Below are 47,862 nucleotides of genomic sequence, written 5' to 3'. Positions count from 1 at the left end.
CACAGGCCCGTCGCCTTGATTTCAACCAGTACCTCGCCCGCCCGCGGACCCTCGAGGTTCACATCCATGATCTCCAGAGGCTTCCCCGCCTCCATCGCAACCGCGGCGCGTGTGCGCATGGTCTTCTCCCCCGCAAATTGAACCTGGGTCTCAATGCCCCTTGGCAAAAAGGCTACATGCCAGCGGCCTGCCGGCACAATTAAGACATAGGTGTGTGTTGGCGGACATGGACAGGAACCGTTCAACTATTAGAGTAGTCGGCGGAGGACACGGACCATGCATATTTCAAGGCGCCTGCTCGCGGCCCTGGCCGCGGTATCGATACCGGGAGCCGGGTTGAGCGCGGATTTTTCGGACCCGACCTGGCCCTGCGTGCAGCGCAAGGTGGAAAGCCTGTCCCTGGGCCTGATGTGGCCGCTCCCGGTCCCTGACGGCGCGCTGCCGGACGCAATCGCCGGTGACGCCGACATCCTGGTCGAAACGCTGGCTCTGCGACGGGTGTCGCTGGAGAAGGCCGCCGTCCTCGTGGACACCTTCGTGGCGGATCACCCCGGCCTGACCGCCGATGACCTTGGCAGGATTTTCAGGGCGGTGTTCGACGGGGGTCAGGCGGACCGGTCGGCGATCATTTCCGGGATCGAACGTTATTCGCTCAAGCAGATCGCCCTATCCGAAGAAATCGACGGCAGCCGGGCCCGCATGTCGGACCTGATGAAGGCGGACGCCCCCGACTACGACAAGGTCGATGAACTGGAAGAAAAGCTGGACTGGGACGAACGCATTTTCCGGGACCGGGCGCAGTCTCTGACCTATGTCTGCGAAACCCCGGTTCTGCTGGAAAAACGCGCCTATGCCATCGCCCAGATGCTGCTGGGCCACGTCCCGGAATGATACGTCATTCCCATTCCAGTTCCGTGTAGGCGACGGTCGCGTTGCGAGCGTTGAAGAGATCGAACAATTGCCAGTTCTCCGCCTCGGAGGCCGCAATATTGCTGGCCGCCGTGCTCAGCGGGTCGCCACGGCCGATGGCGGCACGGGTGTCGGCGGCCAGCACTTCCAGATAGCGGTCCAGATCCTGCGCGCCCGATGGCCAGTTCAGAACTGGTCCGCCATGGCCGGGGACGATGCGGCCGATCTCCAGCATTTTCATTTCCGACAGGACCGAGATCCAGCCCCGCACCGATCCGTCCAGCGCCGGGGCATGGTCGTCAAACACAAGGTCGCCCGTGAACAGGACTCCGCCGGCCGGATCAAGGACCGTGAGATCGTTGCCGGTGTGGGCCGTCGGCCAAGACCGAAGATCCAGGACACGCCCGCCCAGGTCGATTTCCAGCCGGCCGGGCACCGGCAGATCAGGCAGAACGATCTTCGTGCCGATGAACTGCGCGTCTCCGATCAGGCGGCCGAACCCGGCCATATAGCTGTCTCGGCGATCCGCCAGCGCCGGACCCAGTTTTTCATGCCCGACCACGCGCGCCCCGGCTTCGGCGAAGACCGACGTGCCGAGCACATGATCCGGGTGCATATGGGTCAGGATCACATGGCTGACCGGCAGGTCGGTCTTCGCGCGCACCGACCGCCACAACTCTTCGCCCATCCGCCGCGATCCCCCGCTGTCGATCACGGCGACGCTGTCGCCCCCCACGACGAAGCCCGCGTTCGACACGCCGCCCAGGTTTTGCGGCGTGGCCTCGTCGATGGCGCCCTTGAACACGAAGACCCCGTTGGAAAGGTCCTGAACCTCGGCGGCCGGACCCGACGGCTGGCAGCGCGGTTCCCCCTGGACGTGGCTGTCCGGAAACAACGCCGCGACATCCACGGGCCGGCGGGCGAACGCATCGGCACAAGCGGCGGCAGAGGCCCTTTCGAAACCGGGCAGCAGAACGTCGCGGCAGGTTTCCGGCGCCGACAGAAGGCAAAGGGTTACGATGAGTTCGAACATCGGGGCTCCTGTCCGGTTCCGGGATCACTGTATCAAATCCACGTGCGAATCGGCGCATACCCCTAAGTATACGTTTCCCGCCCCCACCCGGCATGGTAGTCTGCGGAACGGTTTCGGGAGATCACAGATGAGAATGCGCTTCCTTGCATCCGCTCTGGCTGTTGTCGCACATGGGGCGATGGCCGATGAACCACCCCGTGACAACCCATTGGCGGATGGCCCCACCTGGGCGGAATTGAAGGGCGATTTCGTCAGCGATGAGAACATCTTGAAGGACGGGTCTCATGTGCTGGACGTGACCGCGCCCTACCGCGCGAACGATGCCGCGACGGTTCCGCTGCTCCTCGCCCAGTCCGATCCGGCGGTTCCGATCAGGACGGCACAGGTCATCATCGACGAAAACCCCGCGCCCATGGCGGCGGATTTCGTCTTCGGTGAGTTGATGATGCCCCTGAACTTCGAACTGCGGGTCCGGGTGAACCAGTATTCCAACATCCGCGTGCTGGCCGAAACCGATGCGGGCACCTACATGAGCGGCCGCTATGTCAAGGCCTCGGGCGGCTGTTCGGCCCCGGCCACGAAGGATCCGGTCGCAGCGCTCGCGACGATGGGCCAGATGCGCCTGAAGCATTTCGACACGGCCGAAAACATGTCGGGCCAGCGCCGCGACGCGCAGATCATGATCCGCCATCCGAATTACTCCGGCCTGCAACGCGATCAGATCACGCAACTTTTCGTCGGCGCGCATTTCATCGACGAACTTCAGGTCTACCAGGGCGACGATCTGCTGTTTTCGATGGAAGGCGGCATTTCGGTGAGCGAAAACCCGGTGTTCCGCTTCACCTATACCGACAACGGCGCGCCTGCCCTGACGGTCCGGGCGCATGACACCGAAGGAAACCTGTTCGAACGGGTTCTTCCCAAGACCGGCGAAAGCTGACGGCGGATTTCAGAAACACCGGATCTCGGCTTCGGCCTGTGCCCGGCGCAGGTCCGAAACCAGCGCCTTTGCCATGGCCGCGGTCCGGAAGATCGACATGCGTTCGCCCCCGACCTGCTGCATCGACAGCACGGTTTCCGCTTCGACATATTGTTCGTAGGGTAGGATCGATGCGATCATGTCGATGGAACAGGAACATTGCAGCAATGCGGTGCGCGTCTGACCGTTGACCGCCATGCACCCGAACACATAATCAGCGCGCGCGGCAGTGGGGTAGTCGTTCAGACGTTCCTGTACGGATTGCGCACCGGCCTGACCGGCGGTAAGGCCCACGGCCAGGACCATGGCGAAGCGGATCATTGCCGGACCTCCTCTCCCGTCAGGATCAGCCTGTTGGAATAGATCGGTTGCGTCTCCGTTTCGCCCGGCACATCGGCGACCAGCGCGCCATACCAGCCGGGATAGTCCTCTGACACGGTGAAGCTCAGCGACAGGTCGCCATACCCTTTCATGCGATCGCGGTTCTCGTCATCGCGAAACGGATGCAGGGTGATCTTCTGTCCGGCCACGTCCCGATCGCCAAAACGCAGGGTCACGGATTCGATCTCGGCGGGCTGAACCAGGGAATCCTTGATCTTGGTGCGGATATAGAACGGGCTGCCGCCGGCCTCATGGGCAACGTCGCGCAGAACGGTTTCGACGAAATACATGACGATGGGATTTCCGACGGAGGCGGGAAACCGTCCAAGCGACTGGTGCTTGTCATCCTGCCTGAAGGTCAGTTGCGCCATGTCGTCGGTCGCAAATGCCATATCCACCGTCCCGGTGCTCCGCCGGGCGCGGTCCAGATCGGCGGCGATCTCCACCTGCCGGTCATAGACCAGAACCGACTGCATACCCAGGTCCGACAATGTCCCCTGCTTGAAGATCAGGTCATAGGCCGGTTCCGCGGCCGCCGGCTGCGCCAGCCACAGGGCCAGTCCGATGGCCATCAAACTCTTTCGCATGTTCAGTCTCCCCCGTCTGTTCAAAGACTATCCGAAACCGGAACCGCGTCACCGGATACTTTGGTCGGCGCAGGCGCCGAAGGTTCAGGCCGAAAGGCTCCCCGTGCGGGTCTTCCAGTCGATCAGGGACCGCAGGCGCGACAGGTTCACGGGCTTGGTCAGCACCGAGAACCGGTTCGCCAGTCCTGCATCCTTCACGTGGTCTTCATGGTTGGCCGTGATCATGATCGCCGGGATCGGCGATTTCAGGGCGTCGCGCACCGACAGGATGGCCTGCACGCCGGTGTCCTCTCCGTTCAGATGGAAGTCGGCCAGAATGATATCGGGCGCCATGCCGATGTCCTGCACCAGATCCAGCGCCTCCTGCGTGCTTTTCGCCGCCAGAACGCTCGCGCCCCAGCTTTCCAGTTTCTGCGTCATCGCATAGGCGACGCCCGGATCGTTCTCGATCAGCAGGATGATCAGGTCCATGTCCTGATCCGCGTGCGCAGCAATGGACCGCACGGTGACGGCATCGGTCGGATTCGGTTCAACGATGGGCAAAGTCAGGGAAAAGACCGACCCGACGCCGGGTTTGGAGCGGACCGAGACGGGATGGCCCAGGAGCCGGCAGGCACGTTCCACGATCGACAGGCCCAACCCCATGCCCTGGCTGTTCCGGCTCGATGCCCCCACACGAGTGAATTCCTTGAATATCCGCTTCTGGTCGCTGCGGGAAATGCCGATGCCGGTGTCCCAGACTTCGAGCGTCACGGTGTCACCATGCCGGCGGCACCCGACCAGGATGCGGCCCTTTTCTGTGTAGCGAATGGCATTGTCGACGAAATTCTGCACTGACCGCGCCAGGTATCTCTGGTCGCTTCTGACCCAGAGCCCGGACTTGACCACCCGCAGATCAAGCCCCTTTTCGACGGCAAGCTGCCCGAGGTCCTCGACAACGCCGCGCAGCACCTCATCCAGGGAAAACGACGTCACCACCAGGCTGGTGTCAGTGGACTCCAGCCTCGCGATATCGAGCAATGCGCGCAACAGGTCTTCGATCGACCGGAAGGAACTGTCCAGCCGGCGCACGGTTTCCCGTGTTTCCCCCTGCCCGCAGCCGTCCGTGAGCGATGAGATCAGCAGCTTCGCGGCATTGATCGGCTGGAGCAGATCGTGGCTTGCGGCGGCAAAGAACCGGGTCTTGGACGACATCGCCGCCTCGACTTCGGCTTTGGCGACCCGCAGGTCCTCTTCGACCCTGGCCTGTTCGTCATACTGGCGGCGCAGCTGCACGTTGGCCTCGGTCAGTTCGGAGGTGCGCGCCATCACCCGCATCTCGAGCATCTCCGTGGTCTGGAATTCGACCGTCACGTCCATCACGTTGATGATGCAGCCGCCGTCGGGCAAGGGGTGCATGTCGATGTCCAGAATCCGGTCGCTGATATGGCGCACGCGCTGGCGCAGATTGCCCGCGCGGCGCAGGAACCGGATCAGGCTGGCGAAATCGTCATGCGGCAGCTCGCCGACGAAGGCCTGGGCCTTGAGATATTCGATGATCTGCCCGAATGACGTTCCCACCGCGGTCAGCTGGATCGGCAGGGTCAGCAGCGCCCCGAACTGGGCGTTGTTGATCAGCAGCGTGCCTTCGGCGGAAAAGGTCGCGACCCCCTGGGGCATGTGATCGAAGGCCGCTTGCAGAAAATGTTCCTGCTCGTCGATCAGCCGGTTCTTTTCGAGCCGGTTGCCGCGCACGACCGCGGTGATCTCCGTTTGCAGGATCACCGTGTTGTCCGACCGGGTCCGACGCGACGTGATGACGAACCAGCGGTCGTTCTTCAGGCCAAAGACGAATGGCGCCGCCGGTCCTTCGCCAAGCTTCAGGATCGCGCGGCGCAATCCGAACCGGTTGAATCCGTCGCGCGGGCGGATGCTGCCGCTCTTGGCCAGCGCCTCCACATAGGCCGAGAACTCCAGCCCTTCCTGCACCGACTCCTCGATATCGGGGATCAGGAACTTGAAAAAATCGTTGAAGACCCGCAGCCGTCCTTCAGCGAAGAGCGCGAACCCGCCTTCCATCGTGTCCAGCGCGTCCTGCAGGGTGCGCTGGGTCTGCGCCCGTTCCTCTTCGGAGGTTTCGAGCTGGTTGCTCGCGCGGCCGAGCGTGGTGAGCGCGTCTTCGAGATCGCGGGTCTTTTCGGACACCTTGCTTTGCAGCCGGATCGCGGATTGGAACAGGGAATAGGCGGACCCGCCCAGTTCATGTTGCTGGTTGGCACGTTGCACCAGCGCGTCGATGATCCGGGCCTGGCGGCGCACCTGAACGTCCAGCGGCTCGTCCGGATCGATCATGGCCGCAATGTCCGTCCCGGCGGAAAGAAGGCGATGCCCACGAAGGTCTGGTTCATATGCACCCCGCGATGCTGTTCGCCGTAGGTGTTGAACCCGAGAACCCGATGCGAAGACAGAATCCGCGACGCTTCGGAAATCACCTCGTTCTGTTCGATCTCCAGCCGGCGCAGCACACAGTCAAACCCGAGCACGAAATCGGGCCGTTGCCCCTCCGGCCCCAGAACCGACAGTTCCGCCTCCAGCGTCTGGAGGATCTCCTTGCCCTGACCCAGTGTCAGCACCAGCCCGTTTTCGATGGCCGACAAGAAGGCGAGACTGTTCCCGTCGACGACCTGCTGGATCGCCCGCACATGCCAGGTGTCGTGGTTGCGCACCAATACCGGATTTTCGGCAAAGACGCGCGGCGACAGTTCGGAAACGTCATGACCGACGAGGCGGGCGTATTCCGATGCCGCCGGAGCGCCGTTGATCTCGGTCACGATCCGGTCTTCCGGCTGCGCGTCGGTGACGACCAGTTGCCGGTCGGTCGGCATGAAATGGTCGAATTCCAGGCCAGTGAAATCCAGGTCGGTTTCCACGAGCAGCAGCAGCGCCGCGTTGGAATGGCATTTTCCGCCATGCAGAACATAGGTTTCGTCAAAGGCCAGACCGTGCCCCGCAGATCCTCCGAAACTCGGCAGGTCCCCGAGACCGGCGTCCAGCGCGGCCACCAGCACATCTTCCTGCTTGGACAGGCCATCCGCGAAGATCACCGCGAACCGGTTCCAGTTCGCGGTCCTCTGGAACCGGTCGGCCAGGGTTCGCGCCTGAAGCGCGGTGGCCTCGATCGACATCTGTTTCAGCGGATGGATCAGGCTGGACGCGCAGCGGAAATGCCGGCGCGGGAAAGCCACCAGCAGAAGCGTGTCGTTCTCGTAGCCGCCGGGCGTGATCTGTCCGGCCGTGGTGCACCCGAAAACGGGCGCGTTGGGCAATGTCCGCGTCAGCGCCTGCGAGACCCGGTCGTGATCCAGCCGGTCGGGCACGAAGGCCAGAACGAAACAGATGCTTTCCCGATCCAGTTGCGCGGCCGCCTGCTGCACCGCAAGGTCCGGGTCGCCCGCATAGGACACTCCGAAATTGACCAGCTTGGGTGTTCCAAGCGTCTGCGGCGGATGCAGGTTCATGGCCGGCTCAGCTCAGCAAGGCCTTGGCGTCCTTTTCGGACAGCCGCTGTTCCGCCGCGAACCCGACCCTGTTCACCAGAACCGCCGCCTGCGTGCGGTTGCGCACCCCCAGCCGTCGCAAAAGCGCGGTGATATGCGCCTTGACCGTCGCTTCGGCCAGGGACATCTCGTAAGCGATCTGCTTGTTGGGCTTGCCCGCACAGATCAGCCCCATGATCCGGCTCTGCTGCGGCGTCAGATCGGCGATGCGTTGCGCGATGTCCTGCAGGGGAACCGCCTTGTCCGACTCGGGACTGGATCTCGGGCGAAACCCGTCCGGCAGGAACTTGCTGCCCTCCTCGACCTTTTGCAGCGCCATCCTGAAATCCTCCTGGGACGCGCCCTTGGGCACAAAACCAACGGCACCGGCATCCATCAGCATCTGGATGGTCTCGTCCGAGGAATCCGCCGAAATCGCCAGCACCGGCACGTCCGGCAGACGTTCCTTGAGCCGGAAGAAACCGCTCAGCCCGGTGACATCCGGCAGGTTCAGATCCAGCAACACCAGGTCGGGCAGATCGCCATCCTCAAGCGCCGCGAGTCCGTCGCTCAGGGTGGTGGCGGAGCGAACACAGCGCACATTGCAGCGTTCCGACAAGGTCGATACCAGCGCATCGCAGTAAAGCGGGTGATCGTCGATGACAAGCATCGTCCGGATGACGATTGACTCGTCCTTCCTGTCCATAATCCCCATGATTTCGTCCTCCCGCCGAAAGGCTAACAAACAGCCGGCCTGCATGGCAAGAAACGTGATCAGGAATTCGCCCTTCGTTCCGCCGCCGCGCCGGCGGTTTTTCGCGGGTCCGGGTTTGCGGTTGGGTATCGCAGAGTCCGGTTCAGGGCGCGCGCGAAAGCCGGACCGTCAAGGCTGGATGGCGCGGGACCGTATATCCGGGTGTCCAGTTGCATCAGAAGCGCCGTCCGGTCCGCATCTGCGGGATACAGCCGGTCCAGCGCGTGGCCTGCCCGGCGCAATCCCGCGAGATCCCCGCGCCGGCCTGCAAGGCGCAATGCCCGGACCAAGCGCAGCCTTGACCACCTCTGTTTCAGGGCGTTCAGCGACAATCGCCGGCCGGAACCGATCAGGCCAAAGGCGGCAACGGCAAAAGCGGCGAGCGCGGAGACGAGGATCAGATCCCGCCGCAACGCGAACGGTTCCGGCACGGGGGGCTTCGTATCCGCCACCGGAACAACGGAGCCATAGGCGACGCGCTGCGGGGAAATCACCACCTCCTGCATCACCCGCCGCCGCGTGTCGAAAAAGGAAAATGAGATCGGCTCGACGATCGCCGAGGTGTCATTGCGCGGCTTTATCGTCCAGCGCCAGAACGCCACCGCTTCCGGACCTTGCGGGGTCAGGTCAACCAGCCGCTTTTCGGGATGCGCGAAAATCAGCGCGCTTGGCGAGGTGAGTTCCGGCATCGGCGGGAGCATGTCGGGGCTGGCACCGAGGGCCGACACCCTGACGATCCGCAGCACGCCTTCGCCCGGCGCGAGCTGATCGGGCGCATTCGACCAATTGTCCGAAACCCGCAACCCGCGCACCGGGAACCACCACCCGTCCGTGGCCGGCGCCGGTTCCACCCTGAAGCTCACGGGTTCGGACTGGATCGTATGTTCGAACCAGCGGTTGTTTTCATCCAGAAGGGTCAGATGGTGCAGAAACGGCCCGATCACGATCTGACCGGACCGGTCGGGGAACACCGCCACGCGGCGGCGCATGTTCTTGACGGGCCTGCCGTCCAGCATGCTTTCAAACCAGTGATCCTGGCCGAGTTGCATCCAGTTCAGCCCGGCCATATCAGGCTGTTCCAGCTTTTCCAGGGTGATGTGGCGGCGATAGATTCCGTGGATCGTCAGCAGCACCATCTCGCCTTGGAATGGGACGTAATCCATCGGCTCCAGGGTCACGTTCAGCATCAGATCGCCCGGATCGACCGTTCGCGTCTGCGCCTCCGCGACGAGCGGCATCAGAAGAACCAGGAACAGGATCAGGCCCTTCACCATGGGTCTTCGGCCTCCGGCTGTCCCTGCCCCGCCTTTTTGCGGCGCTTGTGTTCATGGTTCAGCCGTGCCGCCAGAAACGCGCCCGGAACGTCTTCGAGCGTCACCAGCCAGCGTGGGCTGGCCACCACGAAGGAGTCGTCGAACACCTTGCGTACCCTGCTCTGTTCGCGGCTTTGCAGGGCGGTCAGACCGATTGTCGCGCCGGTGTTGGTCACGTCTTCTCCGGTTCCGGCGGCGCGGCCCGCGCCGCGGCCGATTTCCGCCTCTACCGTTTCCCCGATCCGGTCCTGACCCCAGAAAGCGATCGATCCGGGATCGATCCGGGTGCCTGCGTAGAACGACCGCACCAGGTCGAAATTGGCCTGCGCCGCCGGATCGTCGCGATAGGCCATGGCCAGATCGTAGGATTCAAGCGCCGCCGCATATGCGGCCTGTTGCGCTTTCGCATTGCCGAGGTTGTAGGCCGCCGCGGGTCCGGCTTCGGCAAAGGCGGCCGCGGCCTCTTCGAACGCGCCGGCGCGATAGAAGGATACGCCACGCCAGGCCGGATCGCTGAACAGGTGCACGGCGATCCGGGGCAGCCCCAGCGCAAGCGCCAGGCGGCCGAAGGGCGCCCCTCCCCAGATCAGCGCGGACCCCGCGACAAGCGCCAGGGCGAGGATCAGGACGACCCGGCGCATCAGGTGGCCTCCCGGCGGAAGAGACCGATCAGGGCGAGCAAGGCCGGGATCAGCAGGAGGCGGCCATGGTCCGTCCAGAAGGCGAGACCGAACTCCTGCCGGTCGAGCCGCTTTCCCGCGTCCTCGGCCAGCAGGGCCGTCAGCCGTTCAAAGTCTTCGAGCCGCAGAAACGTGGCCGGACCCGCGTTGGCAAGGGCGCTCCATGCGCCTGCATCCGGGCGTATGTCGCCCGAAACCGTTGTCGGGACCTGCACCACGATCAAACGCGCGCCGCGATCGGCAATGGACCGCCCCGCGGCGACCGCTTCCGGCCCGAAGCCCGCACCGTCACTGAACAACACGACATCCGCCGCGAGAATATCCGAACGGGCGAGCACACTGGCGGCCTGCCGCAAGGCCAGCGCCGGGCGGCTGCCCGCGTCGGGCATGGTGCCGGCCTCCAGCAGCGACATGGTCTGCCCCAGTTGCAGGTGATCCGTCGTCAGGGCCGCGGCTTCGTAGCTGTCGCCGCCATAAACGATCAGAGCCGCCGGTCGCGACCCCAGAACATTCAGACCGGACCGCGCGAGAGTCACGACATCCTGCCAGGTTTCGTCCTCCGTCATCGACCGGGAGATATCCATCACGTAGATGACCCCGTCCAGATTGCGGAAGCTCGCACCGTCACCTCTCTTGACGGCGGGACCAAGCAGGCCGAGACAGATCAGCCCCGCCGCCAGAAACGGCGCGAGGGTCGCACCCGCGCCACCCGCGCGCCCGACGCGGCCCAGCCGTTCCATCGCCGCCATCAGGTGCGGATCGATCCGCCGGCTCCATTCTCCAAGCTGCGCGTAACGCCGGCGGACAAGAACGGCCAGCACCAGGATCAGCGGCAGAGAGGCCAGCCAGAACGGCCGCAAGAGCGCGATATCGTCCGCCAGGACGATCATGGGGCCCGCCATCCGAGCCAGAGGCAGCCGAGTCCCGCCAGCATCGCGGGCCAGATCCAGAAGTCGCGGTAGATCTCCGCCGACAAGCCCGCACGCGCGGTCGGTTCCAGACGGTCGATCGCCTCGGCGACCGCGCGCAGGTCCTCGGTCGTGCGCACCCGGAACATTTCGCCGCTCCCCAGGTCGGCGACGGCCTTCAGCATGGCCGCATCGACCACGCCGCGTTCATCCGGATGGCTTTCCAGATCCTTCGGCCCCATCGCGATCGTGTGAATGCGAACCCCCATCGCTGCCGCCAGCTTTGCGACGTCGCGCGGTGTCGCCTCCCCCGCATTGCTGGCCCCGTCCGAAAGCAGGATCACCACCCTGCTTTCGGCATCCGATTCCCGGAGCCGCTTCAGGGTCAGTCCAAGAGCCTCGCTGATGTTCGTGGCCCGCCCGGATATGCCGATCACCATGGTCTCGACTGTTTCCGCCACCGATTGCACGTCGAAGGTGAGCGGTGCCGCGACATAGGCATCGGAGCCGAAGACGACGAGCCCCACCCGGTCCCCGCCCCGATTGCGGACAAAGCCGGCCGCCACCTCCTTCAGCGCATCGAGCCGGGTCACGGTCCGGTCCCCGAGCTGGAAATCCTCCCGAACCATCGAGCCGGACAGATCCAGCGCAAGCATCATGTCGCGCCCCGATATAGGCAACCCCTGAACCGGCGCGATCTGGCGCGGCCCGGCCAGGGCGATCACCAGAAGCGCCCAGATGGCGAAGAGCAGAGCATATCGCGGGATCGCGATCCCGCCTTGCGCGGCCCTGCTGGCAAGCATCCTGCGTTTCACGCCGGCGGGCACCACCAGCCCCGCGCCGGTGGATCGCCGCGCAGAGGCCAGACGTGTCACCAGAACCGGAACCGCGAGCAGCACGAAGGCCCAGGGGGTCGCGAACTCAGGCATGCCGGCGCAGCCTGTCTTCGAGTTCGGCGCTCTCTGGGAAGGCCCCGGCACGGTAGATCCTGCCGCGAAGCTCCGCCGCCGAATCGGGATCAAGCGCCGCCAGAAGGTGCAGAAGCCGCACCGCGCGGTCCTCGTCCGGCAGATCCCGCAGGTCGCGCAGCCTGTCTTCCAGGTCCGGCACCCGGTCCGGGCGGGTTTCGCGCGCAAGAACCGGCGACAGCAGCGCCGCGACCACCAGCGCCAGGATCAGCCCGAGCGCCACGGCGACCACGACATCCGCGACCGTTCCGCCAGCCGCCGTTTCCGGCAATCGCAATCCATGCAGGCCAGCAATAAGATCGTCATGTGTAACGGCACCGTCGACCATCTCAGGCAATCCGATCCTGCAAGCCCTGCGGCAGTTCGGCTGCCGCATCCAGGTCATGAAAGGTGCAGCCGTCGATCTCTTCTTGCTCCGACGGCGCGGCGGCCATGCGCCCGCCATAGCGGATGCGCGTCGTGACACCGTCCGGGCCGGTGACCGGGTAGGAGCCGGCGGGCAGACGATCGAGATCGCGGTCGCCGACACGGATGATCCGCGTCCTGCGCCGGCGGGACAGGTCGCCGATCAGGTCGGCGAACCCGTCCCCGCAGGTGTCCAGCGCGCTGGCCAGGATCATCTCGGACCCGCGCGGCACCAGACGATCCAGCCCCGACAGGGCGCGGTCGAGCGGCGGGCTTTGCATTCCCTGCCGGGTTTCGGACATCGCGATGTCATGGGCGCGCACGAGGCCGCCGATCACGCCCAGCATGCCGCGCACCCGACCGCGCGACGGGATATGGATCCGATCCCCCCCGGTCACGGCCAGAAGACCGACCCGGCCGCCGGTTTCGACGGTCTGCCAGCCGAGCCACGCCAGCGCCTCCGCCGCCGCCACCGACCACAGCGCGCGCCGCAGGCCCCACAGCATGCAGGGCCTGAAATCAGCGACGAGAAAACAGACCCGGTCCCGTTCTTCGTGGAAGGTCCGGACATGCAGTTCGCCGGTCCTGGCGGTGGCGCCGCGGTCGACATGGCGAATGTCGTCCCCCTGGATATAAAGCCGGCTGTCGGCGATCACCTGGCCGTTGCCGCGCCGCGCGATGGCAAAACCGCCGGGCAAGGCGCTGACGGTCACGTCCCGTTGCGCCTCGATCAGCAGATGGCGCAGGGCGATCAGCCGCTCCGCGGTGACTGTCACGCCATCCCTAGCCGCCGCGTCCGACATCAGAGCGGGTCTGTCGCCGCCAGAATCCCCGCGATCACGTCGCGTGGGGTGCGACCCTGCGAGGTCGCTTTCCAGCTCAGCGACATCCTGTGGGCGAGCGCATCGGCGGCGACCGCCTGGACATCTTCGGGCAGCGCGTGATCGCGCCCGTGCAGATAGGCGCGCGCCCGTGCGGCGGCCGCAAGCGACAGCGAACCGCGCGGCGACACCGCATGTTCGATGTCATCCGAAAACGGCGGCCCCCGCGTCGCCATGACAATCCGGACGATATAGTCCCGCAGCGCCGGCGACAGGTGGATGGAGCCGACCTGCGCCTTGGCCGCGTGGATCACATCCAGGCCGATCGGATCGGACAATGCCGGTCCGTCGCGCTGTTCGGTTTCCACCAGGTCCAGGATACGGCGCTCCGTCGCGAGATCGGGCAGCGTCAACTGCACATGAAGCAGGAACCGGTCAAGCTGGGCCTCGGGCAGCGGAAAGGTGCCTTCGTGTTCGATCGAGTTCTGCGTGGCGACGACGAGAAACGGATCGGGCAAGGGATGGGTCACGCCGCCGCTCGTGACCTGGCGTTCGGCCATGGCCTCGAGAAGCGCCGACTGCACCTTTGGCGGCGCGCGGTTGATTTCATCCACGAGGACCATCGTGTGAAACACCGGCCCCCTGGAAAACCCGAAAAGCCCCGTTTCGGGATTGTAGACATCGGTTCCGGTCAGGTCGGAGGGCAGAAGATCGGGCGTGCACTGGATACGCGAGAAGTCCCCGGTGATTCCCGCGCTGAGCAGCTTGACCGCACGGGTCTTGGCCAGTCCCGGCGCACCCTCGATCAACAGGTGCCCGCCGGTCAGCACGCCGATCAACAGGCGTTCGATCAGAAGATCGCTGCCGATCAGCCCCTGCGACAGCGTTGTCCCGAGTTCCGCCACTTTGGCCGCCGCATGGGTGGCATGCAATTGGGCCAAATCGTTCCTCCCAAATCCGGCCTGACCGCCGCCGCACGACAGTCTCAAACGCACTGTGCCGACGACCACCCCCGAAAGCCACCTAGCCCAAAGTCTAGATTGCCGCGTGGCGTCACGGGTTTCGCCCGGTGGACGCATAAGCGGCGGAGTCCGCGTAATAGGTATCGAACCCGATCCGGCGGCGCAGTTCGGTAAAATCCATCAATACCTCGTCGCGCGGGCTGTCCTGAGCCAGGGCGGCCAGGACTCCGGTCATCGCCTGCATCGCCGCCGCCATCAGTGTCAGAGGATAGGCGGCGATGGCGAAGCCGATGTCGCGCAGCGCCGCGTGGCTCAGAACCGGGGTTTGCCCGCCTTCCAGGACATTCGCCATCTTCGGGCCGGGCAAACTGGCACAGATGCTGCGCATTTCGGCCTCTGTCCGCGGGGCCTCCACGAACAGGATGTCCGCACCCAGTTCGTGGAAACGGGCGGCGCGGTCGATCGCCTCTGCCAGACCGTGGTCGTGCCGGGCATCGGTGCGCGCGAGGATCAGGATGTCATCGTCGGCCCGCGCGTCCACGGCGGCCCGGATCCGGTCGAACGCCTCGTCGCGCCCGACAACGGCCTTGCCCGGCGTATGGCCGCAACGCTTTGGGGCCAGTTGATCTTCAATCATCACGGCGGCGCATCCGGCGCGCGAGAACCCCTGCACCGTCCGGCGCACATTCATCGCGTTGCCGTAACCGGTGTCGCCGTCCGCGAGCAGCGGAATGGACACCGCGTCGCGGATGTTGCGGGCACTGTCCAGAACTTCGCCGTAGGACATCAACCCCAGATCCGGCGCGCCGATCCGCGACGCGGAGGCCGCGAAGCCCGACATGAAGGTCATGTCGAACCCCGCCTGCTGGACCAGCCTGGCCGAGAGGGCGTCAAAACAGCAGGGCATGACGTGAAGTTTATCCTGCGCCAGCAGGGCGCGCAGCGTTTGCGGTGGTGTCATCCGTGACTCCCGACAGAGGGCGTTTTCGGATCGACCCTAGACCGCATCGGCGGGCGATGAAACCGCCCGTTCGAAAACCTTCAGAGCCAGACGCCGGACATGGCGGCAGCAATCCCGGCGGCCCCAAGCGCCAGTTTCGGAAGGACGGCCCGCACGGCGATCAGACCGTAGCTCAGCATCCACAGTCCCAGGGCCAGCCGCAGGAAGGCGAAAATCGCCATCATCGGATCTTCCGCGATCCGCAGCACGTTCGGATTGGCGATCATGCCGAGCGGGATCACGTAGAGCCCGACGCCAAGCGCCATCGCCGTGAGCGCGACCTTGATCCAGTTCTCTTCGATCATGCCGGCGGCGATGAAGACCGCGCCGCAGACCGGCGGCGTGATGGTGGACAGAAGCGCGAACCAGAACACGAAGAGATGTGCCTGCAACGGTTCCAGCCCCTGCTGGATCAGCGCCGGGCCGGCCACCGAAACGCAGATCACATAGGCCGCGGTCGTCGGGACCTCCATGCCCAGAACGAGACAGGCCATCGCCGTCAGCAGCAGCGTCGGCCACAGCATCCCGCCCGATCCGGACAGGATCAGAGAGGTGATCTTGACCCCGAGACCGGTGATCGACAGCACCCCGATGATGATCGAGGCGCAAAAGATGATCGACGCGATCATGGCGATCTGCCGCGCGGCGTTCAGCAGGGCGGAGAACAGGCGTTGCGCGATCCGCTCCGGGGAACACACCCCGCCCCTGCCGAAGACCAGCAGCACCGCCCCGGCCAGGATCGCGAGACAGGCCGCGTATTGCGGCGTGAAACCGCCGCCGAACATGCCCCACAGCAGCACCGTGAAGGGCACCAGGAAAAAGGCCGAGGTGATCAGCACGTCCCGCCCCGGCGGGCGATCGTCCCGGTCGATCCCGCGCAGGTCGAAACGGCTGGCATAGGCGTTGATCCCGACCCAGACTGCGAAGAAATACAGAACCGCCGGAAGCACCGCCGCGGCCATGATCCCGGTGTAGGGCACGCCGGTCAGTTCGACCATGACGAAGGCCCCCGCCCCCATCAGCGGCGGCATGATCTGCCCGCCCGAGCTTGCCACCGCCTCGACCGCGCCGGCCAGCCGTTTCGGATAGCCGAGCCGGACCATGGCCGGCAGGGTGATCGCCCCGGTCGAGGCGACATTGGCCGAGGCGGAGCCGGAAATCGACCCGAACAGGGCCGACGAGATGACCGACACCTTGGCCGCGCCCCCCTTGAGATGCCCGGCCGCAGCGGCGGCGGCATTCATGAAGCCCTGCCCGGCCTCGCCCGCATTGAGGACCGCGCCGAAGATGACGAAGATTGACACGACACCGACGGAAACCGCCGTGAGACTGCCCCAGATCCCGCCTTCGGCAATGGTCATGGTGCCGAGAAAGCTTTTCAGCGGTGTGCCGGAATGACCGAATTCGCCGGGAATGTGCTGCCCGAGCAGTGCGTAGGCCAGCGCTGCGACGGCGACCAAAGGCAAGGGCCAGCCGATCGCGCGCCGGGCCGCCTCGACCACGCAGACCAGCAGCACCACGGCGATCCCGATTTGAAACCGGTTCTCCAGGAACCCGTACTGATCACTCAGAGCGTCATGGCTGACCGCGATCCAGAGCGCCGCCAGAACGCCCGCACCGGCCAGCACCGCGCCGGACACAAGCCGCGCCCATGTCTTGGCTCCGTAAATAAATACCCAAGGCAGGATGAAAACCAGGTGGAGAGGCCGGCTCACGAGGTTCGGCACCAGGCCCCAGAAGACCAGACCGATGTGATAGATCACCAGCGCCGCCGCGAGCAGCAGCCAGGCCGGCCGGAACCGGCTTGCGGCGGACGCATCGGTCATGAGTCACCCTTCGGTCGCAAAGGACCGGGCCGCGACAGGCCCGGTCGCCGTGTTTGCCAATCCGGCAATGGCTATTTCTGATCGTCGGTCAGGGCGATCCCGGCCTCTTCATAATAGCGCTGCGCGCCGGGATGGAACCGGACCGGAACCGTGGCGAGCAGCGCCGGATCCACGCCATTCCACCAGGCGGCGTCCTGGCCCAGTCCGGCCTTGCCTTCCCAAAAGGTTCTGGTCAGTTCATAGGCCGTGTCGTCATCCATCTTAGTGGTGGTGAAGGCGGCGACCGGCAGCGACGTGGTGACGATGTCCGCGTCCTGCCCGGCATAGGTGCCCGCCGGGATGACCAGCCGCGCGCGCTTGCTGGCTTCGATCTGTTCGTCCGTCAGGGACAGCACGGTGACGTCGGCGGAGGCCGCCGCCTCGATCACGTTCGGCGCCGGATAGGACCCCGCCGTCACGAATCCGTCTATCTGCCCGTTCTTCAGCGCGGCCACGGCCCCGGACAACTCAACGTCGGCGATGTTGACCTTGCCTTCGAGACCGAAGAGGCCCAGGTATTTCTCGCCCTCGGTCGCGCCGAAACTGCCCTTTCCGAGCAGGATCGTCTTGCCTTCCATCCCGGCGAAATCCGTCACGCCGGAAGCCTTGGACATCACGAAATGCATCGTCAGCGAAGGGATCGGGAACAGGGCGCGGATCTCGTCAAAGGCCGGGTCGCCCTTGCCTTCGAACATCGCCTTGCCGCCCTGCGCCAGGCCGACCAGCGCCGGCGGCGTGGTAAAGACATAATCGCCGCCCCGCGCCTTGACCTCCATCACGTTCTGCACCGAGCCCTGGCTTTCCTCGACCGTGACGATGATGTCGCCGCCGGTCCCGGCTTTCATCGCCTCGGCGATCTGTACGCCCATCTGATAGTAGGACGATCCGGTTTTCGCGGATTTGTAGGTGACGCGCGTTTCGGCGAGCACCGGCGTCGCGAGCAGCGCCGCCACCGAAGCGACCGCCGCGAGCGGTTTCAGAAAATGGATCATTCGGACCTCCCTGAGTGTGTTTCACAGTGTCTATCAGGGATTTCGACCGGGTCGACAGGATAATTGCAACCGCCGGGATCAGGTCTTGAAGACCCGGTAGATCGCGGGGATCACCAGAACCGTCAGCAGGGTCGAGGACAACAGCCCGAACAGAAGCGAGATCGCCAGCCCCTGAAAGATCGGATCGCTCAGGATCACCACCGCGCCGATCATCGCCGCGATGGCGGTCAGAAGGATCGGCTTGAACCGGATCGATCCGGCCTCGATCAGGATGTCGATGTCGGATTTGCCGGTCCTGTCCGCATGGCGGATGAAATCGACCAGCAGGATCGAGTTGCGCACGATGATCCCGGCCAGCGCGATGAAACCGATCATCGACGTGGCCGAAAACGGCGCCGCCCACAGCCAGTGACCGATCATGATGCCAAGGAAGGTCAGCGGGATCGGTGTCAGGATCACGAGAGGCAGGCGGAAACTGCCGAACTGCGCGACGACAAGGATGTAGATGCCCAGAAGCGCCACGGCAAACGCGGCCCCCATGTCGCGGAAGGTGATCCATGTCACCTCCCATTCCCCGTCCCAGAGCAGGGTGACGCCGGTTTCGTCCTCGGGCTGGCCGTTCAGACGGATGGTCGGTTTCAGGCCGTCTTCCCAGTCCATCGCGTCCAGCGCGTCGGCAACCGCCAGCATGCCGTAAAGGGGCGCTTCGAAGGTTCCGGCCAGTTCGCCCATCACCATTTCCGCATCACGCCCGTTGTGGCGGAAGATCGAATAGGATGCACGTTCTTCGTCTATCCGCACGACATCGCCCAGTTCGACCACGCCGCGCGCGCCCGGCAGGCTGTTGGCGGGAATCGGCGTGGTCAGGAACCGTTCGTCCAGAATCCGGTCGCCCCTCGCGCGTTCGACCCGGATCGGGATCGGCGCGCGGCGGTCGGCCCGGTGCGAATAGCCGACGGTCTGCCCCGAGTTGAGCAGGGTCAGGGTGTCGAAGACATCGCTTTCCTGCACCCCGAAGAATTCCAGGTCGTCGGTCGAGATGGTCGCCCGGAGCCGGCGCGGCTGCACCCCGAAACTGTCATCGACATCGACAATGAACGGCACGCTTTCAAACGCCGTCCGGATCTGCCCCGCCGCCGCGCGGCGGGTTTCGGCATCCGGGCCATAGACTTCGGCCAGCAGGGTCGCGATCACCGGCGGTCCCGGCGGCGGTTCCACGGTCTTGATCACGGTGCCTTCGGGCATGTCGATCGCGGCCAGCCGGTCCCGCAGGTCCAGCGCGATGGCATGGCTGGTCCGGTCACGGTCGCCCTTGGGGGCAAGATTGATCTGGACATCGCCCAGTTGCGGTTCGGCCCGGACATAATAGTGCCGCACCAGCCCGTTGAAATTGAACGGCGCGGCAGTGCCCGCGTGGGTCTGCACGGAAATCACCTCGGGCAGGTCCAGCGCCACGCGGGCAACGCGCTGCGCCACGGCATCGGTGGTTTCCACCGATGCGCCTTCGGGCAGGTCCAGGACAACCGCCAGTTCGGACTTGTTGTCAAACGGCAGCAGCTTGACCGTCACGTCCTTGGTGTAAAGCATCCCGAGCGACCCGAAGGACAGAACCGCCGTCACCAGCAGAAACAGGAGACTTCTGGTCTTTGTGGCGAGAATGGGCCGGGCGACGGCCGCGTAGATCCGTCCCAGGCGGCCGCCCTTCTCGTCATGGCCGGTCGGCGCATGTTGCGCCCCGCCTGCGATCTTGACCATCAGCCAGGGCGTGATGATGACCGCGACGAAGAAGGAAAAGATCATCGCCGCCGATGCGTTGGCCGGGATCGGGCTCATGTAGGGGCCCATGAGCCCGGAAACGAAGAGCATCGGCAGAAGCGCCGCGACGACGGTCAGCGTCGCCACGATGGTGGGGTTGCCGACCTCGGCCACCGCGTCGATCGCGCTTGCCGCGCGGCTGCGGCCGTCGTCCATCCCCCAGTGACGGGCGATGTTCTCGATGACCACGATGGCGTCGTCGACCAGGATGCCGATAGAAAAGATCAGCGCGAAAAGCGACACGCGGTTCAGGGTGTAGCCCATGATCCAGGCGGAAAACAGCGTCAGAAGGATCGTCACCGGGATCACGATGGCGACCACGATGCTTTCGCGCCAGCTGATGGCGATCAGCACCAGACCGACGATGGAAACGGTCGCCAGCGCCAGGTGGAACAGCAGTTCATTGGCCTTCTCGTCCGCCGTTTCGCCGTAATCCCGCGTGACATCGACTGCGACCGTGTCGGGGATCACGCGGCCTTCGAGGGTGTGCACCTTGTGCAGGATCGCTTCGGCCACCAGCACCGCGTTGGCACCCGCCCGCTTCGCCACCGCCAGCGTGACGGCGGGGGTTCGCACGATCTGCCCGTCCTCGCCGCGCACCACATTGGCGACGATATGGTCGCTGGTGTCGGCCACGTATTCGATATCGGCCACGTCGCTGACATAGACCGCCCGGCCGTCCCGCGCGGTCAAAAGAAGGTTCGCGATCTCGACCGGCGAGATCAGGGTTTCGCCCGCGACCAGGTCGATCTCTTCGCCGCCGTCGCGCAGTTTGCCGGTCGTGAAGGCCCGGTTCGCGCCGGCGACCTTGCCGGCCAGTTGCTGCAGGGTGATGCCGAACAGCGCCAGCCGCTCGGGGTCGGGCGCGATGCGGATCGCTTCCGGCACTTCCCCGACCAGATAGGTCAGACCGACATTCTCGATCTTGGCAACTTCGGTGCGTACTTCCCGCGCGACGCGGGTGAGATCATTGGCCGAGACCTCGGTGCCTTCGCCCGGAGAAAAGGTCAGCGATACTATGGCCACGTCGTCGATACCGCGCCCCACGATCAAGGGTTCCGGGATGCCCACCGGAATCCGGTCCATGTTGGCGCGCACCTTTTCGTGCACCCGCAGGATGGCCGCATCGGTCGAGGTGCCGACCATGAACCGGGCCGTCACCATCGCACCGTCATCGCGGGTCTGGGAATAGACGTGTTCGACCCCGTTGATAGCCTTGACAATCGTTTCCATCGGCTCGGTCACCAGCTTCAGCGCATCTTCGGCCCGCAACCCGGCGGCCTGGATGTGGATATCCACCAGTGGAACCGAGATCTGCGGCTCCTCCTCGCGCGGGAGAGACACCAGGGCGACCAGACCGACCGCCAGTGCGGCGAGCACGAAGAGCGGTGTCAGGGACGAACCGATGAAGGCCCTCGTCAACCCGCCCGCGATTCCCAGCGCAGAGGCGTGCCTGTCCTCAGCCATCGGTGGCAACCAGCGTTTCGCCTTCGGACAGGCCAGAGACGACTTCAACCATGTCGATGTCGTTCAGCCGGTGCGGCTGGCCCAGCAGCACCGTGCGATGCTCCTCGCCGGCGTCGGTCCGAATAGTGACGAAATCCAGCCCCCCGCGGGTCGCGACAAAGCCGGCAGGAATGACGATGGCCGATCGTTCCCCGACCGGCAGGCGGACCAGAACCCGTTTTCCGACGAAAACGTCGCTGAGACCGGATACTTCGACGTCGGCGACGACGCGCCCGCCTTCGATTTCAGGATAGATGCGTTCCAGCCTGCCCAATTGGATCACGCCGGATTCCTCGATCTGGATCATGGCGTCCTTTTCCAAGGCGGTGGCGTGGCGTTCCGGAACGGCCAGCCGGAGGAAGAAACCGCCTCCGCCGATCATCGCGACGACTTCGCCGGGAAGTACCACCGCGCCAACCGCCACAGGGACATCCAGGACCCGCCCGTCCAGCGGCGACAGTACCGATCCTTCTGCGGCCTGCTGTTCGATCACGTGGCGCCGCGCGCGCAGGGAATCCATCTGGTTGGCCAGCACGTCGACCTGGGTGCGCAACCCGTCCAGACGCTGGGCCGTCGTCACGCCACGCTCAAGCAGTTCTTCGCCCCGCGTCAGTTCGGTGCGGGCATTGCCGAGCTGAGAATCGACCACCTGCAATTCGGCGTCCACGGCGGCCAGCTGAAAATCCAGTTTCTCGTCGACGATCCTCGCCAGGTTCTGACCGGCGCCGACCTCGTCGCCCTCCGTGACATCAAGTTGAACAAGCGTGCCGCCAAGCCGCGCGCGCGCGGGAATGCGGTGACGCGCCTCGATCCGTCCATAGACCGCCTTCCAGTCGGCCAGCGGGACCGATTGCACGACGTGCTGTTCCTGCGCCCAGGCCAGACACGGAAGGAACGCGACCAGCAGGGCCGCGATGCCGGAAAATCGCACTGTTGTTGCTCCTTCTTGTGCCGTGCCGGGAAAGGTGTCCCGCAGCACGTCCTGGCCGAATCTCCTGAAGTCTAGCAGACGGGACATAAGACATTCAATTTCTGGCAGTTGTAGGGCGCACGGAGCGTCCCGACATTGACGTGGATCAATCCCGACAACGCCCCAAATCGCCCCCGCATCCAGAGATGACAACCGGCAGGGCGTGGTTGCCCCGCCACCGAACACCGGAAACAGCCGGGCTGTCGAGGCTCACGTTCCTGCAAGGTCCGCTCTTTTCTCTTCCAGATTAAAGTGTCAGGGTGTCAGGCATGCGGCTGCCCGGAACGCGGTTCCGGGGGCAGCACGAAATCAAACGTCCAAAAGCAAAACGGACGTAAGAATGGGAGAATACCATGAGATTGAAATCTTACCTGGCCGCCGGTGCGACTGCGCTGGCGTTTTGTGCGGGCTCTGCCTCTGCACAGGCGCTGGTCTATTGCTCGGAAGGCTCGCCCGAAGGGTTCGACCCGGCGCTCTATACCTCCGGCACCACCTTTGATGCGTCCAGCCATCCGATCTACGACCACTTGACGGAATTCAAGGTTGGCACCACCGAGGTCATCCCCGGACTGGCCGAAAGCTGGGAAGTGTCCGACGACGGCATGACCGTCACGTTCAAGCTGCGCGAGGGCGTGAAATTCCACAGCAACGAGAACTTCACGCCGACGCGGGACTTCAACGCCGACGACGTGATCTTTTCCTTTGACCGCCAGGGCAATGCCGACCACCCTTACAACAAGGTTTCGGGCGGCACCTGGGAATATTACGGCAGCATGTCGATGCCCGACCTGGTCAAGAGCATTGAAAAGATCGACGATTACACGGTCCAGTTCAACCTGAACCGTCCGGAAGCGCCTTTCATCGCCAACATGGCAATGGATTTCGCGTCCATCGTTTCGGCCGAGTACGGCGATGCGATGATGGCCGCTGGAACGCCCGAGATGCTGAACCAGGCGCCGATCGGCACCGGACCGTTCAAGTTCCAAGCCTACCAGAAAGACGCCGTCATCCGCTACGTGCGCAACGACGATTACTGGGGCGATCCGGCCAAGGTCGAGGCGCTGATCTTCGCGATCACGCCGGATGCCAGCGTGCGTTACCAGAAGGTGCAGGCCGGCGAATGCCATGTCATGGCCTATCCGAACCCGGCGGACATCGCGGAGATGAAATCCAACGCCGATATCGTGGTGATGGAGCAGGAAGGCCTGAACGTCGGCTACCTGGCCTACAACACGACCATCGCGCCCTATGACAACGCCAATGTGCGCAAGGCCCTGAACATGGCCATCGACAAGCAGGCGATCATCGACGTGGTGTTCCAAGGCTCCGGCCAGATCGCCAAGAACCCGATCCCGCCGACCATGTGGTCCTACAACGACGCGATCGAGGACGATCCCTATGATCCGGAAGCGGCCAAGGCGATGCTGGAAGCCGAGGGCGTTACCGATCTGAACATGAAGATCTGGGCGATGCCGGTTCAGCGCCCCTACAACCCCAACGCCCGCCGCATGGCCGAACTGATGCAGGAAGATTTTGCCAAGATCGGCGTGACGGTGGAAATCGTATCCTACGAATGGGGTGAATACCTGTCCCGTTCGCGCGAACTGGACCGCGACGGCGCGATCCTGCTGGGCTGGACCGGCGACAACGGCGATCCGGACAACTTCCTCGCCGTTCTGCTGGGCTGCGACGGGCGCGAAAACTCCAACCGCGCGCAGTGGTGCCACCAGCCGTTCGAAGACCTGATCCAGAAGGCCAAGGTTCTGCCGACGCAGGCCGAACGCCAGCCGCTGTATGAAGAGGCGCAGGTCATCTTCAAGGATCAGGCGCCCTGGGCCACAATCGCGCATTCGGTCGTCTACATGCCGATGCGTCCCGAGGTCGATGGCTATGTCGTGCACCCGCTGGGCGGACACATCTTCAACCAGGTCGGCCTGAAGTAAACGATTGTCGGGGCGGCGCCGGATGCGCCGCCCCGAATTCCGTCACGCAGCGAAAGTCAGCCACGTGAACCAGACACTATCCGACCGCCTGTCCCAATATGCCGCTGTCGCCTCCGGCCTGGGTGTCGATGCCGTCGCGCTGGTGCCGGGGCCGAATTTCACCCGCGCGCTGAACCAATCCTTCATGAGCAACGAGCGCCCGTTCCTTCTGGTCGTTCCCGCCGATCGCCCCGCCGCGGCGCTGGTGCCCAGCCTCGAACTGCGCAGTTGGGACCTGGTCGGTTTCGACGGCGCGGTGTTCGACTGGCGCGACCAGGACGGTCACGATGCCGCCTTTTCGGCGCTGATGGCGCATCTGCGGATTTCCTCTCTGGCGGTCGAGGGCCAGGTGATGCGGGTCTTCGTGCATCACGCGCTGAAACGCGCCCAGCCCGACCTTCGCATCGTCGACGGCGAAGCCGCGATCTCGGGCCTGCGGATGATCAAGACCGCCGCCGATATCGACGCGCTCAAAGCCGCCATCGCGATCTCGGAGCGCGCGCTGGCACGGACGCTCGAAACGGTGCGCCTCGGGCAGACCGAAACCGAGATCGAGCAGGTGCTGATCCAGTCGCTGTTCGCCGAGGGCGCCGAGGACCTGGCCTTTCCGCCCATCGTCGCCGCCGGCGACAACTCGGCCCGTCCGCACGCCCATGCCCGCCCCGACTATCGTGTGAAGGCGGGCGATGCGCTGCTGCTGGATTTTGGCGCGCGCAAGCACGGTTTCGCCGCCGACATTACCCGCACGGTATTTCTGGATCATGCCAGCGACGAGGCGCAGGAGGTCTATGACACGGTCCTTCGCGCCAATCTCAAGGGCCACGAGGTCACCCGCGCCGGCGTCACGGCGCATGACATCGACGACGCCGTGACCTGGGTTCTCGAGGCGTCCCCCTACGGGGACCGCATCCGCACCAAGACCGGCCACGGGCTGGGGCGGGACGTGCACGAAGCGCCCTATATCATGCGCGGCAATCACATGGCCCTGCCCGCCGGCACGGTCTATACCAATGAACCGGGGCTGTATGAGATCGGCAATTTCGGTGTGCGCATCGAAGACGATGTCCTGGTGACCGACAGCGGCAGCGCCTCGCTGACCACTTTCCCGAAGGAGCTGACGATTCTGCCATGCTGAAGTATTTCGGATCCCGCCTGCTGACCTTCATTCCGACCTTCATCGGGGTCACGCTGATTTCCTTTGCCTTCATCCGCGTCCTGCCGGGCGATCCGATCATCGTGATGGCGGGTGAACGCGGGCTGACGGACGAACGCTATCAGGAACTGACCGAACAGTTCGGTTTCGACAGACCCATAGCCGTTCAGTTCTGGGACTATCTGACCGGGGTGCTGCAAGGCGACCTGGGCAATTCCTTCGTCACCAAACGTCCGGTCTGGGACGAATTCTTTGCCCTGTTTCCGGCGACGCTGGAACTGTCGCTTTGCGCCATGATCTTTGCCGTGGTCCTTGGCCTGCCGGCCGGTGTCATCGCCGCCGTGAACCGGGGCAAGTTCTTCGACCGGACGCTGATGAGCACAGCGCTCGTGGGCTATTCGATGCCGATCTTCTGGTGGGCGCTGCTGCTGATCATCGTGTTTTCCGGCAACCTGCAATGGACGCCGGTGTCGGGCCGGATCGACCTGACCTACTACTTCCCCAACGCCACCGGCTTCATGCTGATCGACAGCCTGGCATCGGGACAGAAGGGCGCGTTCCTGTCCGCCGTGCGCCATCTGGTCCTGCCGACGATCGTGCTGGGCACGATCCCGCTGGCCGTCATCGCGCGGCAGACACGCTCGGCCATGCTGGAAGTTCTGGGCGAGGACTACATCCGCACCGCCCGCGCCAAGGGGCTCACACCGGGACGGATCAACGGCATCCACGCGCTGCGCAATGCGCTGATCCCGGTGATCACGGTGATCGGCCTGTCGGTCGGCACTCTGCTGGCGGGGGCGATCCTGACAGAGACCATTTTCAGCTGGCCCGGTATCGGCAAATGGATGGTCGACAGCATTTTCCGCCGCGACTACCCGGTGGTTCAGGGCGGGCTCTTGATGATCGCGGTGATCGTGATGCTCGTCAACCTGACCGTCGACGTGCTTTACGGCATCATCAACCCCAAGATCAGGAAGAGATAGATGACCGATACGCTGTCCGCCACACCTGACGCCACCGTCGCCCGCCCGAGCCGGCTGAGCGAATTCTGGTTCTATTTTCGCGAGAACCGAGGCGCGGTGATCGGGTTCTATGTCTTCGTCGCCTTCGTGCTGGTCGCGGCCTTCGCGCCCCTGCTGGCGCCGTATGATCCGACCCAGCAGTTCCGCGAACATGCGCTGCAACCTCCCGCCTGGCAGGATGGCGGCAGTTGGGCCTTTCCGCTGGGCACCGACCCGCTGGGCCGGGACATGCTGTCGCGCCTGATCGAAGGGGCGCGGTTCTCGTTCTTCATCGGCGTCGTCGTGGTCGCCATCGCCGCCACCGGCGGCATCCTGATCGGACTGATCGCGGGCTTCGCGCCCAAATGGCTGGACACGGTCATCATGCGGGTCATGGATATCATCCTCGCCTTTCCGTCGCTGCTGCTGGCGCTGGTCCTGGTGGCGATCCTCGGCCCGTCGCTGACCAATGCGCTCATCGCCATCGCGATCGTGCAACAGCCGCATTACGTGCGCCTGACCCGCGCCAGCGTGATGTCCGAACTGCAAAAGGACTATGTGACCTCGGCCCGCGTGGCGGGGGCCGGATTTGTGCGGCTGATGTTCATCACCGTGCTACCCAATTGCCTTGCCCCGATCATCGTGCAGGGGGCGCTGTCGTTCTCCAGCGCCATTCTCGATGTGGCCGCTCTCGGCTTCCTGGGCATGGGGGCGCAGCCCCCCACCCCGGAATGGGGCACGATGCTGGCCGAAGCGCGCGAATTCATCCTGCGCGCCTGGTGGGTCGTGACCTTTCCCGGCCTGACCATCCTCGTCACCGTGCTGGCGATCAACCTGATGGGCGACGGGCTGCGCGACGCCCTTGACCCGAAACTGAAGCGGAGCTGATCCATGACCCTGCTGCGCATCCGAAACCTGAGCGTCGAATTCGCCACCTCCGCCGGATCGTTTCGGGCGGTCGACGGCGTCGATGTCGATGTGGACAGGGGCGAGATCCTGGCCATCGTCGGCGAGTCCGGATCCGGCAAGTCGGTGTCGATGCTGGCGCTGATGGGACTGCTGCCCTGGACCGCGACCATCACGTCGGATGAGATGACGTTCGACGGGCATGACCTTGCCACCCTGTCGGCCAGCGCACGACGGCGGATCGTCGGCAAGGACCTGGCGATGATCTTTCAGGAGCCGATGTCCTCGCTGAACCCCTGTTTCACCGTGGGCTGGCAGATCAAGGAGGCGCTGCGCTATCACCTAGGGCTGGACCGCGCGGCGCGCCATGCGCGCGCCATCGAACTGTTCGAACAGGTCGGCATCCCCGCGCCGGAAAAACGCCTGTCGGCCTTTCCGCATCAGCTGTCCGGCGGGATGAACCAGCGCGTGATGATCGCCATGGCCATCGCCTGCCGGCCCAAGCTGCTGATCGCGGACGAACCGACGACGGCGCTGGACGTGACCATTCAGGCGCAGATCCTCGACCTGTTAACCAGCCTGCGCGACGAGACCGGGATGGGGCTGGTGCTGATCACCCACGACATGGGCGTCGTCGCCGAAACGGCGGAACGGGTCAGCGTGCAATACGCCGGGCAGAAGATCGAGGAGCAGCCCGTCGCCGATCTGTTCCGCATCCCGCACCACCCCTACACCGCCGCCCTGCTCAACGCCCTGCCCGAACGCGCGACGGAAAAACGCCTGCCCACGATCCCCGGCGTCGTGCCCGGCCAGTTCGACCGCCCGAAGGGCTGCCTTTTCTCGCCGCGCTGTCAGTTCGCCGATGGCCGCTGCCGGTCCGAACCGCCGAAACCGCAGGATCCGGGTATCGGCAGCGCGCGCTGTCACTACCCCCTGAACGTCACCGAAAGGATTGCGTCATGACCGCTTCGTCCGCCGTTTCGCCGGTCATGACCGCATCCGGACTGGCCCGCCACTACGAGGTCGGCGGCGGCCTGTTCGCCAAGCCGCAGATTCTGCGGGCCGTCCAGCGGGTCGATTTCAATCTTTACCCCGGCAAGACGCTCGCCGTGGTCGGGGAATCCGGTTGCGGCAAATCCACCCTGGCGCGGATGGTCACGATGATCGAGGAGCCGACCGGCGGCACGCTGCTGCTGGAGGGCAAGCCCGTGGTGCGGGCCGGCTGGCCCGCACTCCGGTCGTCCGTCCAGATCGTGTTCCAGGACCCCTACGGATCGTTGAACCCGCGCCAGCGGATCGGCGTCATCCTTCAGGAGCCGCTGGCGATCAACCGGCCGGACCTGTCGGCGAAGGACCGCGAAGCAAAGGCCCGCGACATCCTGGGGCTCGTCGGGTTGCGGCCCGAACATTTCGACCGGTATCCGCACATGTTTTCCGGCGGGCAACGGCAACGGATCGCCATCGCCCGCGCTCTGATGCTGGACCCGAAAGTGCTGGTTCTGGACGAACCTGTATCCGCACTGGACGTGTCGATCCAGAGCGCGATCCTGAACCTGCTGGTCGACCTTCAGGAACGGCTTGGCCTGGCCTATCTCTTCATCAGCCACGACCTGAGCGTGGTGCGGCACGTGGCCGACGACATCATCGTCATGTATCTTGGACAGGCGGTCGAGACCGGCCCGAAAGAAGCCGTTTTCGCAGCGCCGAAACACCCCTACACCAAGGCGCTGCTGTCAGCGACGCCGCGCGCCGAACCCGGAGCCGCGAAAGACCGGATCAAGCTGACCGGCGAATTGCCCTCGCCCCTGATGAACGTGCCGGGCTGCCCCTTCGCGCCGCGCTGCTGGAAGGTCGAGGACAAGTGCCGCCAGGAGCGCCCCGCACTGGACGACAATCCGCATTCGGCGGCCTGCCACTTCCCGCTGGCGTGACGGCGCGGACCGCCCGGTCGGTCAGAGGCTCTTCAACGGCGCCTTTTCCAGCGCAAGGCCGGCATCGGCGTCCAGCGGCACCGCGAAGGAGTTCAGGATGAAACCCAGGGTGGAATAAAAGCCGACCGTCGCCATGAGATCCAGCACGCCATGCACCCCGGCCAGGGCGGTCAGGGCGTCCCTGTTCTGCCTGGAAAGCCGCTTGACGTCGAAAAGGTCATCCACGGCCTGCGCCAGTATGGCGTCTTCCGCCGCCATTCCGTCCACTTCACCGCCTATGGACGCAATGCGCGTATCGTCGAGACCAAAGGAACGGGCCCGCAGGACGTGCTGCGACCATTCATATTCCGACGCCAACCGCACGCCCGTGCGCAGGATCACGATCTCGGCCCTCTGCCGGCCCAGTGCGGTCTGATTGACCACATGTTCGCGCAGGTCGCACCAGGCCCGCAGCAAGGCCGGATGATGGGCCATGGTGCGATAGACATTCAGCGCGCCGGCAAACCCCGGCAGCAGATCGGCGATATCCTCCGGCCAGTCGACATCGGAAATCGGCGAAAGACCTGTGCCGTCCGTCATCCGAACCACCGGTCCTGATCACTCCCGTTCACCATCTTGCGCTCCTCAAACATAGGTTCCGTCGATCGGTTTGAAACTGGCCGCGCGGGACCGTTTCCACCGTTTCAGATAGCCGAAATCATCCGGCTCCTCGCGCAACAGGAAGCCTTCGGGCAGGTAGGGATAGACGTCTTCGCCCGTCACCATGTCGCGGTCCCGTTCGCGCATCAGCAGGTGGTGCGGCAGGAATTTTCCTGGATGCTCGAGCCCCGCCGCGCCGGTCATCTCGGCCAGCGCCTTCATCGTGTTGGCATGGAACCGGTATACGCGTTCGGACTTTTCAGTGACGTTCAGGGCGCGCTGGCGCAGCGGGTCTTGTGTCGCGACACCGACCGGGCAGCAGTTCGTGTGGCAGGCCTGGGCCTGAATGCAGCCGATCGAAAACATGAACCCGCGGGCGGAATTCGCCCAATCGGCGCCAAGGGCCAGCGCCTTGGCGATGTCAAAGGACGTAACCAGCCTGCCGGACGCACCCAGTTTCAGGCGGTCCCGCAACCCTGCCCCGCGCAAGGCGTTGTGGGCAAAGGTCAGCCCTTCGACCAATGGCATTCCCATATGGTTGGCGAATTCCAGCGGCGCCGCCCCGGTGCCGCCCTCCTTGCCATCCACGACGATGAAATCCGGCACGATCTCGCTTTCCAGCATCGCCCTGATCATGCACATGAACTCCCGCCTGTGACCGATGCAGAGCTTGAATCCGACGGGTTTGCCATCGCCATTGTCACGCAGTTTCTGAATGAACTCCATCATCTCGATGGGCGTGGAAAATTCGGGATGCGCGGCGGGAGACACGCAATCCCGCCCCATCGGGATGCCGCGCGCCTCGGCGATCTCGGGCGATATCTTGGAGGCGGGCAGCATGCCGCCATGTCCGGGCTTGGCGCCCTGGCTCAGCTTGAGTTCGATCAGCTTCACCTGCGGATCGCTCGCCTGGTCGCGGAATTTCCCGACGTCAAAACGCCCCTCGGCCGTGCGGCACCCGAAATACCCCGACCCGATCTCGTAGATCAGATCGCCCCCGCCCTGCCGGTGATAACGGCTGATCCCGCCTTCGCCGGTGTCATGCGCGAAGCCGCCTTTCTTCGCCCCGATGTTCAGAGCCTGGATCGCGTTGGCGGACAAGGCCCCGAAGCTCATCGCGGAAATGTTGTAGATCGACGCGTCATAGGGATTTGCGCAGCGGTCGCCGCCGATGCGGACGCGGAAATCGTGATCGGTGATGATGGTGGGCACGACAGAATGTGTCAGCCATTCATATCCGGAGTCATAGACCCGTTCGCGCGTGCCGAAGGGGCGCTTGTCCTCCACACCTTTCGCGCGCTGGTAGATGATCGATCGTTTGTCACGGGAAAACGGTTCCTCATCCTGATCGCTTTCGATCAGATATTGCCGGATCTCGGGACGGATGCCTTCAAACAGGAAACGCATGTGTCCGATGACCGGATAGTTCCTGAGGATCGAATGGCTTGATTGCACCACATCATAGAGGCCGAGTCCGCCAAGAAATCCGAAGATCAGGACCGGCACCGCGAACCACCAACTGAACGCCAGCCCAAGGATGGACATCAGGGCCAGCACCAGCGAACCCACGAACACCGTATATCTCGCCACCAGGAACTCCCCTGCAATTCTGCCCAAAGTTGACACGCCGACGACCCGACGAGTCGTTCAATACATGAAAAGGTTTCGCGGATCGAAAACAAACTTCGACGATGAAGACGCTCCCGCCGCCGAACGCTCCCAGTCCGTCTGTCCCGCCTGCGTCGTGAAAGCGCGTTCCCCCGTTTTCTGGTTTCGGCGGTCGAAACCCGGTCGCGGGATCGCCTCGTCCGCCGCCAGATCTTCGGTCCGACAGACCTTGAAGACCCCGGATCGGCTCTTGCGTCGGGTGAGAAATGGGTTTGCAACCGGAACTGCGATCCCCTATACGAACGCAGCGCAAGTGAGGAAGGCTTGGGTGCCGAGATGTCCCGCGAAACACTCGTTCGGGACGTCGGCAATCGAAATGCCTCAGCCGAAACGCTTCGCCCCTATAGCTCAGCTGGTAGAGCAACTGATTTGTAATCAGTAGGTCCGCGGTTCGAGTCCGTGTGGGGGCACCATTTTTACCAATAAAAACCGACGCTTGCGCCGATAGCCGCTGTTCGGCCACGATTCATGGTGTGTAGAACACAGTATAAGCACAGATTTTGCGCTCCCGACGGTGTTTAGACGAGTGTAACATCCCTTCAACTGGTCGGAAGATTTCAAGGTCTTGCCTGCCATGAATCATGGGTGGAGAAGATTTCTGAGCCGCAATCTTAGGAGTACTCAGAATGCCGGATGAGTTCGTCCGCAGGCGACCCAAGTGGTCTGTAGTCTGGGAGCCATGAACTCAAGGGCTATACGATTTACTGGCTTGATCTACCTGTTTTGAAAGTCGAAGATTTTGCCTGCAAGTATAGAGTGACATCCGACAGCGAGAGTTTCGGCGGGATCGACAGGAACATGTGGACGTGGTCTCGCGCCAGTACGCCGCGCACGATGTGAACGCCCATTTCGTCACAGGTCTGCCGGATGATCTGCCGGATACGCTCGCGCATCGGTCCCTGGAGAACCGCGTAACGGTATTTCGTGACCGTATGCGGTGTCTGGACCCCACCTTCTTGAGACCGATGTGATCTGAGACTCAAATCCTGTCGGATGGCAGGAGGTGAGTTTCTCAATGGAGACTACGAGAGAGTTTCTCAAGGGACTGGGAGTCGAAATCTCAGATGGCGGGCACCGGCGATGGCCGGATTGTGTGAAAGCGCGGATTGTGGCGGAAACGCTGGTGCCGGGCACGACGGTGAATGACGTGGCGCGGAGGTATGACCTGCGACCGAACCACTTATCGGCATGGCGGCGGATGGCCAAGGACGGCGACCTCGTTCTTCCTCGAACGCCACTGACATCGAAGTGTTCAGGTGGCGCGATGAACTGTCCTTATACTTTCAAGTAGTTACGGGCTCTACACTGATTGAGCGCAGTCGAGAGGTCCGGAGAATATCGCCCCTGAGAGACCGCTTCTGAGCATTCCTCCCCACGGGCCGGTGCTCAGCCACTCCCGCATAACCCTTGAATAGAACGGAGAAATCCGGCCGCAGCCGGATCGGGAGAACGCTTTCGCGGGGGTAAGTGGCGGAGGGAACGGGCCTGATATCAAACCTTCTCTGTCACCTAAGCCATTGGTATTATATGTATTAGGCAAGATTCGAGCCCTCATAAGGTTCAATAGCGACCGGTGGCGAAAAGGGCAAGCTTCGGCCGCGACAGCTTCTTGCGGAACACGAGGCGTCCGTTGAGGCGAGCTTGCTGAACTCGATGTATGGTCGGGGCCGATACAGCGACAGCATCTTCATCGAACGCTTCTGGCGTTTGCTGAAACAGGACGCGGCCTACCTCGAAGAGCTGGCCGATGGTTTCTAGGCGTACCAGGTCAGCCGTGACTGGATGGCCTTATAGAACACCGAGCGGCTCAACTCCGCCCTTGACCGACGAAAGCCGAGCGAGGCATCCTAGTCCGGCTGAGATCAGGCGTTGGCGACATGACAACGAACCCGGATAAACTTCAGATCAGACGCTGAGCTATCCGGAGAATCGTGACCACTTGTGACAGCACGTGAAGAATGGAGGCCCTAATCGAAACCACAACCTTTCACGCGGATGGCAGATCGGTTCCGAACACCTTCGATCGGGCCTTTGATTTCCATTTCGACAACCCGCAGGGCCACTACACGCATCGCATCCTGAATCCCGGCCCCAAGGGGTTCAAGATCGTGCACGTCCTCTCATCCGGACATTCGGGTCGTTTCGTCGAGAATGACCGGACGACCATCAGCTTGACGCTACAGGGACAGGCAGACGTTCAAGTAGGAACCCGCGCATTCTCCGCCCGGCCCGGGCAGATGGTGGCGCTGGGTCCTTCTGAGCGAAACAGCTGGCTCCGACCAGAGGTCCCCGGCGAGGCATACGAAAGCTATGCCGTCATCAGTCCCCCGAACTGGCCCTATGGGATGCCGGAAGACACGCTGTACCGTGCGACGGATCCGAAGAGATTGAAACTTCTGGAGCTGCTGAGGTTCTCTTTCAGCTACCGTTCCAATCCCGAACTGTTGACCGACCGGACCGTGTCACTGCATGAGGCATTGGTCGAGGATGCATTGATCGCTGCCATCGGTTCGGTCCAGCCCACCAGAAACCTCCAAACCTACGCGTACCGGACCGAAAAGATCGCAAAGCAGGTCGAAGACTACATTCACGACAATTTCCGTGAAGCCCTGACGATGACGCAAATATCCGAAGAGCTTGGCTACTCGCTGCGGGTGATGCAGAAGAGCTTCCGGGCGCGCAAGGGCATGTCGGTCCGAAGTTTTCTTTCTGCAGTTCGTCTCGATGCGATGCACGCGGCACTTGTCGCGGCGAAACCCGGAATGACGGTCACTCGGGCGGCGGTTGATGCTGGTCTATTCCATCTGGGTCGGTCAAGTGCAGCTTATCGCGCGCAGTATGGCGAGTTGCCGTCCGAGACCTTTGACAGGCATTCAAGAGCCTCGGGAGATCTGAATTCTGGTTGCGAGAACGACGTGGCGTAGACTGCGGATCACCCTCCCTAGTCCGGAACCGCTCCTCCTCTGCTTCGACGACCCGCCCGCGCCGCCCCGGCCTGTCGGGTGGTATGCCTCTTGTCGCGCGGGCTGCGACATTCGCGGCGATGTCAGGAAATTCGACAGGTATCGCCAATTCTGGACAAGTGCGGCCTCGATTGGATTGCGGACAGTTCCGGGCGGTTCCAAACTTCACGCACAACGCCCACAACGATGGACCTAACCATATGAAACTGTGTTCTTTCCACGCTCCAACGCGTAATTTCTCATCTGCGGTTCTGGCGCTTCCGGCTGTCTTGGTGCTATCCGCCTGTGTCGAGACCGGCGGAACATCCGGCAGTCTGACGGCACCGACTGCAACCGCGGTGGGGCAGGACAACACCGGCGACACCGTGTCTGTTGCGCTTCGTCCGCGCAGCGACGGAAATCAGACGGTCACCTTGTCGGGTGGTCTGGATTTCACCTGTACCGGGGTTCTCGACGAAGCGCCCTCCGCCGGCAGGTCGGAATTGACGAATATCGTTTGCACGGATGGCGTCAACGGAACCGCGACATTGGTCTACAACGCTTCTGCACAACCCTCGCAATTCGTCTTCGCCCGTCCGGGCGCGAACGCTGGGTCGCTCCGGTTCTGACCTCAGGGACGCAGCGCAGCCTGACCGAACGACCGGCCGCGCTGCGCCTGGTGTGCCGACAACAGTGCGATGGGTACGCCACTGGCCTCCAGCGCAATCAATGAAGGGGTCTAGCTTTGTTCGGAAAGTCAGCAATACCGTTGAGGGTTTTCGTTGCGATATCTGCATTGTTGGTGGGGCTTGTCGTATCCTTGGTGCCCTCGCCCTCTGATGCCCAGGGGATCAGGGCCGAGCGCGTGTCCTTTGCACCGGGAACGTCCGGAAGTGTGATCCAGACTCGTCTGGAGGGTCAGGACATCGTCGACTATGTGCTGAATGCGGGCGTCGGTCAGCGTATGGTAATCGACCTCGGCACCGACAACCCGAGTGCGTACTTCAACCTGATGCCATCGGGGGACCCGCAGGCGATCCACATGGGGTCGTCGGCGGGAAACCACTTTGACGGTACGCTGCCCGCGAGCGGCGACTGGGTGATCCGCGTCTACCTGATCCGGGCCGCAGCGCGCCGAAACGAAACCGCCAACATTACCCTCTCGATCCATATCGGTGGCGCGAGCCATTCCGTACCGGCGGCAGACCTTGCCGACGGCGCCGCCGGCGGACCGGACTACTGGCAAGTGGCGGGGCTGACCGGAGGGGACACTCTCAATGTACGCAGTAGGCCGGGTACGACCCATCAGGTGGTGTCCCGTGTGCATAGCGGCCAGGTGTTCCGTAATCTCGGCTGCCGCGGCAGCGGCCCCGATCGCTGGTGCCATGTGGAATCCGGCAATGGTCTGATCTCGGGCTGGGTGGCCGGGCGTTTTCTGCGCGAAAGCGGAGCTCCAGCATCGCCGTCGCCGTCTCTCCCCGTTTCGAGCTTTGCCGACGGCGATGCGGGCGGGCCGGATTTTTGGGAGGTCACGGGAGTCGCCGCGGGCGATTACCTGAACATCCGCACCGGTCCTGCCACGCGCTACAGCATCGTCGCGCGCGCACCGAACGGCCTGACCCTGCGCAACCTCGGCTGCCGCGGCACCGGGTCCGACCGCTGGTGCCACGTGCAAACTCCGGACGGAGGTTACGACGGCTGGGTGTCAGGACGATACCTGCGCGAAGGCGGAGCACCGGCGGCCTCGGGTCCGGGCATCCAGATTCCATCCGGCAGCAACATCTCGCCGGATCTCTACCTCCGCCCGACCGGAGAAATAGAAGTTGGTTGGGCCGGGGGATGCACGGTTCTCTACAATCCGGCGCATCAGCGCATTCAGGCCGGCAGTTCCTGCTCATCGGCGCAACTGACCCTGTCGGATGCCGCTGTGGCCCGCTTCGACTGACCGTGAGGTCAGCGGTGCCAGCCATGGCCCGGTGCCGGAATTCCCTCGCGGCGCCGGGCAACCGTTGAAGGAGCGAACGACATGACGACCAAGGTTCTCAGATTTATCACTCTTCCCCTCGCCGCGTGTGTCGTGGCGCTCTGTCCGGTGGCAACACTAGCTCAGGATGATGGCCAGATGCCCCGGCTCAGGCCGCTCGAGTTTCCGGCACTGCCCGAGGGCACACCGGCGCTGCCTGACGATATCGTGGCAACGTTGGACCAGGTATTGCCGACGCTCACGATCCCGGAACTTCAGGGCTTCATGGAAGATGGTCAACTGACCTCCATGATCCTCACGCGCTACTATCTGGAACGGATCGAAGCGCTAGACGAGCGTTACCGGACATATATCGAGATCAATCCCGCCGCCCTGGAGGAGGCCGCTGCCGCAGACGCCCGCCGCGCAGAAGGCGGCGGTCTGGGCCCGTTGGATGGCATCCCGGTCAGTCTGAAGGACAACATCGGGACCGCGGCGCCGATGCACACCACCGCCGGGGCGGAGATCCTGCTGGACTACACACCGGAGGCGGATGCGCCTCTCGTTCAGCAGCTTCGCGCAGGCGGCGCGGTGATACTCGGCAAGGCCAACCTGTCCGAATTCGCCGGGGCGATCTCGCTTGGTCTCATCCTCGGCGGTTCCACCGCCGTTGCGGGTCAGGGCATCAATCCGCATGGTCCCTTTGCGACCGGCGGCTCCAGCTCCGGATCGGCGGGGGCAGTTTCGGCCAACCTCACCGTTGTCAGCGTCGGCAGCGAGACATCCGGCTCACTGATCGCGCCGTCGGCGTGGCAAAGCGTCGTCGGCATGAAACCGAGCCGCGACCTTATCAGCGGCGAGGGTGTCATCCCCTTGTTGTCCAACAACGACTCGCCCGGCCCCATCGCGAGGACCGTCACCGACGCCGCGTTGTTGCTGGGCGTCATCGACACTGCAGAGGTCGATTACGGAGCTGGCCTTTCGACCGATGCGCTGAAGGGTGTTACCGTTGGCGTTCTCTCAAGCGAGCTCGCTGCCCAGCCGGGCAACGCCGACTTGCTACAGCGGATAGCGGCGACGCTGACCCTGACCGGCGCGGAGGTCGTGCCCGCGAGCCTCGCGGGCTGGCAGTCCGCGCTCAGCGCGTTCGACCTGTTTCTCGCGGGCGGTATCCGGTACGAGATGACAGCCTTCGTCGGGACTGTCGTGCCTGAGATAGATGGTCCCGAGGCGCTCGTGGCATACTACGCCACGGCGCCGGAAACGCGGGCGCCGTTCGGCTCGGACCTGCTGGCCGGCAAGGTGAGCCAAGCCGCCGAACTTCCCGAAGACGATTTTCGGTCCCTTGGCCCGACCCTGACGGCAAACGCAACCCAATTGCTCGAGGCGGCATTTGCCGCCAGCGGAGCCGAGGCGCTTGTCAGCATCGACAACGATCATGCTCAGGTCTACGCAACCGCCGGGTATCCGGCGATCACCGTGCCGCTGGGCGCGCGCTCCGCTGGTGGGCTAATGGCGGCGCTTGGCCGCGAAAGTGCCGGAATGCCGGTCGGCGTCACCCTGATCGGCAAGCAGGGCGAGGATGCCGCTTTGCTCGGCTATGCATACGCCTTCGAACAAGCTTCCAATTATCGCCTCGTTCCGGAGATCGAACGATGACACGTCCCTCACGTAACACACTCGCACCCCTTGCCGCATGCCTTCTGGCCGCTTGCCCGTTGCAAGCACAGGAGGATGTAAAGCTGACGGAGGAAGATCAGGCGAAGCTCGATGCCTACAACGTTTTTCGGGCGGACATCGATAGCTTTCTGCCGACCGTCAACGTCTATGACGCTGAGGCGCTGCCGGTGACCTTCCCGTTTCGGGACGTGATGGCCCATGTCGTCGTTGATGTGTCATTCGACGGAGAGACGGCGCTGCCCTTCATGCTCGACACAGGCGCGCCGACCATCGTCACCTACGAAATCATTGAGGCCTGGGGCGGCGAGGTTGTCTTCGAGTCGCCCGGAATGGCTGGAGGCAACACATTGATCTGGACGCCGACGACGCTGATCCCCGCCGCGACAGTTCAGGACGTCCTGCCAATCACCAAACTCACCGCCGGAGCTGGATGGGAAGCAGGCAGCGCGTTTTACTGCATTACCCAGCACGGGCTTTTGGGCGCACCTGCCATGCGCAACGGCGTCTGGCAGATAGATTATGGTGCAAATGAGGTAACCGTCGCGGCCAGTGCCGATCAACTGGACCACATCGAGGGAGCCATCGCCCTGCCATTCACCATCAAACCGGGAACGACTTCACCGACCCCCCACGTTCAATTGCAGATTGGCAAAGAAACGCTGGAATTCGTCGTCGACAGCGGCGGCGGTATTCCCCTGACGATCAACACTGACGACTTCGCCTCGCTCGGAGTGGAGATGCCTGGAAATGCCCCCAGGATGGCCAACATTGGCGGAGGCGCTGCCGGTGCCTTTGACATTGCGCTGACATCGCTCCAGCTTCCTGTCAGCCTGGCCGGGACCGAGATCACGACAACGGTATTCGTCGGTGACGGCATGGCGCCCGGAGTGGCCGGGAACATGGGGCACATGTTCCTCAAGGATTTCGTCGTCACCTTCGACTGGTCTACCCAGATGATGCATCTCGATCCGCTGGCCGAGGACGGCAGCGTGTCGGGCATGACGGACGTCCCCGCTGCGGGGATCGGTCTGCAACCGGACGGATCGCTGATGGTGACCTCGTTGGCACTCGGCGGTCGCGCGGACGTCGCCGGACTGACGATTGGCGAAAAGGTCGTGGCGGTCAACGGCCAGGATGTGTCCGGTAATGACCCCGATCTCTATTGCGCGCTCAGCGCGGCCGGCATCGATACAATCACGACCGAAGCGGGCGAGACCTACGACGTCAGCCCGATCGAAGGTTTTCTCATCGGGGGCAAATGAGATACGACAATCGGTGGCGCGGGGGCGGGGGCCATCCATCCGGGACAGAGTGGATTCGAAATCGGACAACTACCCTGTTCTTCGGTATCGTGCCCCTTGCGTGACCCGCCATTTTCAATCGACCGCGGGAGATGTGGCATGGACTTGAAACGCAACCCCCTTGTGGGCCTCGCGGATGTGGCGAAACGGCCCTCCAGGTGGTGGGCCGCGTGGATTGTCACCATCGTCATCATCCTCACCGGAGGCATCGCCGGAACGATCGTCGGCGCGGCGGTCCTCGGGGACGATGTCAAAAGCCCCTTGCACCAGTACTCCGAACTCTTCGTCTTTGGATTCACACTGCTCGCCCTCTTTCTTTGGGTGCGGCTCAAAGAGGGCCGGCCGCTGTCGACAGTCGGCTTCCGGGGCGCCGGCGGTGTCCGGAAATTCGCGCTTGGGCTTGCCATCGGCGGCGCGATGATGGCCCTTCCCGTCCTCTTCCTGTTGATTGTCGGGATCTACGAAGCGGGAGCCAGCTATCACACTGTCTCCGGGACAGCGGCGCTCCTGCCTATTGTACCCCTGCTGGCCGTGTTCGCGATCCAGGGATCGACGGAAGAAGCGGTCGTGCGCGGTTACATGCTGCAGATGGGGGCGCGCCAGCTTCCGGGATGGGCCGCCATACTTGGAAGCTCATTCCTTTTTGCGATTGTCCATGTCACTTTCGAGCCTTTGATCCTGGCGGTTCTCGGGGTGTACGCGGTCTTTGCCTGTCTTGTCGCCCTGCAGCAAGGATCGCTCTGGCTGATCAGCGGCATTCACGTCGGGTGGAATTTCTGTCAGGGCAACGTGTTTGGTTTGCCGGTCAGCGGGCATCCGCGTGCGGCCGCGCTCTTCAGTATCGGACCGGCGGAGGGAAGCTCCGACATCCTGTCGGGCGGAGACTACGGCGTCGAGGCCAGCCTGCCGGGACTTGTCATTCTTATCGTGGCACTGATGATTGCCTGGTGGGCCTTCTCGAACCGTCCTGCCGGGCCAACCGAGAACACCTCGCGGGGTACAGCCCTTTGAAGCAGACCCGATCAATTCGCCCAGTCCTCCGAAGAACGCGGCGCATCCGCTTCGCACTGACTTCGATATAGAAAGGATCCCCTGACATGACCGCCGAAGACATCATCGCTCTTGTGGCCTCCCTGATCGCCGGGGAGCCTGACCCGTCGCATTTTCCTAACCTGACCGACGGGAGCGCCGATCCGGCCTATGTCACAGAGATCACGCCTTGCGCCCGTCCCGTTGCACCAGCCGAAATCGAAGGCGAGACGGTGATCTGCGGCACGGTTACGGTGCCCGAGGACCACGACGCGCCTGAGGGCCGCCAGATGAACCTCAGCTGGATCGTCTACAAAGCGCATTCCCTGTCGCCCGCGCCGGACCCGGTGGTCTATCTTCATGGCGGCCCCGGCGGCGGTACGGTCCGCAATGTGCACGCGGTCAGCCAGTTCTTCGACCACCTGCGCCAGCGCCGTGACATCGTCTCCTTCGATCAGCGCGGCGTGGACGCCAGCGCGCCCGATATGGACTGTTTTGGAACGATTGCAGACAATCTCGATGAGTCGGTCCGATCCTTTGCCGGAGAGGAATTGCCGGACCTGCCGGTCGACTTCACGCGCTCCTGCCTCGAGGAAATCGTGGGCCGCGGGGTCGATATCAAAAAAATCAACACGACCCAGAACGCGCGCGACGTCGGTGCCGTGATGTCGGCGCTCGGCTATCCCGCGTACAACATCTACGGCGTGTCCTACGGCACGAAGCTCACACTTGAGGTCATGCGGCAGGAGCTTCCCGGCATCCGCTCGATCGTGCTCGACGGGGTCGCGCCGCCGCAGGTCAACCTTTACGACTCGCTCATTACGCCCTACGCGGAGTCCTTCGACAACACCTTCGGGCCATGCGAACGCGATCCGGTCTGTGCCGAGGCCTATCCGGGCATCACCGCGCGCTTCTATGCTTTGCTCGACAGCATGATGGAAGAACCGGTCGAGGTGATGGGACAGCCCTATCCGGGCATAAGGTTATTTCTGGACATCAAGGGGCGCAACGACCGGCGCAGCCAGAATCCCAACAAGATCTCGACCTACCTTCCGCTTATGGTGGCGCAACTCGAAGAGGGCGACACCACGCTGCTGACGCAGATGGTGAGCGGCCAGATCCCACCGCAGGTGGCCGCGGATTCGCTTGTCGCCCAGGCCAGCGCCGCAGGGCTGAGCGGGGACGAACAGGCGCTGGTCGTCGCGGCGACTACCGCCGCGCAAGTCATCGAGGCCAACACTGCGATGGCGCAACAGGCAATCCGGCAGCTGGAAAGCGACATTGCCGCGGACCGGGCGAATGTCGGGCTGGCCGAACTCTTCGACGACATCATGGATGAGGCGATCCGCGCGCTGCCGTCGCGTGACGACCGCCTTGCCGTCGGACGCGACTATCTCAACCTGCGGTTTGCGGAGCCTGAAAAGACGGCGCTCTTGGACCTTGTCACAACACATTTCAGCGGATCGACGGCGTCGCAGCTGGCCGCGCTGACGCTGTCGATGGATGACGCCGACGTGGCGCGGGTCTTTGAATTGATCGGCCTTGACAATCAGGCCCTTGAAGACGGCGTCGAAGGCGATTTCGAGTCCTACCTCTTCGCGTGCCAGGAAGACTTTGTCGACGGATTCAACTCGCTCGAAGGCGTGAAGGCCGAGACAGAGTCGCTTCCCTTCGGTCCCCTAATGACGCAGCTCCTGATCAATGAAGTGCCGACGTTTTTCGATGTCTGCGAGCAGGTATTCACGCCTGTGCCACGCGACAACTGGCTGGAGCCTGTCAAGAGCGACCAGCGCGTACTGGTGATGAACGGAGAGATCGACACCCAGACCTCCGGCGCCTGGGGGGCCGTAGCCGCCGAAACACTGATCAATGCGCAGAACCTGGTCTTTCCGGAATCCGGCCACGGCACGATTCTTTTCAGCCAATGCGCCAGAGACATCACCGAGGCCTTCATCGAAAACCCGGAAGGCACCATCGACACTTCCTGCATCGCAGATCTGCGTCCGCCCGTCATGCTGCCGGACGGGAACCTGCATCCGCTTCCACTTTGAAAGCATACGGAGAAAGCCGACGCTTGTGGTTCCAGTCATGTCCCTTCACGTTCCGAAGATGCAGGAAACACAGCCTGAACCGCCAGGTCTTGTGCGCCCTGGTCAGCCCGACCAGCAGGTCGGCGATCAGTTCGTTCTCTTCGTCGCGCTTCGGACTGTAGCGGAAACGGGTCTCGCTGACGCCGAACGAGCAGCAGGCCAGCGCGATGCTTACCCCTCTTGTCGCCACAGCCTTCTCGGCCAACTCGCGGCGTTGAGCTGGCCGGGTCATTTTTTCCCAGAGCCTCCTTCAGAAGATCAGCCTGCATGCTGAGATCCGCGAACATGCGTTTCAGCCGCCGGTTCTCGTCCTCCAGCGCCTTCACATCTGCCTCATCATCGACACGTCCGGCCCATATGATCGTTGATGGGAATCTTCTGTCAGGTGAGGAACACTAGTTTTTTTGAACTCCCTGATCCCAAGACAGATTGGGACGTGGCAAAAGCCCGTGAAAACTGACCGGGTGTTCATGATTTGGAGATGGATTGATGCGCACTCAACGGACCGTATCTGAAGTAAAGTTGGTTGTTCCGATGCGACCGCGGCGCCTACTGGCAATCGACATTGCGAGGTCGATCGCTCTGGTTGCAATGATCCTTTTCCATCTGGCCTGGGATCTGACGATGTTCGGCTTCCTTTCGCAAGATACGATGCAGGCGACAGGGTGGAAGGTCTTCGCGCGGATTATCGCCGGAAGCTTTCTGTTCCTGTCCGGAATATGCCTGTGGCTAGCGCATGCTGACGGTATTCGGTGGCGCTCTTTTTTGCGCCGGCTCAGTATTCTCGTGCTGGCTGCGACCGCCGTCTCGCTGGCGACCCGCTTGGCAATGCCACAGGCCTGGGTGCGGTTTGGCATCCTGCATGCCATCGCCCTTTCCACGACTGCGGGCCTGCTGTTCCTGCAGGCGCCGGTTGCCGTACTGGCCCTGGCCGCGATCGTCTCGCTGCTGCTGGGCCGGGCCGACTGGGCGGTATTCGATGATCCGGTCTGGCTCTGGACAGGACTTGGAGGGATCAGACCCCGAATGCTGGATTACGAGCCGATCTTTCCCTGGCTGGGAGTCTGTCTGTTCGGGCTTCTGTTCGCGCGCCTGTTTGCGGACAGATGGCAGGGCTTGACCGAATTGCCGGGCAAGGTCGGACGGATCCTGTCCTGGCCCGGACGCAACAGTCTATCGATCTATCTGCTGCATCAGCCCATACTGTTCGGCGCAGTCTGGATGGCCGACCGCGTCCTGCACTAGGATGCCGCCCTTGACAGGCTCTGAACGCCCGATGCGGCGGGACAACCGAACCGGTACGGAAACTCATGGCTAACAAGGACGAAGCGGGCGGAATCGGGGGGACTTGCGTACACTTCCCGTGCACCGGCGGATGCCGTCACATGCGTGTTAACCAGGCGTTGCAATGAAGATGGCAAGGGACCCCTGCCGAGACACGACGAACAATCCCGATGTCACGCCGCTCGGTTCGGGATTCTCCGAAGCCGGAACGCTGGTGCGGGTCGGCCTCGGACCGGAACGGGCACCGTGGCAATGCATCGCGTATGGCGACAGCACGACGGCCGGCATCGAGTCGCTCGTCGACGAGGGCGTGCTCTGATCCCGGATGCCCGCCGCCTCCCCTGCAGTACGGGTGGATTCAGAATCTGATCGTGCCGCTGCCAATGCCCACGCCGCCAAAGGTCACTCTGACTGGCGCGCCGGCGGTGTCGTAGCTCACTGTCGCGTTTCCACTGCCGTCGCCGGAACAGTTGAGAGGGCGCAGTTCAGTTCCGCCTGGCGCCGGATTTTCATAAATTGCGGTGCAGGTGTTGCCCTGCGTGCTGAGAACCAGCGTGTAGCCGCCGCCGCTGCGCGGGTTGATCGACGCGGTCGCCGATCCGCCGGAGGTGTTGGAACCGGAGGCGATACTGCCGTCCGTCTCCACGCACCCCGCGGCAAGCGCCAGGATCGGCAGCACAAGCAATGATGTTTTCATATGCATCTCCTTCCTCGAATATTACAGGCCCGGGGCGCGCTGGCGAGGATCTCGGCGCGCGGGATATCGAGGCTGCACTGTGCAGTTTCGTCGAATGTTATTGGAAGTCAAGTATCTGCGAATATCGAGTCTGGTCAATTCAACTTGCGAAGATGTTTATCCCCATCCTGCAAGATTGCTGCCACGTCCTGCCTGCCACGCCACATCGCGGGACCGATCCGAGTCGCGCAACGTCCGGCAGGCCGCGGGAACATCACATCCGCCACGGGCCGGTTCCGCGTTGCAGGGCCTGCGAGGGCAATACGCCGAACTTGTCCCGGTAAGCTCTGGCAAACCGACCGAGATGCGTGAGTCCGCAATTAAGGGCGATTGATGTGACGGTCTCATTTGCCTGGGCGTGAAGCGGGCGCCGGGCGCGTTCTCGAGGCGGATACCGCAACCCGGCCGCGACCAAGGTCAAGCTCAAGAGCCTGCGCGTCGTCGAGGTGCAGGACGCGAGTACCGGGCGCCGGGCTCGGTTCTGAGCTGCCGCTCACGCCACCCACCGAACAGGAGATCCCATGGCCAGCTCCCATATGCTCGAGGCGCCGCGCCAGCGCCACCGTCGAGGCAAGCAGCACCCGCGGCCGTACCAAGTCAGCGAGTTTGTCCGCGCCTACCTCGCCGCGCTCGGGGCGACACTGCTCCCGGCCGCCGTGTACCCGGTACTGTTGATCCCGGCCGGGCTCATCGCCGGCGCCGTCCTCACCCGGTGCGTCACCGCCCGGGTCGTCTCGTGGCAGCTCGCCAACAACCTCGATGAGGTCTATCGTGCCAAAGTCAAAATGATGGTAACTCGGCCACTTTCTGTGCCGGTTCTGATCTTCAAGGTCGTGATCACGCGCGTTCTTTGAATTGGGAATTCATCGCATTCAGCGACACGCCCGCGCCGCAGGTCACGAAGATCGAGTGCGGCCTCATCGCTATCGAGCCCGACATCGGCGAGCGCGCGCTTCGCGCCTTCCTCGGTAGCGCGCGCCAGGATCGCTTCGAACTCGGCATCGGGCATGCGCACGAAGCCCTCGGATCGTGGTGGTGTCATCGGGATCCTCCTTCCACCGCTCAGTCGACCTTGCAGCCCCAGAAGGACGTGTGATCGGCGGCGAAGTAGCCGTCCGCGACCCGGAAATACCCCTGCAGCTCGACGGTATCGCCCGCGGTCAGCGGCACCAGGGTCTGAAGCCAGATCGCGGTGGCGAGCGAGACGTGGGTGGCGGAGATTTCGCCGAGGGAGCCGCGGATTTCGGTCGTGCCGTTCAGCACGAGCCGCCCGCGCATGCGGGCGGTGGTACTGGCGTTGACCTTGTACATGAGCGTCGCGCCGAAGAGGTAGGTGCCGTCCACGGGCGCCACGAAATGGTCGTTCGCGGCGTCGAAGGCGCCCTGATCGTTGTAGTCGGTGTTGTTCAGACCGATCTTCGTCCAGGTCCCGACGCCGATGTAGTTGTCGTAGTTCGTGTACGCCTTGAACCGCGGCAGCCGGGGCTGATCGACGATGCCGGTGGCGTTGTCGACGCTCAGCCCGTCGAAGAAGGTGCTGCCGTCGGCGGAGACCGCGAAAGCGGACCGAGCCGAAGAGGCCGACGTGCGCCAAGGCCGCGAAACCGGTCCGGGATTTCACGATGAATTCAGCGACATTGCCGTCCGGCTTATCGATCGATCTTGCCGGCAATCTCGTGCGCCGGCATCCTGCCCGATATTTCCAGCACCAGTTTCCGGACGATGGCGGCAGTCAGGTCCTCCTCGCTGTGGGCGGTCACGACGAACGCGCCACGCCCTCCGATTATGCGCTCCTCGTAGATTTCGGCGAGATCGGGGAAACGCACGGCCGTATCGCAGAAGCGGCAGAGAATGGGCAGGGCATTGATGGTGATGCCGGCGGCCACGACCTCGTCGCGCGCGGCTGATATGGAGGGGCCGGAAAAGCTGTTGGGGCTGTCCCCCGAGAAGTCGATGACCTTGCGCCAGCCCTCGAACCTGTTCCGCTCGATAAGGCGTTTGGCATCCAGCAAGGCCGCCCCGATCGCATTGCGGCCGACAGCCTGACGGGGCGGCAACAGGAGACGTTCCGCGAAGGCACGGGCCGTTTCCATGCCATCTATACGTGTCCAGTCGACCACCACGGCGGTATTGGTCGCCCATTCGACATAGGTCACGGCAATTGAACCATACGCGGTATTTTCAATGGCGCCGATCACATCGGGATCGGTGATCGCCTCCGCATATCCCGCCCGCTGGAACCGGATCTCCTCTCCCGTGATCGAACCGGATGCATCCGCTAGCAGCACGAGTTCGAGATCCACGTCCTGCGCCGACAACGGAAACGTTGTGGCGAGCCAGAGAAGGAGAGCGCATTTCCACATGCGGACAGAAATAGATCACCGAGCGTCTCCCGCCAAACTTTTCGGACAGCGGCGTGTCGCGAACCCAGCCGCGCGATCAGGTTCCGTACCGTCGACACATGCCAACTGCCGCCGCGACGAGTCTGGATGCCCTGCCTGTTCAGTTCGCTGGCGAGGGCGCGGAGAGTGGTGTGACCTTCGGACCGGATGGTTTCGAGAACCGGTGCGAGGTCGGCGGCGAAGGTGTCGGCGTTGGCGGTGACTGCGGCACGCAGCGCCACAGCTCCCTTGCCGGCGCGTCGCAGAGCTGCCGCGCCGTTGGGGTTGCCGAGCGTCACGCCGCGCGCCTTGCGGTAGCGAGGGTTTCCTTGTGCGGCGGGAGATCGCCTCGCGTTCCTGCTGGGCGACCAGGGCCATGATGCCGACGGTGAGGTCGTTGGCCTCGGGCATGTTGCAGGATAGGAATCCCGCGCGACCGTGCCGTAAAGGATCAGAAATGGTGCGCTCCGTTCAATCCGGTCCGTATGGCGATCAGGTCCTCTCGGTCCGAAGTCTTTGCAGCGAAGAGGGCCGATACGAGGGTTCGTTGTCCCAAAGGTTCCATACCGAGGGATCGATCTCTTCCTTCAACTTCGGGCCTTCTCGCGGCGCGTACATTAGGCGGCGTCTGCATTTAACCGATCCATGTCATAGCACAGGCAAGGGCAACGAATGCCCGAAAGGACGAGATTGTCTTTTCGCAGCGCAGTGCGATACGGCGGAATCGTTTGATCCGATTGAAGAAACACTCGACCAGATGGGGCTCCTTGCAGAGCCTCCAGTCGATGGGATAGCGCGTTGCGCGGGTCGGGT

The 47,862-nt window shown here is 63.6% G+C and carries 44 protein-coding genes, 1 tRNA gene and 4 pseudogenes; 20 read left to right on the top strand and 29 right to left on the bottom strand.

Features of this window, described 5'->3' with window-relative positions; genetic code table 11:
• Nucleotides 1-119: pseudogene (locus tag QO034_RS19760) on the bottom strand (S-(hydroxymethyl)glutathione dehydrogenase); the annotation flags it as partial.
• Between the two features lie 157 nt (nt 120-276).
• On the opposite strand from QO034_RS19760, the gene QO034_RS19755 reads away from it, so the two are divergent.
• On the top strand, nt 277-891 hold the full coding sequence (locus QO034_RS19755; RefSeq protein WP_284487247.1) for a hypothetical protein: 615 nt from the start codon (nt 277-279) through the stop codon (nt 889-891).
• Nucleotides 892-895: 4 nt separating this feature from the next.
• Here QO034_RS19755 and QO034_RS19750 read toward each other — a convergent pair whose 3' ends face one another.
• Nucleotides 896-1,942, bottom strand: a complete 1,047-nt coding sequence (locus tag QO034_RS19750; RefSeq protein ID WP_284487246.1) for a quinoprotein relay system zinc metallohydrolase 2 — start codon at nt 1,940-1,942, stop codon at nt 896-898.
• Nucleotides 1,943-2,069: 127 nt separating this feature from the next.
• Between QO034_RS19750 and QO034_RS19745 the strand changes: the two genes are divergently transcribed.
• Entirely contained in the window at nt 2,070-2,882 is an 813-nt protein-coding gene (locus tag QO034_RS19745) for a quinoprotein dehydrogenase-associated SoxYZ-like carrier (protein WP_284487245.1), read from the top strand.
• A gap of 9 nt (nt 2,883-2,891) precedes the next feature.
• On the opposite strand, the gene QO034_RS19740 is transcribed toward QO034_RS19745, so the two are convergent.
• The 17 genes from QO034_RS19740 to QO034_RS19660 all read right to left on the bottom strand — a co-directional run bounded on the left by QO034_RS19740 (nt 2,892) and on the right by QO034_RS19660 (nt 22,324).
• Nucleotides 2,892-3,242, bottom strand: a complete 351-nt coding sequence (locus QO034_RS19740) for a hypothetical protein (RefSeq protein WP_284487244.1) — start codon at nt 3,240-3,242, stop codon at nt 2,892-2,894.
• Nucleotides 3,239-3,889, bottom strand: a complete 651-nt coding sequence (locus QO034_RS19735; RefSeq protein WP_284487243.1) for a hypothetical protein — start codon at nt 3,887-3,889, stop codon at nt 3,239-3,241. Before QO034_RS19735 ends, QO034_RS19740 begins: the two co-directional genes overlap by 4 nt.
• An 84-nt stretch (nt 3,890-3,973) precedes the next feature.
• A complete protein-coding gene (locus QO034_RS19730) occupies nt 3,974-6,220 on the bottom strand; it encodes a hybrid sensor histidine kinase/response regulator (RefSeq protein WP_284487242.1) in 2,247 nt (748 codons plus the stop codon).
• Nucleotides 6,217-7,386 (bottom strand): FIST N-terminal domain-containing protein, encoded by a 1,170-nt coding sequence (locus QO034_RS19725; protein WP_284487241.1) that lies wholly within the window; start codon nt 7,384-7,386, stop codon nt 6,217-6,219. Before QO034_RS19725 ends, QO034_RS19730 begins: the two co-directional genes overlap by 4 nt.
• A 7-nt stretch (nt 7,387-7,393) precedes the next feature.
• Entirely contained in the window at nt 7,394-8,119 is a 726-nt protein-coding gene (locus QO034_RS19720) for a response regulator (RefSeq protein WP_284487240.1), read from the bottom strand.
• A 59-nt stretch (nt 8,120-8,178) separates the two neighbouring features.
• The gene (locus QO034_RS19715; RefSeq protein ID WP_284487239.1) at nt 8,179-9,432 is read right to left on the bottom strand and encodes a hypothetical protein; all 1,254 of its coding nucleotides are present in this window, start codon (nt 9,430-9,432) and stop codon (nt 8,179-8,181) included.
• Nucleotides 9,426-10,112, bottom strand: a complete 687-nt coding sequence (locus QO034_RS19710; RefSeq protein WP_284487238.1) for a hypothetical protein — start codon at nt 10,110-10,112, stop codon at nt 9,426-9,428. Before QO034_RS19710 ends, QO034_RS19715 begins: the two co-directional genes overlap by 7 nt.
• A complete protein-coding gene (locus tag QO034_RS19705; RefSeq protein ID WP_284487237.1) occupies nt 10,112-11,041 on the bottom strand; it encodes a vWA domain-containing protein in 930 nt (309 codons plus the stop codon). The genes QO034_RS19710 and QO034_RS19705 overlap by 1 nt, the downstream gene beginning before the upstream one ends.
• Nucleotides 11,038-11,988 carry a VWA domain-containing protein gene (locus QO034_RS19700; RefSeq protein ID WP_284487236.1) on the bottom strand — a complete coding sequence of 317 codons (951 nt, stop codon included), beginning with the start codon at nt 11,986-11,988 and terminating at the stop codon, nt 11,038-11,040. The genes QO034_RS19705 and QO034_RS19700 overlap by 4 nt, the downstream gene beginning before the upstream one ends.
• Nucleotides 11,981-12,355 (bottom strand): hypothetical protein, encoded by a 375-nt coding sequence (locus tag QO034_RS19695; RefSeq protein WP_284487235.1) that lies wholly within the window; start codon nt 12,353-12,355, stop codon nt 11,981-11,983. Before QO034_RS19695 ends, QO034_RS19700 begins: the two co-directional genes overlap by 8 nt.
• Before the next feature lies 1 nt (nt 12,356).
• Nucleotides 12,357-13,235 (bottom strand): DUF58 domain-containing protein, encoded by an 879-nt coding sequence (locus tag QO034_RS19690; RefSeq protein ID WP_284487234.1) that lies wholly within the window; start codon nt 13,233-13,235, stop codon nt 12,357-12,359.
• Nucleotides 13,235-14,194 carry an AAA family ATPase gene (locus tag QO034_RS19685; RefSeq protein ID WP_407696790.1) on the bottom strand — a complete coding sequence of 320 codons (960 nt, stop codon included), beginning with the start codon at nt 14,192-14,194 and terminating at the stop codon, nt 13,235-13,237. The genes QO034_RS19690 and QO034_RS19685 overlap by 1 nt, the downstream gene beginning before the upstream one ends.
• 112 nt (nt 14,195-14,306) lie before the next feature.
• Nucleotides 14,307-15,176, bottom strand: a complete 870-nt coding sequence (locus QO034_RS19680) for an isocitrate lyase/PEP mutase family protein (protein ID WP_284487233.1) — start codon at nt 15,174-15,176, stop codon at nt 14,307-14,309.
• A gap of 80 nt (nt 15,177-15,256) precedes the next feature.
• Nucleotides 15,257-17,041 (bottom strand): TRAP transporter permease, encoded by a 1,785-nt coding sequence (locus tag QO034_RS19675; protein ID WP_284487232.1) that lies wholly within the window; start codon nt 17,039-17,041, stop codon nt 15,257-15,259.
• Between the two features lie 71 nt (nt 17,042-17,112).
• Nucleotides 17,113-18,072 carry a TAXI family TRAP transporter solute-binding subunit gene (locus QO034_RS19670; protein WP_407696789.1) on the bottom strand — a complete coding sequence of 320 codons (960 nt, stop codon included), beginning with the start codon at nt 18,070-18,072 and terminating at the stop codon, nt 17,113-17,115.
• 78 nt (nt 18,073-18,150) lie between these two features.
• Nucleotides 18,151-21,354 carry an efflux RND transporter permease subunit gene (locus QO034_RS19665; RefSeq protein ID WP_284487231.1) on the bottom strand — a complete coding sequence of 1,068 codons (3,204 nt, stop codon included), beginning with the start codon at nt 21,352-21,354 and terminating at the stop codon, nt 18,151-18,153.
• Nucleotides 21,347-22,324, bottom strand: coding sequence for an efflux RND transporter periplasmic adaptor subunit (locus QO034_RS19660; RefSeq protein WP_284487230.1), 978 nt, complete (start codon nt 22,322-22,324; stop codon nt 21,347-21,349). The genes QO034_RS19665 and QO034_RS19660 overlap by 8 nt, the downstream gene beginning before the upstream one ends.
• A 392-nt stretch (nt 22,325-22,716) precedes the next feature.
• Between QO034_RS19660 and QO034_RS19655 the strand changes: the two genes are divergently transcribed.
• The 6 genes from QO034_RS19655 to QO034_RS19630 are packed head-to-tail and all read left to right on the top strand — an operon-like array spanning nt 22,717 to nt 29,336.
• A complete protein-coding gene (locus QO034_RS19655) occupies nt 22,717-24,306 on the top strand; it encodes an ABC transporter substrate-binding protein (RefSeq protein WP_284487229.1) in 1,590 nt (529 codons plus the stop codon).
• Nucleotides 24,307-24,328: 22 nt separating this feature from the next.
• Nucleotides 24,329-25,480 (top strand): M24 family metallopeptidase, encoded by a 1,152-nt coding sequence (locus tag QO034_RS19650; RefSeq protein ID WP_407696788.1) that lies wholly within the window; start codon nt 24,329-24,331, stop codon nt 25,478-25,480.
• The gene (locus QO034_RS19645; protein ID WP_284487228.1) at nt 25,474-26,481 is read left to right on the top strand and encodes an ABC transporter permease subunit; all 1,008 of its coding nucleotides are present in this window, start codon (nt 25,474-25,476) and stop codon (nt 26,479-26,481) included. The genes QO034_RS19650 and QO034_RS19645 overlap by 7 nt, the downstream gene beginning before the upstream one ends.
• Nucleotides 26,482-27,387, top strand: a complete 906-nt coding sequence (locus tag QO034_RS19640; protein ID WP_284487227.1) for an ABC transporter permease subunit — start codon at nt 26,482-26,484, stop codon at nt 27,385-27,387.
• A gap of 3 nt (nt 27,388-27,390) precedes the next feature.
• Nucleotides 27,391-28,368, top strand: coding sequence for an ABC transporter ATP-binding protein (locus tag QO034_RS19635; RefSeq protein WP_284487226.1), 978 nt, complete (start codon nt 27,391-27,393; stop codon nt 28,366-28,368).
• Nucleotides 28,365-29,336 carry an ABC transporter ATP-binding protein gene (locus tag QO034_RS19630; RefSeq protein WP_284487225.1) on the top strand — a complete coding sequence of 324 codons (972 nt, stop codon included), beginning with the start codon at nt 28,365-28,367 and terminating at the stop codon, nt 29,334-29,336. Before QO034_RS19635 ends, QO034_RS19630 begins: the two co-directional genes overlap by 4 nt.
• Before the next feature lie 21 nt (nt 29,337-29,357).
• Here the strand turns inward: QO034_RS19630 and QO034_RS19625 are convergent, their stop codons facing one another.
• Both QO034_RS19625 and QO034_RS19620 read right to left on the bottom strand, forming a co-directional pair.
• Nucleotides 29,358-29,915: a carboxymuconolactone decarboxylase family protein gene (locus QO034_RS19625; protein ID WP_284487224.1), complete on the bottom strand. Its 558-nt coding sequence runs from the start codon at nt 29,913-29,915 to the stop codon at nt 29,358-29,360.
• Nucleotides 29,916-29,960: 45 nt separating this feature from the next.
• On the bottom strand, nt 29,961-31,520 hold the full coding sequence (locus QO034_RS19620) for an FMN-binding glutamate synthase family protein (RefSeq protein ID WP_284487249.1): 1,560 nt from the start codon (nt 31,518-31,520) through the stop codon (nt 29,961-29,963).
• A gap of 460 nt (nt 31,521-31,980) precedes the next feature.
• Here QO034_RS19620 and QO034_RS19615 point away from each other — a divergent pair.
• Nucleotides 31,981-32,056: transfer RNA gene (locus QO034_RS19615), tRNA-Thr, on the top strand.
• A gap of 318 nt (nt 32,057-32,374) precedes the next feature.
• Here QO034_RS19615 and tnpA read toward each other — a convergent pair.
• A pseudogene (gene tnpA, locus QO034_RS19610) lies at nt 32,375-32,626 on the bottom strand (IS200/IS605 family transposase); the annotation flags it as partial.
• A 32-nt stretch (nt 32,627-32,658) separates the two neighbouring features.
• Here tnpA and QO034_RS19605 point away from each other — a divergent pair.
• From QO034_RS19605 to QO034_RS19570, 8 genes are all read left to right on the top strand, one after another.
• Entirely contained in the window at nt 32,659-32,934 is a 276-nt protein-coding gene (locus QO034_RS19605) for a transposase (RefSeq protein ID WP_284487223.1), read from the top strand.
• 667 nt (nt 32,935-33,601) lie between these two features.
• Nucleotides 33,602-34,567, top strand: a complete 966-nt coding sequence (locus tag QO034_RS19600; RefSeq protein ID WP_284487222.1) for an AraC family transcriptional regulator — start codon at nt 33,602-33,604, stop codon at nt 34,565-34,567.
• Nucleotides 34,568-34,971: 404 nt separating this feature from the next.
• Nucleotides 34,972-35,214, top strand: coding sequence for a hypothetical protein (locus QO034_RS19595; RefSeq protein WP_284487221.1), 243 nt, complete (start codon nt 34,972-34,974; stop codon nt 35,212-35,214).
• Between the two features lie 266 nt (nt 35,215-35,480).
• A complete protein-coding gene (locus tag QO034_RS19590; protein ID WP_284487220.1) occupies nt 35,481-36,530 on the top strand; it encodes an SH3 domain-containing protein in 1,050 nt (349 codons plus the stop codon).
• A gap of 81 nt (nt 36,531-36,611) precedes the next feature.
• Nucleotides 36,612-38,207: an amidase family protein gene (locus tag QO034_RS19585; protein WP_284487219.1), complete on the top strand. Its 1,596-nt coding sequence runs from the start codon at nt 36,612-36,614 to the stop codon at nt 38,205-38,207.
• Nucleotides 38,204-39,490, top strand: a complete 1,287-nt coding sequence (locus QO034_RS19580) for a PDZ domain-containing protein (RefSeq protein WP_284487218.1) — start codon at nt 38,204-38,206, stop codon at nt 39,488-39,490. The genes QO034_RS19585 and QO034_RS19580 overlap by 4 nt, the downstream gene beginning before the upstream one ends.
• Nucleotides 39,491-39,628: 138 nt before the next feature.
• Nucleotides 39,629-40,540 carry a CPBP family intramembrane glutamic endopeptidase gene (locus QO034_RS19575; RefSeq protein WP_284487217.1) on the top strand — a complete coding sequence of 304 codons (912 nt, stop codon included), beginning with the start codon at nt 39,629-39,631 and terminating at the stop codon, nt 40,538-40,540.
• Between the two features lie 86 nt (nt 40,541-40,626).
• Entirely contained in the window at nt 40,627-42,609 is a 1,983-nt protein-coding gene (locus tag QO034_RS19570) for an alpha/beta fold hydrolase (protein WP_284487216.1), read from the top strand.
• Nucleotides 42,610-42,628: 19 nt separating this feature from the next.
• Here QO034_RS19570 and QO034_RS19565 read toward each other — a convergent pair.
• A pseudogene (locus QO034_RS19565) lies at nt 42,629-42,991 on the bottom strand (IS3 family transposase); the annotation flags it as partial.
• Nucleotides 42,992-43,137: 146 nt separating this feature from the next.
• On the opposite strand from QO034_RS19565, the gene QO034_RS19560 reads away from it, so the two are divergent.
• The gene (locus QO034_RS19560) at nt 43,138-43,893 is read left to right on the top strand and encodes a heparan-alpha-glucosaminide N-acetyltransferase (RefSeq protein WP_284487215.1); all 756 of its coding nucleotides are present in this window, start codon (nt 43,138-43,140) and stop codon (nt 43,891-43,893) included.
• Between the two features lie 163 nt (nt 43,894-44,056).
• A complete protein-coding gene (locus QO034_RS19555) occupies nt 44,057-44,251 on the top strand; it encodes a hypothetical protein (protein WP_284487214.1) in 195 nt (64 codons plus the stop codon).
• 39 nt (nt 44,252-44,290) lie between these two features.
• On the opposite strand, the gene QO034_RS19550 is transcribed toward QO034_RS19555, so the two are convergent.
• Entirely contained in the window at nt 44,291-44,629 is a 339-nt protein-coding gene (locus QO034_RS19550; protein ID WP_284487213.1) for a hypothetical protein, read from the bottom strand.
• A 560-nt stretch (nt 44,630-45,189) separates the two neighbouring features.
• On the opposite strand from QO034_RS19550, the gene QO034_RS19545 reads away from it, so the two are divergent.
• Complete coding sequence (locus QO034_RS19545; protein ID WP_284487254.1) at nt 45,190-45,522, top strand: hypothetical protein; 333 nt, start codon at nt 45,190-45,192, stop codon at nt 45,520-45,522.
• Here the strand turns inward: QO034_RS19545 and QO034_RS19540 are convergent.
• From QO034_RS19540 to QO034_RS19520, 5 genes and pseudogenes are all read right to left on the bottom strand, one after another.
• Nucleotides 45,435-45,677, bottom strand: coding sequence for a DUF6127 family protein (locus QO034_RS19540; protein ID WP_284487248.1), 243 nt, complete (start codon nt 45,675-45,677; stop codon nt 45,435-45,437). The two genes, QO034_RS19545 and QO034_RS19540, sit on opposite strands and share 88 nt — an antisense overlap.
• Nucleotides 45,678-45,730: 53 nt before the next feature.
• Nucleotides 45,731-46,012 carry a hypothetical protein gene (locus QO034_RS19535; protein WP_284487212.1) on the bottom strand — a complete coding sequence of 94 codons (282 nt, stop codon included), beginning with the start codon at nt 46,010-46,012 and terminating at the stop codon, nt 45,731-45,733.
• 305 nt (nt 46,013-46,317) lie between these two features.
• Nucleotides 46,318-47,031, bottom strand: a complete 714-nt coding sequence (locus tag QO034_RS19530) for a DUF1194 domain-containing protein (protein ID WP_284487211.1) — start codon at nt 47,029-47,031, stop codon at nt 46,318-46,320.
• Complete coding sequence (locus QO034_RS19525) at nt 46,947-47,348, bottom strand: recombinase-like helix-turn-helix domain-containing protein (RefSeq protein ID WP_284487253.1); 402 nt, start codon at nt 47,346-47,348, stop codon at nt 46,947-46,949. Before QO034_RS19525 ends, QO034_RS19530 begins: the two co-directional genes overlap by 85 nt.
• Nucleotides 47,349-47,683: 335 nt before the next feature.
• Nucleotides 47,684-47,862, bottom strand: a pseudogene (locus QO034_RS19520) (IS5-like element IS711 family transposase); the annotation flags it as partial.

It is taken from the genome of Sedimentitalea xiamensis, from assembly GCF_030164465.1.
GTDB lineage: Bacteria > Pseudomonadota > Alphaproteobacteria > Rhodobacterales > Rhodobacteraceae > Sedimentitalea > Sedimentitalea xiamensis.
Note: the sequence above shows the minus strand (reverse complement) of the source record. Positions and strands in the feature narration are given on the sequence as shown.

Coding starts and splice junctions, on each gene's coding strand:
- QO034_RS19745 (WP_284487245.1), top strand. CDS start 2,070: ATGAGAATGCGCTTCCTTGCATCCGCTCTGGCTGTTGTCGCACATGGG.
- QO034_RS19650 (WP_407696788.1), top strand. CDS start 24,329: ATGCGCCGCCCCGAATTCCGTCACGCAGCGAAAGTCAGCCACGTGAAC.
- QO034_RS19655 (WP_284487229.1), top strand. CDS start 22,717: ATGAGATTGAAATCTTACCTGGCCGCCGGTGCGACTGCGCTGGCGTTT.
- QO034_RS19705 (WP_284487237.1), bottom strand. CDS start 11,041: ATGATCGTCCTGGCGGACGATATCGCGCTCTTGCGGCCGTTCTGGCTG.
- QO034_RS19540 (WP_284487248.1), bottom strand. CDS start 45,677: ATGCCCGATGCCGAGTTCGAAGCGATCCTGGCGCGCGCTACCGAGGAA.
- QO034_RS19585 (WP_284487219.1), top strand. CDS start 36,612: ATGACGACCAAGGTTCTCAGATTTATCACTCTTCCCCTCGCCGCGTGT.
- QO034_RS19555 (WP_284487214.1), top strand. CDS start 44,057: ATGAAGATGGCAAGGGACCCCTGCCGAGACACGACGAACAATCCCGAT.
- QO034_RS19575 (WP_284487217.1), top strand. CDS start 39,629: ATGGACTTGAAACGCAACCCCCTTGTGGGCCTCGCGGATGTGGCGAAA.
- QO034_RS19730 (WP_284487242.1), bottom strand. CDS start 6,220: ATGATCGATCCGGACGAGCCGCTGGACGTTCAGGTGCGCCGCCAGGCC.
- QO034_RS19620 (WP_284487249.1), bottom strand. CDS start 31,520: ATGTCCATCCTTGGGCTGGCGTTCAGTTGGTGGTTCGCGGTGCCGGTC.
- QO034_RS19560 (WP_284487215.1), top strand. CDS start 43,138: ATGCGCACTCAACGGACCGTATCTGAAGTAAAGTTGGTTGTTCCGATG.
- QO034_RS19640 (WP_284487227.1), top strand. CDS start 26,482: ATGACCGATACGCTGTCCGCCACACCTGACGCCACCGTCGCCCGCCCG.
- QO034_RS19700 (WP_284487236.1), bottom strand. CDS start 11,988: ATGCCTGAGTTCGCGACCCCCTGGGCCTTCGTGCTGCTCGCGGTTCCG.
- QO034_RS19715 (WP_284487239.1), bottom strand. CDS start 9,432: ATGGTGAAGGGCCTGATCCTGTTCCTGGTTCTTCTGATGCCGCTCGTC.
- QO034_RS19580 (WP_284487218.1), top strand. CDS start 38,204: ATGACACGTCCCTCACGTAACACACTCGCACCCCTTGCCGCATGCCTT.
- QO034_RS19725 (WP_284487241.1), bottom strand. CDS start 7,386: ATGAACCTGCATCCGCCGCAGACGCTTGGAACACCCAAGCTGGTCAAT.
- QO034_RS19570 (WP_284487216.1), top strand. CDS start 40,627: ATGACCGCCGAAGACATCATCGCTCTTGTGGCCTCCCTGATCGCCGGG.
- QO034_RS19720 (WP_284487240.1), bottom strand. CDS start 8,119: ATGGGGATTATGGACAGGAAGGACGAGTCAATCGTCATCCGGACGATG.
- QO034_RS19750 (WP_284487246.1), bottom strand. CDS start 1,942: ATGTTCGAACTCATCGTAACCCTTTGCCTTCTGTCGGCGCCGGAAACC.
- QO034_RS19545 (WP_284487254.1), top strand. CDS start 45,190: ATGGCCAGCTCCCATATGCTCGAGGCGCCGCGCCAGCGCCACCGTCGA.
- QO034_RS19695 (WP_284487235.1), bottom strand. CDS start 12,355: ATGGTCGACGGTGCCGTTACACATGACGATCTTATTGCTGGCCTGCAT.
- QO034_RS19600 (WP_284487222.1), top strand. CDS start 33,602: ATGGAGGCCCTAATCGAAACCACAACCTTTCACGCGGATGGCAGATCG.
- QO034_RS19625 (WP_284487224.1), bottom strand. CDS start 29,915: ATGACGGACGGCACAGGTCTTTCGCCGATTTCCGATGTCGACTGGCCG.
- QO034_RS19740 (WP_284487244.1), bottom strand. CDS start 3,242: ATGATCCGCTTCGCCATGGTCCTGGCCGTGGGCCTTACCGCCGGTCAG.
- QO034_RS19630 (WP_284487225.1), top strand. CDS start 28,365: ATGACCGCTTCGTCCGCCGTTTCGCCGGTCATGACCGCATCCGGACTG.
- QO034_RS19735 (WP_284487243.1), bottom strand. CDS start 3,889: ATGCGAAAGAGTTTGATGGCCATCGGACTGGCCCTGTGGCTGGCGCAG.
- QO034_RS19690 (WP_284487234.1), bottom strand. CDS start 13,235: ATGTCGGACGCGGCGGCTAGGGATGGCGTGACAGTCACCGCGGAGCGG.
- QO034_RS19710 (WP_284487238.1), bottom strand. CDS start 10,112: ATGCGCCGGGTCGTCCTGATCCTCGCCCTGGCGCTTGTCGCGGGGTCC.
- QO034_RS19645 (WP_284487228.1), top strand. CDS start 25,474: ATGCTGAAGTATTTCGGATCCCGCCTGCTGACCTTCATTCCGACCTTC.
- QO034_RS19530 (WP_284487211.1), bottom strand. CDS start 47,031: ATGTGGAAATGCGCTCTCCTTCTCTGGCTCGCCACAACGTTTCCGTTG.
- QO034_RS19635 (WP_284487226.1), top strand. CDS start 27,391: ATGACCCTGCTGCGCATCCGAAACCTGAGCGTCGAATTCGCCACCTCC.
- QO034_RS19675 (WP_284487232.1), bottom strand. CDS start 17,041: ATGACCGATGCGTCCGCCGCAAGCCGGTTCCGGCCGGCCTGGCTGCTG.
- QO034_RS19680 (WP_284487233.1), bottom strand. CDS start 15,176: ATGACACCACCGCAAACGCTGCGCGCCCTGCTGGCGCAGGATAAACTT.
- QO034_RS19605 (WP_284487223.1), top strand. CDS start 32,659: ATGGAGACTACGAGAGAGTTTCTCAAGGGACTGGGAGTCGAAATCTCA.
- QO034_RS19665 (WP_284487231.1), bottom strand. CDS start 21,354: ATGGCTGAGGACAGGCACGCCTCTGCGCTGGGAATCGCGGGCGGGTTG.
- QO034_RS19550 (WP_284487213.1), bottom strand. CDS start 44,629: ATGAAAACATCATTGCTTGTGCTGCCGATCCTGGCGCTTGCCGCGGGG.
- QO034_RS19670 (WP_407696789.1), bottom strand. CDS start 18,072: ATGATCCATTTTCTGAAACCGCTCGCGGCGGTCGCTTCGGTGGCGGCG.
- QO034_RS19755 (WP_284487247.1), top strand. CDS start 277: ATGCATATTTCAAGGCGCCTGCTCGCGGCCCTGGCCGCGGTATCGATA.